The sequence below is a fragment of the Pseudoalteromonas sp. SWXJ133 genome (assembly GCF_015864365.1).
In the GTDB taxonomy this organism is placed as follows: Bacteria; Pseudomonadota; Gammaproteobacteria; order Enterobacterales; family Alteromonadaceae; genus Pseudoalteromonas; species Pseudoalteromonas arctica.
Genome location: NZ_JADYXJ010000001.1, coordinates 1 through 57,671 on the forward strand (window position 1 = coordinate 1; position 57,671 = coordinate 57,671).

Below are 57,671 nucleotides of genomic sequence, written 5' to 3' on the forward strand. Positions count from 1 at the left end.
AAAAATATCCAAACCATAATAAGCAGCTGGGATGGCAATATTTATTTTCATCACATAAATTAAGTCTTGATCCCGAGAGTAAGCAATTAAGGCGCCATCATATCGATGAAAAGCAATTACAGCGCGCTGTTAAAAAAGCCGCTTTTGATGCACATATTAATAAACACGTTACCCCACATACTTTGCGTCACTCTTTCGCTACGCATTTGCTGCAAAGCGGCGCTGATATCCGCACAGTACAAACACAGCTAGGTCATAGTGATGTGCGTACTACACAAATATATACCCATGTACTACAACAAGGTGCCAACGGTGTTATTAGCCCTTTTTCAAGATTATAAACTTCCCTATTTAAAACAAAAAAGCACAGCCCACAAGCGCCATGCTTTTTAAATTCAACCGTAAAACTACTTACTTTACAAACGAATACCGCCGTCTATTTCAACTACGCGGCCGGTAAAAAAGTCGTTTTCGATTATGTATTGTGCGGTATGGGCAATTTCGTCGCTTTCGCCTAAGCGCCCTACTGGCGTTACTGCAAGCATACGTTGTTTGGCTTCGGGCTTCATGGCGTCGGTCATGGCGGTGCTTATTACACCTGGTGCAATAGCGCCTACACGTATACCAAAGCGGCCAAGTTCTTTAGCCCATGTGGTGGTAAGTGCCACTACGCCTGCTTTTGATGCCGCGTAATTTGTTTGGCCTATGTTACCTGCACGCGCTACGCTCGACATATTAACGATTACGCCGCCTTTGCCTGATTCAATCATGTGGCTTGCCGCTTCGCGCCCTGCTAAAAACACACCTGTCAGGTTTACATCAATCACTGATTGAAATTGCTCAAGAGACATTTTTTTAACGACTTTGCCGTCTTTAGCCTTTATAAACATGCCGTCGCGTAAAATACCGGCGTTGTTTATAAGCACGCCAATGTGGCCAAAATCACTGTTAATGGTATTAAATACGTTTTCTACTTCGCTTTCAGCGGTTACGTTTGCGGCATACCCTTTAATGTTGCCTGTGACACCTTCAAGCTGTGTGAGTTGCTCGCATGCTGTATTAAGAAGCTCTTGCGCCATATCTATTAAAGCAATGTTTGCGCCCATAAGTGCAAACTTTTGCGCCATTGCAAAGCCTAAACCTTGTGCGCCACCGGTTATTACTACCGTGTTATTTTTAATTTCCACGCGTTGCTCCTACTTAGAAAACAGTTTAAAAATGGCACTAAAATCATCACTACCTGCACCTTGGTGCTGTAGCATAGTGTATAAATTTTTAGCCATTGAACCCATAGGGGTTGATGAATTACTTTGCTGCGCGGCTTCCATAGCAAGGCCTAAATCTTTAGCCATTAAATCAACCATAAAGCCTGGTTTGTAATCGTTACTTGCAGGTGCGGTATCCATTACACCTGGGCAAGGATTGTAAAGTTCGAGCGTCCAGTTACGGCCAGAACTTGCGGTCATTATGTCGCTAAGTACTTTAGGATCTAGGCCGTTATTAATACCCATTTGCAGTGCTTCGCTGGTGCCTGCCATTAAAATGCTAAGTAGCATGTTGTTACATATTTTGGCAACTTGCCCTGCGCCAATATCGCCTGCATGAAATATGTTTTTACCCATATCACTCAGCACTGTATTTGCTTTATCAAACGCTGCTTTTTCGCCGCCAACAATAAAAGTAAGTGTGCCAGCAGTTGCGCCTGCAACGCCGCCCGACACCGGTGCATCTACAAAGCTTATGCCTTGTTCACCAAGTGCGCTGCCTACAATACGTGCTGATTCTGCATCTATTGTTGAGCAATCAATGACTAATGTATTTTTGCTCAGCACGTTAATTAGGCCGTTGTCGTCGTTATTACCTAAGTACAGCGACTTAACATGTTTGCCCGCTGGTAACATACTAATAAGTACGTCAGCATTAGTTGCGCACTGTTTTGCATCAACTGCTGCTTTTGCGCCTTTGCTTGCAAATTCATTTACGACCGATTGGTTTAAATCGAACACACTTACTGTATGCCCAGCTTTAATTAAGTTAGCCGCCATTGGGCCGCCCATATTACCTAAACCAATAAAACCTATGTTTAATTTACTCATAGTTGTTCCTTTTAGATACCAATTTTATTTAACAGCAAGCTCATTGAGCGGGTGATTTTCGCCAAAGCTGTTAGCAAAAAAGCTATCTATTATTGTTTGTGGTACATCACTAAGTGTTTTGTATTGCCAATTTGGCGCACCGTCTTTATCTATTAGTAGCGCCCTTACACCTTCTTGAAACTCACCTACTTCGCCAGCGCGAACCGACATACCCAGCTCCATTTTAAAACACGCTAATAAGCTTTTGCCTTGGCTTGTTTTTAATTGCTCACTTACAAGTGCACAACTTAGTGGGCAGCCATGTTTAAGTGATTTTTGAGCGCGTTGTAGCCATTTATCGTCAGTGGTTAGCCCTAAAATGTAATCAACTTGCTCCTGCAAGGTTGTAAACTCACCCAGTTTTTGAATCGTTTTTAGGTTAGCTTTTACGTTGCCTTTGGGCATACGCGCCGACCGGTTGTCTAAATCGGTGAGTAAATCGGTTAACCTGTCATGATTTAGGCTTGCCGTTTTTCCCCACTTAGCAGTTAAAATTTGCGCAAGCATGGCATCATACTTGTTGCTATCGATAAAGTGATCGGCAAGCGATACAAAACGCGCGTCGTCGCAGTTTATAGAGGCCGACGTTAGCCCTAAAAATAGCCCGACGCTTTGTGGCATTTTATGTAAAAAGTAACTGCCGCCTACATCTGGGTATAAACCAATGGTTTGCTCTGGCATGGCAATGCGTGATGTTTCGGTTACGACGCGGTGGCTAGCACCGGCCATTAACCCTAAACCGCCGCCCATTACTATGCCGTTACCCCAAACGAGGATAGGTTTATCAAAGGTATGAATAAGATAATCAAGCTTGTACTCAAGCGTAAAAAACTCTTCAGCTAAGCTTGTTGGTTTACCTTGCGCCATTGCACGATGAAGGCTTACAACATCGCCACCAGCACAAAATGCTTTATCGCCAGCGCCTTTTAACAACACCATTGCAATAGCATCATCGTCTTGCCAAGTTCGCAATTGCGGCTCAAGTAATTTGATCATCTCAAAATTAAGTGCATTTAACGCTTTTGGCGCATTGAGTGTAATAAGCCCTATTAAACTGCCGTTTTCTGCGGTGGCGGTTTCAAATATCACGGGCTCATCGGTGCTATTTAATACTGTTAAAGCACTCATTAGCCGTTTACCCAGTTAGCGCGGCGTTTTTCTAAAAAGGCATTTACGCCTTCTTGTTGATCTTCGGTATCAAATAAACCAACAAATAATTCACGTTCAAGAGGCAAAACACTTGTCATTGGTTGATGGCGCCCTTTTTGAATCAATGTTTTACACACAGCTACTGAGGTAGGGCTTTGATCGGCCACTTGGTTGGCAAGCTTTAATGCCGCAGCAAAGCTTTCGCCTTGTGGCACTACTTCTTCTACTAAGCCAATTTGCAGGGCTTTATCGGCTTTTAAGCGCTCGCCGCATAAAATCATGCGTTTTGCCCAGCCTTCGCCTACAAGCCATGCTAAATTTTGTGTACCACCCGCACACGGTAATAACCCTACTTTAGCTTCAGGTAGCGCCATTTGTGCTTGTTCTTCAGCAATACGTATATCGCACGCAAGGGCAACCTCTAAGCCACCGCCCATTGCATAACCGTTAATGGCAGCGACCGACACACCTCTAAAATTAGTCAGTGCTTCAAACGCTTCACCAAATACACGCGACATGTCGGCGGCTACGCCTTTATCGCCACCTGCAAATACGTTTAGGTCGGCACCGGCGCTAAAAAACTTCTCGCCTTCGCCAGTCAGTACTAAGGCATAAATATTTTTATTATTGTTTAGCTCGTTAACGGTATTTTTTAAATCAACTAAAGTGTCTTTTGTCCACGTGTTTGCTGGCGGGTTAGACATCGTCAAAATTGCAACGTGACCTTCGGTTGTAAGTTCAATACTTGGATTAGATTTAGATTCTGACATAAATTGCTCCTTATAAAACGTCGCTTGCAGATTCAGCTAAAATACGGCGCGCAATAATTACACGCATGATTTCGTTAGTGCCTTCTAAAATTTGATGAACGCGTACATCGCGTACATGGCGCTCAAGTGGGTATTCTTTTATGTAACCGTAACCACCATGAATTTGCAGTGCGTCGTTACACACGGTAAAACCAACATCGGTAGCAAAGCGTTTAGCCATGGCGCAGTAAGTGGTTTTTTCAACGTCGTTATTATCAAGTTTAAATGCAGCAAGCCTAACCATTTGGCGCGCAGCTACAAGCTCGGTGTTCATATCGGCAATTTTAAATTGTAGTGCTTGAAACGCAGCGAGTGGTTTACCAAATTGTGTACGTTCTTTTAAATATTCGCGGGCGGTATTGAGTGCTGCCTGCGCTGTACCAATTGAACATGTGGCAATGTTAATTCGGCCGCCATCAAGGCCTTGCATCGCAAATTTAAAGCCTTCGCCCTCAGCCCCTAATAAGTTGTGCGCAGGAATGCGTACATCTTCAAAGCTAATTAGGCGTGTAGGTTGTGCGTTCCAACCCATTTTTTCTTCTGCTTTACCGTATTCAACGCCTTTTGCGTCGGCAGGCACTACAAATGCAGAAATACCCGCAGCGCCTTCGCCGCCTGTACGTGCCATTACCACTAGTACTTCGGTTTCGCCAGCGCCCGATATAAACATTTTTGAGCCGTTAATAACGTACTCATCGCCCTCAAGCACAGCTTTTGTTTTAAGTGATGCGGCATCTGAGCCCGAGCCTGGCTCTGTTAAACAATAAGAGGCAAGTAGCTCGCCCATGACTAATTGCTCTACGTATTGGTCTTTAACTGCATCGGTACCAAAACTTGCTACCATCCACGTGGCCATATTATGAATGGTTAACATGGCCGTGGTTGCTGTACAGCCCATAGCAAGCTGTTCAAAAATAATGCTCGAATCTAAACGTGATAAACCAAGGCCGCCGGCTTCCTCTGGCGTGTATAAACCACAAAAACCAAGCTCGCCTGCTGCTTTAATCGTGTCTTTAGGGAAAATATGTTCGCGGTCCCATTTTGCTGCATAAGGTGCGAGTTCTGACTCGGCAAATTGTCGTGCTGTTTGCGCAAAGGCTTGTTGATCTTCAGATAAGTTAAAGTCCATGTTAGACCTCTTTAATTGTGTAAGTTATGTTAGTTGTGTTGTTAGTGTTTCCCGTTACGGGGATATCGTGACGAGCGGCGAAGGCTTATGTGTGTTGTGTGTGAAGTAGCCTTCGCGCCCATCTTTATTATTAATTATTCTTTTATTTACTCATTTTTTAATTACGATTATTTTAAGTTAATGCTCATGTTTGGACCCGAAGCGATATCGTCTTCAAACCAACGTGAGGTAATCGTTTTAGTTTCTGTGTAAAAACGAATACCTTGCTTACCGTACGTGTGCGTATCGCCGTAAAATGAGCCTTTCCAACCAGTGAACGAAAAGAACGGAAGTGGCACCGGAATTGGTACATTAATACCTACTTGCCCTACTTCAATTTCGTGTTGGAATTTACGAGCTACTGCGCCGCTTGAGGTAAATAACGAGGTGCCGTTACCGTAAGGGCTGTCGTTAATAAGTGCGATTGCTTCATCAAGCGTGTCTACAAACATACACGCCAGTACGGGGCCAAATATTTCTTCTTTGTATAAATCCATTTCTTTGGTTACGTCAGTAAATAACGTTGGGCCAACCCAGTTACCTTGCTCATACCCTTCAACTGTAAAGTCTGAGCCATCAATTAAACAGGTAGCGCCTTGCTCTTTACCACCGGCAATAAGCGATAAAATACGCGACTTTGCTGCTTTTGATGTTTGTGGCCCGTATGCCGCGTTTGCATCATCCCACACGCCTGGGCGTACATTTTCAAAGCCTGCTTTAATTTCGTCTACCCATTCGCTCGCTTGACCTACAAATACAGCAACCGAAATACCCATACAACGTTGACCAGCTGCACCTACTGATGCGCCTACTAAGTTGTTTACAACGTGCGATTTACTTGCATCAGGCATAATAACCATGTGATTTTTAGCACCAACACACGCTTGCACACGTTTAAGATTTTGTGTGCCTTTAGAATAAATATAAGCACCTACACCACACGAGCCAACAAACGAAATAGCACGTACTGCTTTATCTTCTAATAGGCGGTCTACTTGTGGTTTTGTACCGTGAACAACTTGTAATACGCCTTTTGGTGCACCGGCTTCAATAAATAGCTCTGCTAAGCGCATTGGTGTAAGTGGATCTTGCTCAGACGGTTTTAAAATAAAGGTGTTACCACACACAATAGCCAGCGGGAACATCCAAAGTGGGATCATTGCAGGGAAGTTAAACGGAGTAACGCCCGCACATACGCCAAGTGGCTGCATGTAAGAATACGTATCGATTTTGCGCGCTACGTTTTCCATTGTTTCACCCATCATTAATGATGGAGCATTAGCTGCTTGTTCTACTACTTCAATACCACGCCAAACATCGCCTTTTGCATCTTCAAATGTTTTACCCAATTCGTGGCAAATAATAGTAGCAAGCTCATCGTGATGTTCTTTTAATAGCGCCGCGTACTTCATCATAATGCGAGCACGTTCTGTAATAGGTACGTCTTTCCATGTTTTAAACGTCTCAGAGGCTGAGGCAATTGCCGCGTCCATTTCTGACTCGGTGGTACATGGCACTTGTGCAAGTACTTCTTGAGTTGCTGGGTTTATAACATCGATAAGCTCTTTTGATGCTGATTGAATAAATTCGCCATTAATAAGTAGTGGTACTTGGTGCATGATTAAATCCTAGTGTGTGAGTTGTGTGTTCTCTTTTAAAATTGGTAGCGCCGCTTTGTTAGTATTATTAGTGCAGCGCTTTTATAGTTATTCGTACAGCTTTCTTATAACTATTAAATACCTAGTTAATATGCTTCTACGGCCATAGCAACCGCTTCACCGCCACCAATACATAAAGACGCAATACCTTTTTTGAGGCCTCGGTTTTTAAGGGCATGAATAAGCGTTACTAAAATACGTGCGCCGCTTGCACCAATTGGGTGGCCAAGTGCACATGCACCGCCGTTAACGTTTACTTTGCTTTCATCAAGTTTTAACTCGTTAATAGCCAGCATAGTTACCATGGCAAATGCTTCGTTAATTTCCCAAAGGTCAACATCGGCGGTTGTCCAACCTGCTTTTTCAAGCACGCTATTCATTGCGCCTACGGGCGCAACTGTAAATTCACTTGGTTTTTGAGAATGCGTACTGTGCGCGACAATTTTACAAAGCGGTGTTAAGCCCTGCTCTTTTGCTTTTGATTCGCTCATTAATATAAGCGCTGCGCCACCGTCTGAAATTGACGATGAATTAGCGGCTGTAATGGAGCCGTCTTTTTTAAATGCTGCACGTAAGCTTGGAATTTTTTCTGGGCGGGCGTTACCTGGTTGCTCGTCTATCGATACTGTTACATCGCCTTTGCGTGTTTGCATTGTGTGCGGGGCAACTTCGTTATCAAAACTGCCGTTTTGTATTGCGGCTTTTGCTTTACTTAATGAGCCCAGTGCAAACTTATCCATTTGCTCGCGACCTATGCCGTATTCGTCGGCGGTGTCTTGTGCAAAACAGCCCATTGCTTTGTTGTCGTAAGCATCTTCAAGGCCATCACTCATCATGTGATCTTTTATTTCGCCATGCCCCATACGCATTCCGCCGCGCGCTTTTGGAATAAAGTACGGTGCGTTTGTCATGCTTTCCATGCCACCGGCAATAGCTGATTGAATAGAGCCTGCTCTAATTAAATCGTTTGCAAGCATGGCCGCTTTTAAACCAGAGCCACATACTTTGTTGATTGTTGTAGCACCGGTGCTAAGTGCAAGCCCTGCTTTTAACATGGCTTGACGTGCGGGCGCTTGCCCAAGGCCTGCTGGTAATACACACCCCATAATTACTTCGTCTATAGCATCATTAGCTAAACCAGTTTGTGCAAGTGCACTGGCAATGGCGGTTGCGCCAAGCTCGGTAGACTGCGCATCGCTTAACGCTCCCATAAAACCACCCATTGGGGTGCGTTTTGCTGCTACAATTACCACTGATTCTAAAGTCATAACTAACTCCGTTGTAATTTAATGCAAATAATTGTTAGTATATTTGCTCTATTAATTTAGTATTCATTTATTATTTAATACCTACACACAATACTAACGTTTACGCCAACGTCAACTAAAAACAGCTTAATTTTTAGTTTTAAAAGTGTAAGTATTATTTTCCAGTCGTAAGTCTGCATCAAACAAATAAAATTAAACCATTGAATATTAATAATATAATTTAACATTTCACACCAACACTCCTTTATAAATAGTTTCAAATCACGCCAAGCTTTACCTTTACGTAAACTTCACTTATATTGGAGTTATTCGAATGAGGTAAATACAACTATGAAACCAGATAATCAAACAAACTTTGCAAGCTCTGCCAAAATGCCGGCAAGTAATGAACAAACATTTAGTATTAGCGAACTCGCTAAAGAGTTTGACATTACTACCCGCTCTATTCGCTTTTACGAAGACCAAGGGCTAATAACGCCTGATCGTAATGGTCAAACCCGTATTTATTCAAAACGCGACAAAGTGCGCTTAAAACTAATATTACGTGGTAAACGATTGGGCTTTACGCTTGCCGAAACTGGCCGTTTGTTTGAACTGTACGACGCTGATAAGTCGAGCGCTAAGCAGCTGGTTACCATGCTTGATTTAATAGCTGATAAAAAGTCTGATCTATCTCAACAAATGGACGACATTAAAGTTGTTCTTATGGAATTAGTGACGGCCGAACGCCGCTGCAGAGACACACTTAACAAAATAGACGAGTAGCCTATTTTAAGAATAACAACACACTGACGACACACAGGAATGAATCATGAGCACTATTTCACTATATAAAGAAATGAACTTTGGCCTAGGCGAAACCGCCGATATGATCCGCGACCACGTAAACAGTTTTGCGAGTCAGGAAATTGCCCCGCTTGCTGAAAAAACTGACTTAGATAACGCTTTTCCAAATCAACTTTGGGCACAAATGGGCGAAATGGGTGTACTGGGTATGACCGTATCTGAAGAACTTGGCGGCGCCGGTTTAGGTTACTTAGAACATGTTATTGCTATGGAAGAAATTAGCCGTGCCAGTGCCTCTATAGGTTTAAGCTATGGAGCACATTCTAACCTGTGTGTTAATCAAATTAACCGTAACGGCACACAAGCTCAAAAAGAAAAATACTTACCAAAGCTTATTAGTGGCGAGCACATTGGTGCTCTTGCAATGAGCGAGCCTAATGCGGGCTCTGACGTTGTATCGATGAAACTTAAAGCTGAAAAAAAAGGCGATAAGTACATTTTAAACGGCAACAAAATGTGGATCACCAATGGCCCCGACGCACACACACTCGTTATTTACGCTAAAACAGATTTAAACGCCGGCGCTAAAGGTATTACCGCGTTTATTGTTGAGAGCAACTTTCCTGGTTTTTCTACGGCGCAAAAACTCGACAAACTGGGCATGCGTGGCTCAAACACCTGTGAGCTAGTATTTGAAAACTGTGAAGTACCCGAGGAAAACATTTTAGGTAACTTAAACGAAGGCGTTAAAGTACTTATGAGTGGCCTTGATTACGAACGCGTAGTGCTTGCAGCAGGCCCGCTTGGCATAATGCAAGCGTGTATGGATATAGTAGTACCGTACATTCATGAGCGTAAACAGTTTGACACTCCTATTGGTCAATTTCAGTTAATTCAGGGCAAAGTAGCCGACATGTATACACAAATGAACGCTGCGCGCTCATATGTGTATACGGTAGCTCGCTCTTGTGACCGTGGTGAAACAACCCGTAAAGATGCTGCCGGTGCCATTTTATATGCCGCAGAGCTTGCGACTAAGATGGCGCTTGATGCGATTCAAATTTTAGGCGGAAATGGCTACATAAACGAATACGCAACAGGCCGCCTGCTTCGTGATGCTAAATTATACGAAATTGGTGCAGGTACATCAGAAATACGCCGCATGCTTATTGGCCGCGAACTTTTCACTGAAAGCCGTTAAGGATTAAACCATGACGATTTTAAAATCGAGCGTTAATCCTCACGATCCAACGTTTGTGCTAAACCATAAAAACATGTCGGCGCTGGTGGACGATTTACGCAGTAAAGTAGCAACAATTAGCCAAGGCGGAGGCGCGGCATTAAAGGAACGCCACGAAGGCCGTGGTAAATTATTTGTTCGCGACCGTATAAGTACATTAATTGATGAAGGCTCAGCGTTTTTAGAAATATCGCAATTTGCTGCCTTTGGTGTGTACGAACAAGCAATACCGTGCGCCGGTGTTGTAGCCGGTATTGGCCGTGTTAAAGGCATTGAATGCATGATTATTGCAAACGATGCCACGGTTAAAGGCGGTACGTATTTTCCGCTTACCGTTAAAAAGCATTTACGCGCACAAGATATCGCCGAGCGTTGCCACTTACCGTGTATTTATCTTGTAGATTCGGGCGGTGCTAACCTGCCTGAGCAAGACGATGTATTTCCGGATAAGCTGCATTTTGGTCGTATTTTTTACAATCAAGCCCGTATGTCGGGTAAAGGTATTCCACAAATTGCCGTGGTAATGGGTTTATGTACCGCAGGTGGTGCATACGTACCCGCTATGGCCGATGAAAGCATTATTGTAAAAGATCAAGGCACTATATTTTTAGCAGGCCCGCCCCTTGTAAAAGCAGCAACGGGCGAAGAAGTAACCGCTGAAGAACTAGGCGGCGCCGATGTGCACTGTAAAGTGTCGGGTGTTGCCGATCACTACGCTGAAAACGATGCTCATGCCCTGTCTATTGCGCGCCAATGTATTGAGCGCATTAACTACACACGCCCTACAGCGCCGTTACTTAAACAAGAACTAGAAGATGTAAAACCACCGCGTTACGATATTAACGAACTTTACGGCATTGTAGGCACCGACCTTAAAAAGCCATTTGATGTACGCGAAGTAATAGCCCGCACAGTAGATGACTCATCATTTGATGAATTTAAACGCTACTTTGGTGAAACGTTAGTCACAGGTTTTGCCAGCATTTATGGCAACCCCGTTGGCATAGTGGCTAATAACGGTATTTTATTTAGTGAGTCGGCGCAAAAAGGCGCGCACTTTATTCAGCTGTGTGCTCAGCGCAATATTCCTTTAGTGTTTTTACAAAATATTACCGGCTTTATGGTGGGTAAAAAATACGAAGCCGAAGGCATTGCTAAGCACGGCGCTAAAATGGTGATGGCGGTTTCGTGTGCTGATGTGCCTAAATTTACAGTACTTATTGGCGGCTCTTACGGCGCAGGTAACTACGGAATGTGTGGCCGTGCATTTGAACCAACCATGATGTGGATGTGGCCTAATGCCCGTATCTCGGTAATGGGCGGCGAGCAAGCAGCGGGTGTAATGGCGCAAGTTAAACAAGATGGTTTAGCACGCAAAGGTCAAAGCATGAGCGAGCAAGAAATCAGTGACTTTAAAAAGCCAATTATTGAACAGTACGAAGAGCAAGGTCATCCGTATTACGCCAGCGCACGTTTGTGGGACGACGGTATTATAGACCCTGCCGATACGCGTAATGTATTAGGGCTTGCGTTAACGGCTGCGAATAACGCACCAAAACGTGATTCGAAATTTGGCGTATTTAGAATGTAACCGGAGCGCAAAATGTCAGTAACACTACAAATAACAAAATCTAATGTGGCTGTACTTGTGTTAAGCCGCCCAGAAAAAAGAAATGCATTTAATAGCGAAGTAATACACGAGCTGATTCAGTGTATTGAACATGCAAATACGCTCGATATTCGTGCTTTGGTTTTAAAAACAGAGGGTAAACACTTTTCAGCCGGCGCCGATTTAGCCTGGATGAAATCAATGGCGGATAACAACTACACCGATAATTTAGCTGACTCAATGCAATTAGCTAAATTAATGCAAGTGTTAGCAAGCTCGCCGCACCCTACAATTTGCGCCGTGCAAGGGGCTGCTTTTGGTGGTGCACTGGGCTTAATAGCCTGTTGCGACATAGCCCTTAGTAAAGACGATGCGCAATTTTGTTTAAGCGAAGTAAAGCTTGGCCTTATTCCGGCTGTTATTAGCCCGTATGTAATTAAAGCCATTGGTGAGCGCTCTGCTCGCAGATACTTTTTAACGGCTGAAGTATTTGATGCGCATACTGCTAAGCAACTGGGTTTAATTCATCAAGTAACCGGTAATTTAGACTGTGCGCTCGATAACATGTTGCAAACACTGGTTGATAACGGGCCTGTTGCAGTAAAAGCCGCAAAAGCATTAATTAACGATGTCGCAAATAAGCCAATAACCGATGAACTCATTGAGCTTACCGCAGAGCGTATTGCAAAAATTCGCGTATCTGAAGAAGGTCAAGAAGGGCTAACTGCTTTTTTTGATAAACGCCCACCCGCTTGGCAACTGTAGGATTGATTATGAACACACAACGATTACAAAAAATACTGATTGCCAATCGTGGAGAAATTGCGTGTCGAGTAATGCGCACTGCAAAACAAATGGGCTTAACCACGGTCGCGGTTTATTCTGATGCAGACAAACATGCTCAACACGTAAAAATGGCCGACGAGGCTTACCATATTGGTGCTGCACCAAGTAAAGATTCGTATTTAGTAGCAGACAAAATTTTACAAGTTGCCAAAGACTGCGGCGCTGATTGTATTCATCCAGGGTATGGTTTTTTATCTGAAAACAGCGAATTTGCTAAAGCCTGCGAAGCTAACAACATTGCGTTTGTAGGACCACCAGCAAGTAGCATTGAAGCTATGGGGTCTAAAACCCGCGCTAAAGAAATAATGGCAGCTGCTAACGTGCCGTTAGTACCAGGTTATTATGGCGATAAACAAGATCCTGCTTTTTTACAAAGTGAAGCTGAAAAAATTGGCTACCCTGTACTAATTAAAGCCGCCTTTGGTGGCGGTGGTAAAGGCATGCGCGTTGTACAAAATGCCAAACAATTTATGAGTGCACTTGAGGGCGCACAACGTGAAGCGATTGCCGGTTTTGGTAACGATTTAGTATTGCTTGAGCGCTACGTAAACCAGCCTCGCCATGTTGAAGTGCAAGTATTTGCGGATAACCATGGTAACTGTGTTTATTTAGGCGATCGTGATTGTTCTTTGCAACGTCGTCATCAAAAAGTAATTGAAGAAGCCCCTGCTCCGGGTTTATCTGACGAACTACGCAAAGAAATGGGCGAAGCGGCTGTACGTTGTGCATTGGCTATAAATTATAGAGGTGCAGGTACGGTTGAGTTTTTACTGTGTGGCGATGAATTTTTCTTTATGGAAATGAACACCCGCCTTCAAGTAGAGCACCCCGTGACCGAAATGGTAACCGGTGTAGATTTAGTCAACTGGCAAATTAATATTGCGGGTGGGCAAACATTGCCACTAACACAAAGTGATATTCAATTACAGGGTCATAGCTTTGAAGCGCGTATATACGCAGAAGATCCAGCCAACGACTTTATCCCGTGCTCAGGCACGATTGAAGCACTACATACACCACTTAACAGTGAATTTGTACGCATTGATACAGGTATTGCACAAGGCGATGAAATCAGCCCGTTTTACGATCCGATGATTGCAAAGCTAATTGTGCACGACGACAATCGCGAACAAGCACTGAGCCGTTTACAACACGCCCTTGAGCAATTTCATTTAGCGGGTTTTAGCACTAACATTGGTTTTTTACATAATTTAGCAAGCCACTCTACGTTTAAACAAGGTGCGCCAAGTACGCACTTTATTGCAGAGCAAGGCGACTCGTTAGTAGCGGTTGATGAGAAATTGTTGCAAGCAAGCCAACTTATTGGTGCGTTTGCATATTTAAAATCGTTAACTAATACACAAAATGCAGCAAAGAGTGTAAGCCCTTGGCAACAACTAAGCGGTTTTACACTCAATACGCAGCAAGTAATTAAAGTCCCTTTTGCCGATTTACAGCTAAGCGCTATAAAAACCACAGCGGGCTATAGTATTACGCATAACGAGCACGTATTTAACCTACAAGGCACATTAAATAATGGCCTGTGCAGCATATTTATTAACGGCGAAAAATACAGCGCGCACGTAAATACGGTAGGTAATAATACCGTTGGCAATAGTACAGTAGCTAATAGTGTGACGGTGATGAATAAAGCACTGCAAACTAAGCTTGAACTAGTTGATAAACATTATATTAGTTCGCACGAAAGCGAAGCATTGCCCCTTGCCGCCCCGCTCAATGGCACGGTAGTAAAACACTTAATTGAAATTGGTAGCACAATTACCAAAGGCGATGCGGTTGTTATTATTGAAGCCATGAAAATGGAATACACGCTTAACGCACCACACGACGGCATTTTAAAAAGCTATTGCTTTGGTGAAGGTGAATTGGTAACCCATGGTGCCCTGCTTGCAATAGTCGAAGATACGACTGAGGAAGGTGCATAATGAGTGCTTTTCCGAGTAAAGTACGTATTGTAGAAGTTGGCGCGCGAGACGGCCTTCAAAACGAAAAAACAGTCAGTACAGCCGATAAAGTATCGCTTATTAACGCGCTAAGTGCTGCAGGTTTAAAAGACATTGAAGCTGGCGCGTTTGTATCCCCTAAGTGGGTGCCGCAAATGGCAGATTCAGCGGATGTAATATCAGCCCTTGATTTACCTGATGTAAACCTAAGTGCCCTTACCCCTAATTTAAAAGGTGCACAAGCAGCGCACGACGTCGGCATTAAAGAGTTTGCTATATTTACCGCTTCGAGTGAGTCGTTTTGTCAAAAAAATATAAACTGCTCAATTGATGAAAGTATTGAGCGTTTTAGTGAAGTAATGGCGTTTGCTAAAGCGAATAATATCCGCGTACGTGGTTATGTAAGCTGTGTACTAGGTTGCCCTTACGAGGGTGAAATTGACCCACAAGCAGTGCTGAGTGTGTCGCAAAAACTATTAGACTTAGGCTGTTACGAAGTAAGCCTTGGCGATACCATAGGTGTTGGCACTGCTAAAAAAGTAACGCAGCTAATAGAATTACTTTTAACACACATTGATAAAACCAAGTTAGCCGTGCATTTTCACGATACTTACGGCCAAGCGCTCACAAATATTTACGCAGCCTTAAACCTAGGTATAGCAACGGTTGACGCGGCAGTGGCTGGCCTTGGTGGCTGCCCTTATGCTAAGGGTGCGTCAGGAAATGTTGCCACCGAAGATGTAGTTTACTTGCTACAAGGGCTTGGCATTGAGCATGGAATTGATTTACAAAGGTTAAGTGATGCTGGCTGGGAGATAACCAAAGTACTTGGTAAGCAACCTGTGAGCAAAGTATCTGTGGCACTACACACTAAATAGCTATCTTATAAAATGATAATTCACTACTAATACAAGATAGTTAACAATAAATAGCACACAATGAGGAGAGACTCATGGCCGGTTTTGATAAAGTAGTTTCTAGTTACGAAGCTGCAATGGAAGGATTAAAAGACGGCGATACTATTATTGCCGGTGGTTTTGGTTTATGTGGTATTCCTGAGGGCTTAATTAAACAAATTAAGCACATGCAAACAAAAGACTTAACCGTGGTATCTAATAACTGTGGTGTTGATGACTTTGGTTTAGGTATTTTATTACAAGACAAACAAATTAAAAAAGTAGTTGCCTCATACGTTGGCGAAAACGCCCTATTCGAGCAGCAGTTATTAAGTGGCGAAATTGATGTAGAACTTACACCCCAAGGTACACTTGCTGAAAAAATGCGTGCTGGTGGCGCGGGTATCCCTGCGTTTTATACCGCTACAGGTTACGGTACTCCAGTGGCTGAAGGAAAAGACGTAAAAGAATTTAATGGTCGCCCGTATATTTTAGAAGAGTCTATAACCGGTGAATTTGCCATAGTAAAAGCGTGGAAAGCCGATCGTTATGGTAATTTAGTGTTTAGACACACCGCCATGAACTTTAATCCAATGGCTGCAACAGCGGGTAAAATTACCGTTGCCGAAGTTGAAGAAATTGTAGAGCCGGGTGAGCTTGAACCAAGCCAAATTCATACCCCGGGTATTTTTGTAAATCGCGTTATTAAAGGCAACTTTGAAAAACGCATTGAACGTGTAACAACACGAGATTAAGCAGGAGCATAATTATGGCATTATCACGTGAACAAGTTGCAATGCGTGTTGCACAAGAACTTCAAGACGGTTACTACGTAAATTTGGGCATAGGAATTCCGACACTCGTCGCAAACTATGTACCGGATGATATTGAAGTTATGTTACAGTCCGAAAATGGCCTTTTAGGCATGGGCCCGTACCCGACTAAAGCAGAGCTAGATGCCGATATGATTAACGCGGGTAAAGAAACCGTGACAGCAGCTAAAGGTGCAGCCATATTTAATAGTGCAGATAGTTTTGCCATGATACGGGGTGGTCATGTAGACTTAACTGTTCTGGGTGCATTTGAAGTTGACCAGAACGGCAACATCGCATCGTGGATGATCCCTAAAAAGCTGATTAAAGGCATGGGTGGCGCGATGGATTTAGTCGCTGGCGCGAAAAATATTATTGTTACTATGACCCATGCAAGTAAGCATGGTGACTCTAAACTATTAGAGTCCTGCTCTTTACCGCTTACTGGCGTTAATTGCGTAAAAAAAATAGTAACAGATTTAGCCGTATTAGAAGTTAAAGACGGCGCATTTCATTTATTAGAACGCGCTCCGGGCGTAACTGTTGATGAAATCATTAGTAAAACAGCAGGTAAATTACTTGTTGACGGTGAAGTACCAGAAATGGTTTTTTAGGCTTTAGCTTAAAATAACGCTTTACCCTGTACCGACCTCATTCCCAGTGCCAATGGCGCTGAGTTACCCAAAATCCCTCTCACGAGGGATTTTTTTTATCTTTTGCCATTATTTTTACCGTCATTCATACATCTGTAGTAAATTTTATCTATAATACAAATATAAATTAAATGTAAGCGCTTAGATTCTTTGCACTATTTTGTGGATAGTCTGCACCCTTTTTGTGAACTAGCGTTAAATTTATTTTTAACCTACTGATATTTAAATATTAAATAGTTGGTTCAAATTTTGCCTAAGTAAGGCGTCTCAATAAATTAAATAATTCTGGAAAACATGCAAACTCCGATTCGTGGCCTTCGCTCTTTTTGCTTTGCCGCAAGAAGCCTAAGTTTTAAGCATGCAGCTAATGAGCTGTACTTAACGCCGTCTGCGGTAAGCCATCAAATAAAACAACTTGAAGAACAACTTGGTATTGAACTTTTTCAACGTAAAACGCGTTCAATTAGCTTAACCACAGCGGGTAAAAACTTTTTTGATGCAGTGTCTCCTATCATCACAATGTTAGAGGGCACCATTAACGAGTTTAGTCAGATGCAGCAAAATACAAATTTGACAATTACGTTGCCTGAGTTTTTTGCCAGCGAGCTACTCATGCCTAAATTAAGTGAGTGGACGTCAGAGCACCCTAATATAAACCTGCAAATGGACACGCTTAAAACACGCAAAGAGTTAACGCGTCATAGCGATTTATCTATTGTATTGTCCTCAGGTAAACCTACTGAAGGATTAGCAACAGAGTTGTTTAACCTTGAATATATTCCTGCATGTAATAAAAAATTGCTCGATCAATGGAAAGACGATCATCGTCAAGCGCTTAACCAAGTTCCCCTCATCCTCCACAAAGCTCGCCCTTGGGCATGGCACCAGTGGGCCGAAAAAGCGGGTATTGATGACTTTTCTCCTTCGCAGATTATTCAAATAGATAGCATGTTTGGTGTAGCGCGTGCAGCGCAGCAAGGCATGGGCATTGCGCTTATTCCACTGCCTATTAGTCAAAGCTGGTTAGATGAGCAATGGCTGTACAAATTATTCGAGCAGCCTTTAACAACTAAAGATAAATACTATTTAGTGCAGCACGAATCAAGCACACCTAATCACCCGCTTGATTTATTTGCGAAGTGGGTTGTAAATACGTTTAGAAAAATCCAAGAATAATCCCCTATTAGACGAGTTCATTAATACAACCCACTCTGTGTTTTATTACTGAACTCGTCTAAACCTCCCTGCAATTTTTAATAGTATTTTTTATTTAAATACATAAGCTTAACACCAAGCCTTAGACTAAAGTCTATAGTTTAATTTTTTTCACTCATTGGTTTCATTTTTATCGTTTGTCGAAAATAAAGTTAAATATTAAAGTTACTTCATCAGTTCAAAACAACTTAGTTAATTTGTTTTTTAAGAGCAATAAATGCAACCTTTTGAGTTTTAGTAACTCAAACTTAGCAGTGAAAAGAATCTTATATTGTGTGTGTAAGATGTTGTCAGTGTGAAAAAGCGGTTCAAGTTAGGTGGTGACTTGGCTTGAACTGTTTTTATTCTTGGCTCAACCACATGATATGCATTACAAAGCTACTAAAGCGTAGCAAACAGAATCTTTATATTGTGTGTGAAGATGTTGTCAGTGTGAAAAAGCGGTTCAAGTTAGGTGGTGACTTGGCTTGAACTGTTTTTATTCTTGGCTCAAACCACATGATATGCAATACAAATGCTTTGAGAGCGTAGTAAACAGAATCTTTATATTGTGTGTGAAGATGTTGTCAGTGTGAAAAGCGGTTCAAGTTAGGTGGTGACTTGGCTTGGACTGTTTTTATTATTAAGCACATACATAATATAGTTATATACAGGTTAATACCTTTTAAAAAGCCCCGTAAGTTATAACTTACGGGGCTTTTTTAGTTAATTTTTTATTTGATACTCTTTTTTTAATTTACTTATTTGCACTTTATGTGAAAGCAAGAATGTATCAAATTTCTTAACTACCTCAGGGTAGTCAATCGACGATAATAAAAAGGCTTGTAAATCTGTCGGCAATTCGTTTTGAAAATAAACGGGTCGGGTTAATTTGAAATATTTAACGATATTATAGTTTAATACATCGTTAGATATGTAAATACACTCCACTCGCTCTTTCAAAAGCATCTCTATTAATTCCATTACGTTAGCTGTTTCAATTAGCTCAACGTTTTCGTTATTCATTAAAGGTTTAAAGCTTTGAGACGTAAACCCTCTCACCGTTGCAAAACTAACGCATTCATCAATAGTGATATTTTTATTTAAACTCGCAATACCCGTTTTAGTCACAACGGTTGGCTGCGAATAAATAATTTCATTTAAATCACCAAAGGAAGCTTTATAACTTGGTTTCCATTGAGGGTTATCTGGATATTTAAAATCAACATGATGGTGATCAATAAATTCTTTATAAAGACGATTAATTGGCAGCGTGTAAAACTCAAATTCAAAATCGTGCTGCTGGGCGAACAAAGTAAGTAATTTTTGACTGAAGCCATAATAATCTGCACCATTTGTTCCACTACCATCAAAGTAAGGTAGATACTCTATATTCTCTACGCCGACGACATAGTGCGTTGCCGACTTAGCATCGGTAATAAAAATTAATAAAGCTAAAGGCAAATACATTAACTGCGTTGTTATTTTTATAAATTGATTCATTTACAACCTAAGTAATATTATTGATGTGTAGCTCAACGCTTTAATTTTAACAAATTTGCAAAGAATATGATAAATCTATTTTATTTTATGCAAAAAAAAGCCTGATTAAAATCAGGCTTTACAAAGTAAAAGGTTTAGCTTTTATCTCTTGGTACAAAATCGAGTACTGTTGCGTTTATACAGTAGCGGTCTGTGCCTCTAGGGCCTTCTCCTGGGAATAAATGACCAAGATGAATACCTGTACTTTTAGAACGTAGCTCAATACGTGTTATTCCCCAGCTGCTATCGTCATGCTGCGTTACACTACTTTTTACTGGGTGCTTAAACGACAACCAACCAGTACCGGAGTTAAACCTATCGCTTGTATCAAATAGTGGCTCTCCACTTAATTTATCAACAAAAGTACCATCAGGTGTATTTTTAAACTCTTTGTACTCTTTACAATAAGGTCTATCTGTTCGTGCATCGAATGCAACTTTATAAGCATCACTGTTACCTAATTTAAAAGCGCCTAATGCTTTATAAAACTCTTCAGGTGTTGCATAGCCTTGACGGCCATATACCTCAACGCCATTTTCTAGAAACAAAATAGTCGGCGTTGCCCACGTGGCTGACTTAATAGTTAAATCATTAAGTTGGTCAGCATGGCGAAATGTCATAGGTATTGTGCCTTTGTAATCATTTGCGACTGCTTTTTTAAATTTTTCACAGTACGGGCAGTAATCACGAGAATCAAGTACCACTATTTGCTTACCTGCGAGTAGAGCACTGTTGTCTGCTTTTTCTACGGGTGTTTTATTAAAAACTACGCCTGTAGAATGATCGGGGCAATAGCCATTAGGGTTCTTTTCTAGATAATTTTGGTGATATTCTTCTGCCGATACAAAACCTGTAAGCGGTTTAATAACCGTTTCGATTTTGCCGTAGCTCGCATCAGTTAAAAGCTGCTGATATTGCGATTTAACTTGCTCAGCTACTTTAGCTTGTGCATCAGTAGTCGTTAATACAATTGAACGATATTGAGTACCGATGTCGTTACCTTGGCGATTTTTTTGCGTAGGATCGTGACTTTCAAAATAGTTTTTTAAGAGGTCTTCTGCTGAAATTATATTGCTGTTATACATAACTTGCACAACTTCAGCATAATTGTCCTCGTCAAAACGACGAGACTGATCAGTAATATTTCTGTACGTTGCTTTAAACCCATTACCGTCAGCATAACCCGACTCAGCATCAATAACGCCATTAAGCGCTTCGTAGCGTTTTTCTGCTCCCCAAAAACAACCAGACCCCAGTACAATGGTTTCTACATGCATGGTGGCTTCTACATTACTGTGTTCTACCTTTTCCATAGATAAAGCAAAGCTGCCTGCGCTAAATATAATAGCAGCGCCTGATAAATATAATAAATGCTGGTGTTTCATAAAGTACCTCATAAACAAGTGCGTGCTAATTAAGACCTCCTTATCTTAATTTTCATTTCAACCTAATTACTTATTTAGTACGAAATGTATTAAGTTTTAGTCCTCAATAAGTTAAATACGATTAATTGAATATAAAAACACTCTTAAGGTAAGCTGGGTAAATAAACACTAAACATAACCACTTAGTCGCAATGGTGTAAATAAATTAATAAAACTGTGTTACGTTTAAATTATGTTGTACAAATAGGTTTATTTAATGAAGCCAGCTCCCCATATTTATGCATTAACAAACAGTAGTTTACTACTTGATGCATCGCATTTAGACGCTACAGATAGACTCTCTGTTCAAAAGAAAATTTGGGCTTTAACCAGCCACTGTAAATGCACTGATGAATTTACCGATTTGGTGCCAGCCATGAACTCGCTCACTCTCTATTTAAAATCAGATAAACACTTAAATAAGTGGTTACAAGTGCTACCTTCGCTGTGGAATGATATTAAAACGAGTACTTTTAAAGGGCAACATCACTTAATCGAAACTATATACAAGGGTGAGGATATTAATTACGTGGCTCGTTATCATAATTTAAGCGCTGATGAGGTTATTAATATTCATAGTGAAACCAAATACCACGTTTTATTTTTAGGCTTTCAGCCCGGTTTTGCCTACCTACATGGCTTAAATCAGCAATTACATACACCAAGGCGTGATGAGCCACGCATTAAAGTTCCTAAAGGCTCTGTTGCGATAGGTGCTGAACAAACCGGAATTTACCCCGCAGATACCCCTGGTGGTTGGCACATAATAGGTCATACAGATACTGCTTTGTTTGATTCGACCTCGGAGCAACCTTGTTTAATTCAACCAGGCGATACGCTTGAATTTGTTCCGCTAGTTAATAAAGGAGCAACTCATGATTAAAGTACTTAGAAGTGGTGTATTACTTACAATTCAAGATTTTGGCCGTGAAGGCTACCGCCATTTAGGTGTAAGCAAAGCGGGTAGCTTAGACCCATTTGCACAAATAATTGCTAATAGATTACTTAACAATAACGACAATGATGCCGTTTTAGAAATAACCGTTGGTTTGTGCGAGCTGGAATTCACCTGCGACACAGTAATTGCGCTTCATGGTGCAGATTTGCAAGCAACCCTTGATGGACAAGCAATTTACCCTGGTTGGACATACGCAGTAAAAAACAAACAAGTACTGAGCTTTGCTACTGGTAGAGCCGGCTTAAGAGCTTATTTAGCAGTGAAAGGCGGTATACAAAATACTGATGTTATGGGCTCTAAATCTACAGATTTAAACGCATGTTTTGGTGGTATTGAAGGTAGAGCTCTCGCCACTGGTGATGAAATACCTATTACTCCTTATTATGGAGAGTTTATAAAAGTAGGCGCAATTGCTCCCGCCCAGCGCAAGCTTATACGACTGCACCCAAGTCCTCATGCTAATTTATTAGGCGAGCCTTTACTTAACAACTTTGTATCTACCGCATTTAAAGTTAGTAGTAACAGCAACCGAATGGGCGTAAGGCTTGAGCATAAAAATAATTTGGCACATTCGCACTCTTTGCCATCACTAGGGGTGAGTCCTGGGAGTATTCAACTGCCACCGAATGGTGAGCCTATTGTGCTACTTAACGATGGTCAAACAACCGGGGGCTACCCTCTTTTAGGGACTGTAATTGAAGCCGACTTACATCAATTTGCACAATTTAGACCTTTAGATACTGTTGAATTTAAATATGTAACGTTTGAAGAAGCAGCAAAGGCGAAGCAGAAACTTGACGGGCACCTACATCAATTGAGCCTTGCACTTAAAAATAACCTATAAAATATTCTAGAATCAACACGCCCTAGATTTAAAAAATAGGTACCATGTAATAAAGGTTCAAATTCCGACGGCCGTTTCCTTACTCGCCGTTAATATTATTTTAATGTATAGCTTGGTGTTTAATGACTAAATCAACTTCTACTATGCCGTGTGTATTAATAACTGGCTTTGCTCCTTTTGGTGGCGAAGCTATAAACCCTTCTTGGCAAGCAGTGCAAAAACTTGATGAAACTATCATCATGAAACACAAAATATGTACACTAGACCTTGCCTGTGAATTTAATACGTCTATCAGTCAGCTTATAAACGCCATTGAGTCGCACAATCCGGCGGTTGTTTTATGTATAGGCCAAGCTGGTGGGCGCAGCGAAATATCAATTGAGCGTATTGCAATAAACGTTGACGATGCACGCATTAAAGACAATGCAGGTAAGCAGCCTATCGATACACCAATAGAAAAAAATGGCCCTGATGCCTATTTCACAAACTTACCAATAAAGCGCATGTTACAAGCATTGCACAACAGCAATATACCTGCTGCCATTTCCAATACAGCAGGTACTTATGTGTGTAATCACGTTATGTATGGTCTTATGCATTACATAAATGATCACTGCGCTGTAATGAAAGGTGGCTTTGTGCATATTCCTTATTTACCAAGCCAAGCTGTGCACCACAATGGCGCACCAAGCATGAGCGAAGAAACCGTTATTAATGCCCTGAGAGTTATGATTGCACAAGCTTTGAACAATAATAGCGACGTAAAAATAGCAGCAGGAACCACGCATTAACCACTTTGGTGCAATTACATCTAGCTTGGTGCATAAATTATTCTTAATTAATTGTAAAAGCTATGTGACTTGAGTAATTTTTTCTGATAAAACAAGGTTTCGCAGCACAGCAAATTGGCTCTGCTGCACACATAATAGGAATGAGGAGTTACTATGTGTTCAATTTTTGGGGTATTAGATATTAAATCTGATCCCACTCAATTGCGTACCCAAGCAATTGAAATGTCAAAGCTGCTTAGACACCGTGGCCCAGATTGGTCTGGTGTATATGCATCTGAAAAAGCTATTTTAGTGCATGAGCGTTTAGCTATTGTTGGTGTATCAAGCGGTGCGCAGCCTTTATACAATCCTGAAAAAACAAATATTTTAGCGGTTAACGGCGAGATTTATAATCATAAAGAACTTGCAGCAGAGCTAGATGTTGATTTTACTTTTCAAACTCAATCAGACTGTGAAGTTATTTTAGCGCTGTATAAACAAAAAGGGCCTGACTTTTTAGATGACCTAAATGGCATTTTTGCATTTTGTTTATACGATGAAGAAAATGACGCCTACTTAATTGGCCGTGACCATATTGGTATTATCCCGCTTTACACCGGTCACGACGAGCACGGTAACTTTTACGTTGCTTCTGAGCTAAAAGCACTTTCTCCAATTTGTAAGCATATTGAAGAATTTCCTCCAGGGCATTACCTGTATAGCAAAGATGGCAAAATGACGCCTTATTACAAACGTGATTGGGAAACATTTGATGCAGTTAAAGATAACAGCGCAGAAGCGCAAGACGTTAAAGATGCATTAGAAGCCGCCGTTAAACGCCAATTAATGTGTGACGTGCCTTACGGTGTATTACTGTCTGGTGGTTTAGACTCATCGGTTATCTCTGCTATTACCCAGCGCTTTGCTGCAAAACGTATTGAAGATAACGACGAAAGCGACGCATGGTGGCCTAAGCTGCATTCTTTTTCAGTAGGCCTTGAAGGCTCGCCTGATTTAGCGGCTGCACAAAAAGTAGCTGACATGATTGGTACTATTCACCACCCTATCATTTTTACCATTCAAGAAGGTATTGATGCATTACGTGAAGTGATTTACCACATAGAAACCTATGACGTAACAACTATTCGTGCCTCTACACCTATGTACCTAATGGCTCGCCAGATTAAAGCAATGGGCATTAAAATGGTGTTATCTGGCGAAGGTGCTGATGAGCTATTTGGTGGTTACTTATACTTCCATAAAGCCCCTAACGCACAAGAGTTTCATGAAGAGCTAAACCGTAAAGTATCAAAACTGCATATGTTTGACTGTTTACGTGCTAATAAATCAATGGCGGCATGGGGCGTAGAAGCACGTGTACCGTTTCTTGATAAAGAATTTGTTGATGTTGCTATGCGTATCAACCCTGAAGCTAAAATGTGTAAAGATGGCAAAATTGAAAAACACATTTTACGTGAAGGCTTTGAAGGTTACTTACCTGATGAAGTGCTATGGCGTCAAAAAGAGCAATTTTCAGACGGTGTAGGCTACAGCTGGATTGATACCTTAAAAGAGTTTGTAAATGAGCAAGTGAGCGATCAAGAGCTTGAAAATGCGAAATTTAAATACCCTATTAATACGCCAGATTCAAAAGAAGCTTACTACTACCGTACTATTTTTGAATCGCATTTCCCTGGTGATGCATCAGCTAAATGTGTACCTCATGGTAAATCGGTAGCGTGTTCGACTCCTGAAGCACTTGCATGGGACGCATCGTTCCAAAACAATGCTGATCCATCAGGTCGTGCTGCAGGCGTTCATAACGACGCATATGCAAGCAAAGGTTAATACTCTTTGTTTAGCGAAGCGTAAGCCTAAATGGTTTACGCTTCGCTTTATAGAGCTCATTTCCACCGAATCTGTTTTTTATAGCTCTGCACATAACTTAAAAGGCTCAAGCGCTTTAATTGTTATTTATAAAAATGGGTTAACATCAAAAACAATGCAATATATTGCATCACAATCAACTTACCCTGCTACCGTATTTTTAAATCAAAATGAGATAGCTAAACGCCATTGCAATATTCGCTGGTTTAACCAAACAAGTGAAATTAAACGCTGCGGACATGGCACTTTAGCGGCCGCTAATTTTTTAATAGGTTATTTGGGTTATTGCCCTGAAGTATTTACTTCAATGAGTAATGAGCGCTTTACTATAAGAGTAAAAAAACAACGCGCTCAGCTGTTACTAAAAAGCATAGAGCCTAAAAAAAGCGAGTTAGCTGAAGGTGAGTTAAAAAGTGTGTTTTCAGTAGCAATAAAAGCAGCCTACAGTACCGGCGACAAAAACGGTTATACGGTTGTATTATTTAGTAAAGAATTTAATAAGGAATTTAGTAAAGAATTCGATAAATCAGTTAAAAAAGATGATTTAAAAAGCGTACATGTTGATTTTAAAGCTTTGTGTGCACTCCACAAAAATGCAGTAATTGCCCTTAGTATAAAAAATAAAGACAAGAAAAATGCCATAGCGCATTTTAGATACTTTGCACCCCAGTTTGGTGTTAATGAAGACAGTGCTACAGGCTCTGCGGTATCTGTTATTGCCCCCCTGCTATTTAGACTGTACGGTTTAAATAAAGCCAAGCTTATACAACAATCAAATAATGGTGCATTGCTAAACTATGAGTTTAACAATGCCCAAGTTGTCATTTACTAAACATAACTTAAGTAAGGTTTAAAGCGGTCTTAATAAGCACAGAGCAAAATAGTTACTATCGTCTTGCCATGTTTGCTCTAACTTTAAATTAGCTTGCGCTGCAAGCTGCTTAAACGACTCAAGCGTGTACTTGTGAGAGTTTTCCGTATGAATGCTTTCACCTTCTATAAAGTCTATTTGCTGATCATTTATAATCACGCTTTGAGTACGATTACTTACTAAATGCATTTCGATACGGCTATGTTGCTCGTTAAAGCGTGACTCGTGGCTAAAGTTATCTATATTAAATGTGCCGTTTAGCTCGTTATTAATACGTTGTAGTAAATTTTTATTAAAAGCACCGGTAACTCCCGCTTTATCGTTATATGCATCAAGTAACACTTGGCGCTCTTTTACTAAATCAACCCCAATTAATACATAACCATTTACACCGCATAAGCGATGGAAATTATTCATAATTTCTATGGCTTTAACTGGGGCAAAATTACCAAGAGTAGAGCCCGGAAAGTACACCAAATTAGTTTGACTGTCTAAAGCGGTGTCTTTGGTTAGCTGTTTGACCATTTGGCTATGTGTAAAGTCTCCTAATAATGGCGAAATTGCCAAATCTGGAAATAACGGTGACAAATGTGCAAGTGAATAACTGAGCATCTCCTCAGATATTTCAAACGGTACAAAGGTTTTAACGTTTGCCATATGCGCTAATAAATAGGCTACCTTTTTACCCGAGCCACAGCCGGGCTCTATAATAGAGAGGTTTTCAGGTAGCATTTGAGCAATCGACTTTGAGTGTTGCGCTAATATAGAAAGCTCAGTACGTGTAACATAATACTCTTGTAAGGTTGTTATTTGCTCAAATAATGCAGCACCTTTATCATCATAAAAATATTTACACGGAAGCGTTTTTTGTTGTTGAGTTAATCCGCTTATCACGTCGTTTAGAAATTCAGTGTCGGTTATGTTGCTTTGCTTAATCGCTGTTACTTGGCTCATACTATATCCTTAGCTAGTCTTATCCCGCTGCACATCCACGCTTGATGCGGGTAATAAAAATTACGGTATGTTTGTCGTAAATGGTTTTGAGGGGTAAACACACACCCGCCGCGTAATACCATTTGGTTATTCATAAACTTACCATTGTATTCCCCTGCTACTCCTTCAATAGGTTTAAAACCGGGGTATGGTAAATATGCACTGTTCGTCCATTGCCAGCATGAATCAGTTAACTGACTTATTTTAGTATCACCTTTTGCTAATTGAGGTGTGAGATAACGCTCTTCTGCTTCAACCAAATAATCGTTCTTAGCCGCATATTCCCATTCGAACTCTGTAGGCAAACGCGCTTTTACAAAATTAGCATAGGCACTGGCCTCAAAATAACTAACATGGCAGATGGGTGCATTTAAATTAAGAGGCTGCAACCCATAGTGTGTAAACTCAAACCATTCGTTATTTATGCAATGCCAATATAATGGCTGTGTTAATTTGTTATTTTGAATGTTTGCCCAACCATCGCTCAGCCAATACTGTGGGTCGCTATATCCACCGGTATTTATAAACTCTAAATATTCACCATTAGTGACTAACCTGTTAGCAAAGCTAAATGGATGAATTAATACTTGGTGCTTAGGTAGCTCGTTATCATATGCAAATTCGTCGTCGGCATTTGTGCCTATATTAATAATGGCTTGCTCAAAGTTTATAAAATTAAGAGGCTTAATATGAATTGGTTTATTTTGATTAGTTAAAAGTGATGTTTGATATTGTGGAAATAATGGGTTTACTGAAAAGTTATATTTGATGTCCATAAGCATCAGCTCTTGATGCTGTTGCTCGTGGTTTAATCCAAGATCAATAATATCTTTAATTTGTGGACTAACTTCGCTCTTAAGCAATTCAATAATACAGCTATCTACATGCTTTCTATAAGCTAATACTTCATCTAAACCAGGTCTGGATAAACTACCTCGGTTGGCGCGCTTAAATTGCTCTCCAATACCATTGTAGTAAGAATTAAAAAGCATTCTATAGTGAGAGTTAAACACAGTGTACTGCTTGCAATAAACACTAAGTAAAAACGTTTCAAAAAACCACGTCGTGTGCGCTAAATGCCATTTACTTGGGCTGGCATCTGCCATAGCTTGTAATTGGCAATCTTCTACAGTGAGTGGTTCAATAATAGCCAGGCTTTCGCCTCTAACGCTGTAAAAGCGTTTAACAAGTTCGTTTTGATTGGTATTGTTTAAAGCGCATTCACGCATAATAGTATTAATCCTTTGCCTATCTATTTATAAAATATAGCTTAGTGTTGTGTTAAATCATATTCATATTACAACTTGATTAAAGATGCTTATCAGCTTATAAATTTATACTAGCCCTGGAGGGAAATTTGCTCTTTACTGCTCAGCTTTTAATTATTCTCACGTGTATGTAAGCATGTAGAATAACGCAGATTTGAAACAGCACCGTTAGGTTACAAACTTAGGATCGATTAAATCGCTCCTAAATAGAACAAATTTCAATCCTAAAAGGTCAACAAGCCCTAGTATTTAAGCATTAATTAAGTTGCTTAAAAGTGATCTTTTTTTACTTAACCAAGTAAATTAATACTTTTAATAGCAAACTAAATTTTAACGTTCACTGAATTTATAATTTTAGGGCTTTTTAAATAAAAGAATCATGAATTTGGCTATATAAACAGCGTTTTAAATGCAAATTCATTTACATTTAATATTTAACTCATACACTACTAGCTGTATGATCACTCTTCAAATTAGTTAGTCTTCAAATAATTATGGTATTACATTTACTTAATATTTAAAGGCTAATGTAATTCGATATGACGCCGAATTTATTTTGGCTTGTTAGGACAACTAAAGAGGTATTGCATGAAGGAAAATCATGACAAATATAGTATTGACAGTACAGACTACACTGTAGGTCAAGACAACGTACAAAAATGGGGGCTTGATATACATAACTCTGTTTTCGGCATAAGTGCCGGACTGATTGTCATTTTTTTAATCGCCATTCTTGTTACCGAACCACAAACGGCTAAATCTGCTCTTGATGGTATAAAAACAGATATTATCAATAACTTTGACGCCTTATTTATGTGGGCTGCTAATTTTTTCGTTGTTTTTTGTTTAGCGCTTATTGTTTCACCTTACGGTAACATTCGTTTAGGTGGCGATGATGCTAAACCGACTCATTCACGTATCTCATGGTTAGCTATGTTATTTGCTGCGGGAATGGGTATTGGCTTAATGTTTTGGGGCGTTGCTGAACCACTTGCTTATTATACAGGCTGGTTTGAAACACCACTGAATGTAACACCTAATACACCCGAGGCGGCAAAAGTAGCAATGGGTGCGACTATGTTTCACTGGGGTCTTCACCCGTGGGCTATTTATGCCGTTGTAGGGCTTTCGCTTGCATTTTTTACTTATAATAAAGGCTTACCACTGTCTATTCGTTCTATCTTTTATCCTATTTTAGGTGATAGAGCATGGGGCTGGCCAGGTCACCTCATCGATATTTTAGCCGTGCTTGCAACCCTGTTTGGTCTTGCTACTTCTTTAGGACTTGGGGCACAGCAAGCTTCTGCAGGAATAGACCATGTATTTGGTACCTCAGGCGGAGTTGGTTCACAAATTTTAGTCATTATAGGTGTTTCACTTTTAGCTATTGTTTCAGTAATTCGTGGGATTGATGGCGGCGTTAAAGTACTTAGTAATGCCAATATGCTAATCGCCTTAGTTTTGCTTATCTTTGTTTTTTTAGTAGGCTTTGCTGTTTCTGTAGGTAATATCCCGACTACTGTTATGGGGTATATAGAAAATATCATCCCACTAAGTAATCCTCATGGTCGTGAAGATGAAACTTGGATGCACGGGTGGACTGTATCTTATTGGGCATGGTGGATTTCTTGGTCACCGTTCGTAGGTATGTTTATCGCGCGTGTATCACGTGGTCGTACAATTCGTGAATTCTTAATTGCGGTATTGCTTGTTCCTACTGCTGTTACTATTTTATGGATGTCTATATACGGCGGAATTGCAATTGATCAAGTAATCAACGGTGTAGGTGAACTAGGTGCTAACGGCCTAACTGAAGTACCTTTAGCTATGTTCCAAATGTTTGATGCATTACCTATGGCGAACATTTTATCATTTGTAGCGATTATTTTAGTATTGGTTTTCTTTATTACTTCATCGGACTCTGGTTCTTTGGTAATTGATTCAATCACTGCCGGTGGCAAAATTGATGCTCCAGTACCACAGCGTATTTTTTGGGCTGTGACGCAAGGTGCGGTAGCCGCTGCATTACTTTGGATAGGCGGGACTGAAGCGATTCAAGCACTTCAAGCTGGCTCTGTATCAGCAGGATTACCTTTCACTATTGTATTGTTATTTATGTGTTTAAGCTTAGTTTTAGGTTTACGAACTGAGCCTCGCTCAATTAAATAATACTTTTAATAAGTAACACTTTTACTTAGTAACAAAAGCGCCGCAATTTTTGCGGCGCTTTTTTGTTTAACTATTTAAAATCATACCAATTTGCTTAATAAAGTGCTCTATTTTGTGGCAGGAAAATCGTATCGATAGTAAGGCAAAAATTTCGTTATTTAGTTATTCTAAATGAGAAATTTTTAACGCAGCTAGCGTCAGGTTTAACTCCAAAAACGATTAAAGTATCATTGCGTATTGGTATTATACCCACAACTCTGAAATTGGAGTATCTACACGGTAATGATGACTCAGTTGCGCTTGTAGAAGCTCGGCTGTAGCAAGCGCATCCGTTAAAGCATTATGGTTATTATATGGAGGTAATGAGTAACGCTCGCGGCAATCTGTTAATCTGAGCGATCCTAGTTTTGTGTTAAACAATCGACCTAATACTCCCTGCCTTGCTTTTAGTGCTCTTTTTTCTAGCTCCATTGTATCAACAAGTGCAAACTCAATACCTTCTTTAAGCCTAAGTAATAACGCATTATTTAAAAAATGTCGCTCTATTGCGGCGTAATGCACTACGACAACCTTACCACTTAGCGCTTCGAGTAAAGGTTCAATAATTCGGTTAAAATCAGGGGCGTCATCCACCTCAGAGTGCGTTATTCCATGGATTAAAATAGATTCTTCATGCAGGTTACGTCTTGGTTGAACAACCCAATGCCGACTGTGTTTGCAATAAATACGCTTTAAATTAAATGGCACTAAGCCAACACTCACAATATCGTCGTTTTGGCTATTTAAACCTGTTGTTTCAAAGTCCATTGCTACAAAAGGCACATCTTCTACTGCTGCTTTATCTTGGTTATAAGCACCTGCATAAAAGTGTTTTAGAAGTTTATTTTCGGTGTTGTTGGCAAGCTCGTTGTATCTAGCTTGCCAATCAACTGCTTTGTAATTACGCGGATTCATAGGCTACTTCACACCAGAATTTGCTGTGTAGCTAAATTTTAAATAGCTTTGTGCTTTTTCTAAAATAGCGAATGCCTCTTTCAAGTTTCGCTGTTCAAAAGGAGACAGTAAATGTGGGTCTAAGTCGTTATCAGGCTCTTCGCCCTTCTCTATTTGCCACGCTTGATGGCGAATTCGCATCATGGCAATATACTCAAGTGAATCACGTAAATCTTGCGCTTTACCCTGCGGTAATAGCTTAGCTTCAATAATATCTTCTAATCGCTCAAACGAGTTTTGTTTACGCGAACCAATAGCTAATGCGTGTACACGTATAACATCAGAAAGTGGTGCAGTACCTCTTCGTTTTAAGTTCATTGAACGCTTATGTTGGCCGTTATGCTCCATAACAAAGCCTTTAAAAAAGCCAAGAGGTGGTGTCCTATTTCGAGCATTTGCCGCCATATTTGCTAGAAATATACGATTCACTTTACTTTGTTTCGCTATAAATATTTTAAGCTCGTCGGCCCACTTGGTTTTGCCCCACACACCGTCTAAATCAAAAAATATAGAGCTATTAAGCAGTGCTTGTGGTTTTGGCTGGGCTATCCAATCAGCAAATTGATCGAACCACTCTGAGCGAGTTTTACGCCATTTTTTAAACGACGCCATTATTTCGCCATCACAATAAGTGTAACCACACTGCGCTAAGCCATCACACACAAAATCGGCAATATTTTGAAAGTACGCGTTATGTTTTTCTTCGTCGTAACTGTCATCTAAAATTAGTGCGTTATCTTGATCAGTTACAATAAGTTGCTCGTCGCGAGCCATGGAGCCCAGTGCAATAAAACAATAAGGAACAGGAGGTGAACCAAACTTTTCTTCAGCTAATACAAGTAATCTTTGTTTAAATGTACGTCCTATAACGGCCATGGCAGTGCCAATCATATGTGAATTTGCATCTTCGTTAACCATACGGACAAATACATTGGGTAATTGGCGTGCATAATGCGCTAAATCCTCAATTGTTTGTTGAGCAAGTATGCCGCGTACAAGTAATAAGCTGCTTTGCGATTCGTAACGTAAAATATCAGAGAGGGAGATAACTCCTATAGGACGTCTTTTTTGTACTACGGGTAAATGATGGAGATTATCTCTGAGCATGGCCAGTACCGCCTCAAAAATATAGTCATTAGCATCTAAAAGCACTAAGTTAGTAGACATAATCTCTTTTGCTTGTGTGTTAAAATCAAGCCCTTTAGCCACTACTTTTGAGCGTAAATCCCTATCGGTTATTATGCCAACGACTTGTCCATCATCTTCCTCAGGATCGTCGTTTATTGGTTTATTTACATCGGTTACCAAAACTGACGATACCGCCTCTTCGGTCATTAATTTAGCGATATCTTGTATTGTAGAGGTTGCATCTACGGTGACTACATCTCTGTGAATTAATGATTTTACTTTAGCTGTTGTAAGGTCGTTGCCATCAGCTTGTTCAACAATAGCTTGACGTAAACGCACGTTACCATCTGTTTCAAAGTAATCAGCAAACGCATCAAACTCATCGCAGTAACGATTAAATAGCTCAACATTTATACAATAAACTAACGTATCTTCAAGAGCAGTTGCAGGAAAACGCACCTTACGGTTCATCAATAAACCCATTTGACCAAATATCCCTGCGATGGCCAAGCGATTGTATAGCTCACCATTTCGGCGATACATTTCTACAGAACCACTTCTAATCACATACAAATCAGATATGTCTTGTCCAAAACTTAAAATGTCTGTTTTTGCTCTAAAATAAGCAACTTCTACTTGTTGAGCTAGCTCATTAAGCGCTTTTTGAGGTAAGTCATCAAAAGGAGGATGTTGTGCTAAAAATTGTGCGATTTCAACTTGTTCGGCTTGCATAAATCCCTTCCTGTATGCGCATTAAAATGACTAAATATGTTTTGCAGATTAACACTATCATCGGAGTGTGAAAACAATTACTGCACAATTTTGGGCACAAAAAAAGAGCCTAAATAGACTCTTTAAATGTAATACTTATTGTAAAAATTTATTTACCGCGCTGAGCGTCTTTTTGGGCTTTTTTGGCTTCTTTACGTTGCTGTAAAACAGCTTGTGCCTCATTACCAATATGGCCTTCGCCACGTGCTTGCGCTAATTCTATTTGCTTTTGGCGCTCCGCAAAACGTGTCCGCTGCTCGTCTGTCACTTCTTCAATACAATGATGACAAGATACACCTTCCATGTATTCAGGCTTTAACTTTTCGTCTTCTGTAATTGGCATACGGCACGCGTGGCATTGATCATAAGAGCCCTTTTGTAAGTCGTGATCAACCGCAACGCGATTATCAAATACAAAACATTCGCCTTCCCACATGGTTTCTTCTTTTGGCACTTCTTCTAGATATTTTAAAATGCCGCCTTCAAGATGATAAACTTCGTCAAAACCTTGCTCTTTCATGTAGGCCGTCGATTTTTCGCAGCGGATACCACCTGTACAAAACATCGCTACTTTTTTATGTTTTTCAGGGTCTAAGTTTTCTTTAGCCCACTGTGGAAATTCGCGAAAAGTTTTAGTATTTGGATCGACTGCGTTTTGAAATGTACCAATTTCAATTTCGTAATCATTACGTGTATCAATTAAAATTACTTCTGGATCAGATATAAGTGCGTTCCACTCATTTGGCTTTACATAGCTACCCACAACTTTAAGCGGATCTACACCTTCAACGCCCATCGTTACAATTTCTTTTTTTAGTTTTACTTTAGTGCGGTAAAACGGGCATTCATCATCGTAAGATTCTTTTGTTACAATGTTTTTTAAATTTGGTTGCTCATCAAGCCATGCTAATAAGTTGTCTATCCCTTCACGTTTTGCAGAAACAGTGCCGTTTATACCTTCGGCAGCGAGTAGTAAAGTACCGCGTACTTCATTTGCTTCCATCACTTCAAGCAACGGCTTACGGATAGCTTCAAATTCAGGTAAACCAACAAATTTATACAGCGCACATACTACAAAGTGATCGCCCGTTACATTATCTTTATGAACAACAGTCATTATATTTCCTATTTTGCCTTGTTAGCCAGTATTGGCGTTTACCGAATCGTAAATCCGGCGCATATGGGGCGCGTATTTTACGCTTTTTTAGTTTAATTGCAAAAAATAGCGCTATAGATTGGTTTTTACTGTTAGCGACCTATCTGTGTAAGCTATAATGTGCTGATAAATTTATAGACTTAATTTGCTCATTTTGGAGAAACACACATTGCAGTTTACTGATCTTGGGATTGATACACGCCTTGAAACACAACTAGCACATCAAGGGATCACCCAGCCCACCGATATTCAAGCGCATGCAGTGCCTACCGCACTTGCAGGGCATGACATTTTCGCTCAGTCTAAAACTGGGTCGGGCAAAACCTTGGCGTTTTTATTACCTGCTGTACAAAGGGTTATGAAACAAAAAGCACTCAGTAAACGCGATCCTCGTGTACTTATTGTTGCTCCTACTCGTGAGCTTGCTACGCAAGTATTTACTCAGCTGCGTTTATTAATTGCAGGCACAGCCATTAAGGCCGTAAAAATACTTGGTGGCGAAAACTTTAATGACCAAATAAAAGCACTTAGAAACGACCCACAATTCGTAGTTGCTACACCAGGGCGTTTAGCTGATCACATTACAAAACGTTCATTACAATTGAGTGGACTAGAACTGCTTATTTTTGATGAAGCCGATCGTATTTTAGATTTAGGCTTTACCGAGCAGTTAAAAATGATTAACGAGCAAGCTAATCACCGTTTACGTCAAACGTTATTGTTTTCTGCAACACTTGACCATGCTCAAGTAGATGCTCTATCACGTAACCTATTAAAAAAACCAAAGCAAATTACGCTAAGTGCAGCGAACGAGCAACATAGCGATATTAAACAAACTTTATATCTAGCCGATCACCTTGATCACAAAGAAGCGCTATTAGAGCACTTTTTGAATCAAGATGATGTTGGTCAATGCATTATCTTCACAGCAACACGTTCTGACACGAGTCGCTTGAGTGAAGCGCTTAATGCTAAAGGCTTCAAGTCTGTAGCGCTTGCTGGTGATTTAACACAAAATAAACGTTTAGATATAATGGATTCGTTTAGTCGCGAAAACTTTAAAATATTAATCACCACCGATGTTGCATCTCGTGGTTTAGATTTACTAAGTGTAACGCATGTTATTAACTTTGATTTACCAAAACACGCTGAAGAGTATGTACACCGCATAGGTCGTACAGGACGAGCTGGCTTTAAAGGTAACGCAATTTCATTAGTTGGCCCAAAAGATTGGGCAAGTTATTTAGCTATTAAAGCATTTTTAAATGATGAGTTAAAATTTGCGAGCGTAGAGGGCTTAAAAGCTAAGTTTAAAGGTTTAAAAGAGAAAAAGCCTGAGGCAACGTGGGATAAATCTAAAGAAAAATCCGCCGCTGTTAAAAAGCCTGTATTTAAACGCAAAGCCAAACCTAAAAAGCCAACAGCACCAATTAAAGCACCAATGAACATTGATGGCGATACACCAATGCGCCGTAAAAAAAAGACTGAGCAGGAATAATTATGAGTTACCTAGGAACCACACAAACATTATTTGTAAAAGAAGTGAGTAACGAAGGTGCTTACTTAGATGGTCATGATTTAGGTGAAGTGTTTTTACCAAAACAAGAAATTAAACATGAGCTTGAAGCGGGCGATAGCATTAGTGTATTTATCTTTTTAGACAACGCTAACTTAGCAACTGCCACAACTAAAAAGCCACACGCACAAGTAGGTGAATATGCCCTGCTTCGCGTTAAAGAAATTAATAGTATTGGTGCATTTTTAGATTGGGGTCTTGAGAAAGATGTACTAACCCCGTTTAACGAACAAAAACCACGCATGCAAGAAGGTCACTCATATTTAGTTCGTTTGTACCTTGATAATGCAAGCCAACGTATTTGTGCATCAAACAACTTTAATCGCTTCCTATCTAAAGATGAGCCACAATATACTCACTTACAAGAAGTAGATTTAATTGTTGCTGGCAAAACAGATATTGGCTACAAGGTATTAATTGAAGAATCGCATTTCGGTGTTGTTTTTTACAATATGGTATTTAAAAGCTTATTTGTGGGTCAAAAGCTTAAAGGCTTCATTCAAAAAGTACGTGAAGATGGAAAAATTGATGTTGTATTAGAAAAGCCAGGTATGGGAAAAGTAAGTGACCTTGGTGAAACTATTATGCAAAAACTAAAAAATGAAGGTGGTGTTATCCCATTAGGTGATAAATCTGAACCTGAAGCAATAAAAAAGATGTTTTCTACTAGTAAAGCTAACTATAAAAAAGCAATTGGTGGATTATTCAAACAAGAGTTGATAGATATTGAAGCGAAATCCATTCGCTTAAGATCTTAATTATAAATAATAGGCTGTAATTACTAATATTATCTGTTTGTAATTAACCTAAAATATACTTATAAGGCAATGTACATTGCGTATATTGCCTTGAATAATCAAGCACTTCACCTTTTGACTCTAGGTTAAGCGGTGCCAAACGAAAAATCTTCTTTTCGCATTCTATTTTTTTATCATCAAGCTTAGATATGCAATCAGTTACTGTTATATGCTGAGATGTAAGTGTATCCTCATTTTTGTAACACAGGTGGTGTGCATAATCTTGCATTGTTTGTTTAAAATCGAACATATTGACAGGGTAATTCGTGATTATATCTGTTACTGATGTAACATCATCATATGCTTTATTAGAAAAAAGATTTTTATTTACTGAAAAACCCGCAACAATAATAATTATAAAACCTAATAATAACTTCAAAACAAACCCCTACTACATTTCAATCCTAATAATGTAACATAAAATACACATGAGGTAAGGGCTTTTAGCACTATATTGCTGCTTTTTGTTAAATTATGCTATAGATATATTAACATCACTAAGCACTTTTACGGGATCATCCGCCTGAGTAATAGGTCGTCCTATAACTAAATAATCACTTCCTGCATCTATTGCTTGCTTAGGAGTCATAATACGCTTTTGATCGCCAGCATCACTGCCTTCAGGACGTATACCTGGTGTTACAAGTTTAAAGTTCTCACCTAACTCTGCTTTTAAAGCTTTTGCTTCTTGTGCAGAACACACAACGCCATCAAGCCCAGCTTCCTTTGCAAGCTTAGCTAAATATATAACTTGCTCTTGAGCAGATTTATCAACGCCTAAACGCTTTAGTTCTGTTTCATCCATGCTTGTTAATACAGTAACCGCGATAAGTAATGGCGCTTTATCGCCAAATTGTTCTAGAGCCGATTTAGCTTTGCTCATCATTTCAAAACCACCAGAAGCATGAACGTTTACCATCCACACGCCCATTTTCGCAGCTGCAGTAACAGCTTTAGCTACTGTATTAGGGATGTCATGAAATTTTAAATCTAGAAAAACATCAAAACCTAAATCAATTAACTCTTTAACAAATGTAGGTCCAAAATAAGTAAACATCTCTTTGCCTACTTTAAGACGACATGTATCAGGAGAAAGTTGTTTAACAAAGCTTAAAGCAACCTCTTGATCATCGTAATCTAATGCTATAAGAATTTTTTTTGAGTGTTCGAAAGACATGACTATCCTAATGTATGGCTATAATACCAATCCGCAATAATACTTAATCAATTTGAGGACCAAATCTGACGCTAACTGCGTTAAAAATTTCTTATATAGAACAATAATATTACGAAATTTTTTGCCTTGTTATCGACACAATTTTCTTACCTCAAAACAGACCACTTAATTAAGCGAATTGATATAAAGTAATTGTATAAGTAGATTTAATGCAATAGTGCTAGCTGGTAATTTGAGAGAAGGTAAAGAGAAATTTATATAGACACAACATCAAAAAATTCCAACCCAGTAAACTCTCAGTTTAATTTGCTAAAATTATCATAGTTAAATCCGATATTATTTAAGGGATTATTAAAATCCGTCTAAGCCTCGACTTGGAACAATGGTTTCCCAATGCTTACAAGAAGGGCAATTCCAATATATGGTGTAGCTTGTAAAACCGCAATGCTGACATTGGAAATCAGGTTTTGTAGCAATATAAGAGGTTACAAGCTTATCAATTTCATTAAGTACTTCTTTAGTATTTTTATTTTGGTCACCCATTAATTGCAGTAAAAAACTGAAACCACGTATAGTAGGTTGACGTTTTAAGCTATCAGTTAGAAATTCAAAGGCTTGTTTAGTGTGTCCTTGCTCAAGCAATGCTTGGCAATGTTTTATTTTAATTAATACACCGCCCTTTTCTAACAAGTCACTGACTAATTCATGAAATTGATGCGTTAAATTTAATTGTTTATAGCTGTGAGCTAGCTCATCAATAAACAACGGCGCAAACAAAGTGAATTGTGATACAAGCTCACGCCAGTAATAAATAGCTTTAACGTAATCTTCTTTCGCGTAAGCAACTAATCCTAACTCGTAAAGCGGACGTACGGCTTTATAATTTAAGCTAATCGCTTTTCTCATTAGTTGGGGTGTGTTATCACTTAAAGCTGATTCACAATAAAAATTAGCAATCGCTTTAAATTGTTGTTCTTTTGAAAATAGTTCGCTGTGGGCTTCAAACATGTTGATGCCTTTTTCCCATTCACGGGTTTGCGAATATAAAGTAATAATAGGGTCTAGCGCTTCTACATGGCCAGCCTTAACTAACCAAACTAAATGCTCTTCTGCACTATCTAGTAGACCAGCCATTATATAATCTTCGGCAAGTTCTAAGCGGCTAGTTGCAGCTTGTTGTTCATTTAAGCCTGGGTGTTTTAATAGAAGTTCATGAATTTTAATTGCGCGGTCCAATTCACCTCTACGGCGAAACATGGTGGCAAGTGTAGAATAGTGTTCAACAGAGTCAGCTGAAACTTCAAGCAAATTAATCAAGTGCTCTAAGCCTTGGTCTTCTTCTCTGTCGAGTAAAAACTTTAGGCCTTTGCTGTATTCAGAAGTGATCTGACGATTTAGTTGATGAGCTTGGTTTTTAGCACTGTTTTTACCCATAATCCAGCCGTAACCGGCGGCAACAGGTAATAGTAAAAACAAAAGCTCAATCATAGTTAGGTGTCTTTATTCGCGGCAAGCTTTTTTTTATCTTTTTCAGGCGCTAATTGTTTTTTTAAGCGGTAGTTTTGCCACTTTAATTGTGAAAACAATTTAAAGCTAATAAAACAACCCACTAAAACACCTAATAAAAAGCAGATACTTATTATTACAGCTAAAGGTAGTGTATTACTGGCTATAATATAATTTATTTGTACTAACTGTGGGTTTTGTGACCCTAATACAAATGCACTGATGAGGCATAGCGCAACCAGAATAATTTTTAATACCTTGAACAAGTAACTACTCCACTAAGTTAACTAGGCAATGCTTTCATTTACGCGGTCGCGTAATTCTTTGCCTGGTTTAAAATGAGGTACATGCTTTCCTTCAAGCTCAACTGTATCGCCAGTCTTAGGATTACGACCTGTGCGAGGAGCGCGGAAATGCAAAGAGAAACTACCAAAACCTCTGATCTCAATACGATCTGAAGTAGATAATGAGCCGGCCATTTGTTCAAGAATTTCTTTTACAGCATTCTCAACATCTTTCACTGGAACGTGTGCGTGTTGTTCCGCAAGTGTTTCTATCAGTTCTGACTTAGTCATAGCGTTTCCTTAAAAAGAGATATAGGAAGGGCAAAAAATGCCCTTCCAACTAAAAACTAATTATATATTAGTCTTTTTGTGCATTTGCGAAAGCAGCTGCCATTGCGTTTTCAAACACTGGCTCTTCTTTCTTAAGCTTCTCTAGTACTTCTTTCTCTTCTGCTTCGAAAAGAGCTTTTACAGATAAGCTTAAAGTGCGGTTCTTACGATCAACACCAACGTATTTAACTTCAATCTCGTCGCCTACAGAAACAACAGTAGTTGCATCTTCAACGCGTTCTTGAGCGATATCAGCTACACGGATGTAACCTTCAACGCCTTCGATAAGTTCAACAGTTGCGCCTTTCGCATCAACTTCAGTCACTTTACCTTTAACAATAGCACCTTTTTTGTTTGCATCAAGGTAGTTATTGAATGGGTCAGCTTCGATTTGCTTAACACCTAGAGAGATACGTTCACGCTCTGGGTCAACTTGCAATACGATAGCAGTGATTTCGTCGCCTTTCTTGAATTCACGTACAGCTTCTTCGCCAGGTGTATTCCAAGAAATGTCTGAAAGGTGTACAAGACCGTCAATACCACCGTCAAGACCGATAAAGATACCGAAGTCAGTGATTGATTTGATCTTACCAGTAACTTGATCGCCTTTGTTTTGTAGACGAGCAAATTCCTGCCAAGGATTAGCAATACATTGCTTAAGACCAAGAGAAATACGACGACGTTCTTCGTCAATTTCTAAAACCATAACTTCAACAGTGTCGCCTAAGCTAACAACTTTTGAAGGATGGATGTTTTTGTTAGTCCAATCCATTTCAGAAACGTGTACTAAACCTTCAACGCCTTCTTCGATTTCCACGAAACAGCCGTAATCTGTAAGGTTAGTAACACGACCAGAAAGTTTAGAACCTTCTGGGTAACGACCAGCGATAGCTGCCCATGGATCTTCACCAAGCTGTTTAAGGCCTAGAGATACACGAGTTTTATCTTTGTCGAATTTTAGAACTTTAACTGCGATTTCGTCGCCAACATTAACGATTTCTGAAGGGTGCTTAACACGCTTCCAAGCCATATCAGTAATGTGTAGTAGACCATCAACACCACCAAGGTCAACGAATGCACCGTAGTCAGTAAGGTTCTTAACGATACCTTTAACTTCTTGGCCTTCAACAAGGTTAGCAAGAAGCTCTTCACGTTCTTGTGAGTTTTCAGATTCGATAACTGCACGACGTGAAACAACAACGTTGTTACGTTTTTGGTCAAGCTTGATTACTTTAAATTCAAGCTCTTTGCCTTCAAGGTGAGTTGTGTCACGTACTGGACGAACATCAACAAGTGAACCAGGTAGGAAAGCACGGATTGAATCAACTTCAACTGTGAAACCGCCTTTAACTTTACCGTTGATAACACCAGTAACAGTCTCTTGCTCTTCACATGCTTTCTCAAGACGGATCCATGCTTCGTGACGCTTAGCTTTCTCACGAGAAAGAATAGTTTCACCGAAACCGTCTTCAATTGCATCTAGTGCAACATCTACTTCGTCGCCTACAGCAACTTCAAGTTCACCAGCAGCATTTTTGAACTGCTCAGCAGGGATAGCACTTTCTGATTTAAGACCAGCATCTACAAGTACAATGTTATTCTCGATAGAGATTACTGTACCTTTAACGATAGAGCCTTGCTCTGCTTCAAAACCCTTTAAGCTTTCTTCAAATAACTGCGCAAAATTTTCTGACATACGAATATACGTCTCATATATTAATACCAATAAGCAACCATGCTGCATGGGGTTGTTAAAATAGCACTGGCATCCTGCTGGCGCATAAAATGTGTTTAGCTTCGTTTAGGAAGCTTACCTTCAGAGATTGCAATATCCAATAAAGTTATTACCTTATCAAACACTTGCTGTGCATTGAGTTCGCTAGTATCAAGCTCAATAGCATCATCTGCAGGTACAAGCGGAGCAACGGCACGATTCATATCGCGCTCGTCACGAGCTTGAATGTCCTGTAATAGACCACTTAGTGTAACATCAAGACCGCGCGTATTCAACTCAACAAAGCGTCTACGAGCACGCTCTTCTGCACTTGCTGTTAAATATATTTTTAACGGCGCATCTTGAAAAACCACAGTGCCCATATCACGGCCATCGGCAATTAAGCCGTTTTCAGTGCGAAATGCACGCTGGCGACGTAATAACGCTTCACGAACGCGAGGTAATGCTGCAACTTTTGATGCTGCAGCGCCTACTTCTTCATTACGAATAGTAGTGGTTACATCTTCGCCTTCTAAAATAACTTTTCCTGCATTAGTTTGGCTATCTACCAAAAACTGCACATCTAAATTTGCAGCAAGAGGGACAAGCCCTTCTTCATTGTCTAATGCAATTTGGTGATGAAGTGCAGCTAAAGATAAAACGCGATAAATCGCACCGCTATCTAATACATCCCACCCTAACTTGTCGGCTAACAAGCGACAAACAGTTCCTTTACCTGAACCACTTGGGCCATCAACGGTGATCACGGGCATTAATAACGCCTGCATTTAAAACCTCCTGCAATGCACACCTAAATAAACCGCGACATTATACGTCAGTTATTAAAATATATCTGCTATTAGTGTGTAACTTTTGTAATTACTTCTAATTAGCTTATTCACTGACTGACGCTAAAACATTGAAAAATGTAGGAAATGTTTTATAGGTACACTTTGGATCATTAATCGTTATTGGCTTTCCACCAACGGCAACCATTGCAAAACACATGGCTATACGGTGATCGTCGTAAGTGTCTATTGCTACATCGTTGAAGTGTTTAGGCGGTGTAATTTCTATAAAGTCATGCCCTTCTACCACTTCTGCCCCTACCTTTCTAAGCTCAGTTGCCATCGCATATAAACGGTCTGTTTCTTTTACTCGCCAGTTATAAATGTTACGAATGGCAGTTGGGCCTTTAGCGAAAAGAGCAACAGTTGCAAGGGTCATAGCAGCATCAGGAATTGCATTAGCGTCAATATCTACGCCTTTTAATTCGCCTTTGCGAACAACTAAACGCTCATCATACCAATCGATTTTTGCGCCTACTTGCTCCATTACTTTAGCAAAGCCTATATCACCTTGAACTGATTTAGCACCCACGCCTTTAATTTCAATCTCGCCGCCAGCAATTGCAGCCGCAGCAACAAAGTAAGAAGCAGAAGATGCATCGCCTTCAACCATAATTTGTTCGAGTGATTGATACTGTTGACCACCTTTAACTTTAAAAGTTGCATAATCACTGTGTTCAACACTAACACCAAAACGTGCCATTACATCAAGCGTAATATCAATATAAGGTTTAGATACTAAAGTACCTTTAATCGTTATCGTTGTATCACCGCTAAATAATGGCGCTGCCATTAATAGAGCCGTTAAAAATTGACTTGAAATACTACCGTCAATTTCAACCTCACCACCTTTTATTTGACCACCTACAATTTTAAGTGGTGGATAGTCTTTGTGTTTTGTATAGGTAACATCACCACCAAGCGCTTGTAGAGCATCAACTAAATGCCCTATCGGACGCTCTTCCATACGTGGCTCGCCTATTAGCTCATACTCACCAGCAACGGCAGCAAGTACAGCCGTTAAAGGTCTGTAAGCAGTACCCGCATTACCTAAAAACAAGGGCTCAGTAGGTGTATTAAACACACCACCAACTCCCTCTACGGTCGCTACAGTGTGTTCATCATTTAAAGTTACATTTACACCTAATAACTTTAAAGCACCCAGCATATGGCGTATATCGTCACTATCAAGTAAGTTCTCTACAACGGTGGTACCGTTTGCCAGTGCTGCTAATAATAAAATTCTGTTCGATAGACTCTTTGAACCTGGTAGGGTTACCGTGCCATTTACTTTAGAAATAGGTTCTAAACGGAGCTGCTCCATTAGCTGTGCTCCTTTGCAAATGCAGCCATAAAATCTACAAGTGCTTGAACACCTTCAAGAGGCATAGCGTTATAAATACTTGCGCGCATACCGCCCACAATTCTGTGACCTTCAAGTGCAAGTAAACCGGCCTCGTTTGATTGAGCAACAAATTTGCTATTTAAGCTTTCATCGTTTAACCAAAATGGAACATTCATGCGTGAGCGGCAATGTTTAGCGACTATATTTGAATAAAAATCTGAGTTATCGATAAAATCATACAGTAAATTTGCTTTAGCAATATTTTGTGCTTCCATGGCTTTTACCCCACCATTGCTTTCAAGCCATTCAAATACTTCAGCCGCTAAATACCATGCAAAGGTAGGTGGGGTATTAAACATACTGCCCTGCTTTGCTTCAAGTGCGTAATCTAAAATACCGGGCTTTGGCAAACCTTCGCGCTCAAGTAATGCTTTACGAACAATAACAATTGATATGCCCGATGGACCGATATTTTTTTGCGCACCAGCGTAAATCAAATCAAATTTATTAACGTCAATCTCACGCGATAAAATAGTTGAAGACATATCAGCAATAATCGGAGCTGTTGGGTGGCTTGGTACATCAAAAATCTCTAAGCCATCGACAGTTTCATTAGGGCAATAGTGGATGTACGCAGCGTCTTCTGGCAATTCCCAGTCAGCAACGTCTTTAATTGACAACTCACCATCAGCATCATTACGGACATCCGTAAAAGACGTTTGAGTAAACTTATTCGCTTCATCTCTGGCGCTTTTCGACCATACGCCATTCTCGCAATAAAACGCTGTTTTGCCTTCTTGGTGTAAGTTTAATGGCACAGCACTAAACTGGCCACGACCACCACCATGCATAAACAGCACTTCAAATTCATCACTAATATTCATTAGGCGACGAAGACTGGCTTCACATTTAGCTGTAAGCGCTAAAAACTCTTTACTACGATGGCTAATCTCCATCACAGACACACCTAGGTCTTGCCAATCTAGAAACTCTTTTTGCGCTTTTTTCATAACCGCTTGCGGAAGCATAGCTGGCCCCGCACAAAAATTATATTTACTCATTACCTTTGCCTCATTCCAGTAATTTAACTACTAAGCATGAACATTTAATACCAATCCGCTAAACCTTTAAAATTTAATGAATGAATATAATTTCACACCCTATTAATTTTTTTCAACAACATTAAAAAAAGCGGCCAAGGCCGCTTTTTCAATATCAATTATTCTGAAGGAGGATTATCATCCGCTACTTCATCAATAACCGTATCTACTGTTTCAACGTCTTCAATATCAATTAAGTCACTTTCTGTAACTTCAATCTCTTCTATACGTTGTAAACCAACTACTTGCTCTCCGTCAATAGTTCTGATCAAAATAACACCTTGTGTGTTACGTCCAACCGTTGAAACTTCATTAACGCGAGTTCGTACTAAGGTACCACGATTCGAAATAATCATTATTTCATCGTTGTCATCAACTTGCACAGCACCAACAACAGCACCGTTACGTTCACTCACCTTAATTGATACAACACCTTGTGTTGCACGGCTCTTAGATGGGTAATCTTCAAGTTGTGTACGCTTACCGTAACCATTTTCAGTTACCGTTAGAATAGCACCGTCAGTTTTTGGTACAATTAACGATACTACGCGTTGCTCGTCTGGCATTTTAATACCACGAACACCTGTAGCGGTACGACCCATTGGGCGAACACCTTTGAAGCGAATCTCAGGGTTACCTTCTTCGTCTAATACTGGGTTACCGTTTTCATCAACAACTGTTGTTTCTTCAGCTTCTTTGAAGCGTACAACTTTACCTGCATCAGTGAACAACATAATTTCGTTGCTACCATCGGTAATATCAACACCAATCAAGCTATCGCCATCATTTAAGTTAACAGCAATAATACCGCTTGCACGTTGACGACTGTAAGCCGTTAATGGTGTTTTCTTAACTGTACCGAATGCAGTTGCCATAAAGATATATTTATCTTCTGCGTACTCGCGTACTGGCAATATAGCAGTAATACGTTCATCAGCTTCAAGTGGTAACAAGTTAACAATTGGCTTACCGCGCGCTGCACGACTTGCTAGTGGTAACTGATACACTTTAAGCCAATATAAACGACCGGCCGTAGAGAAACATAAAATAGTATCGTGTGTATTTGCAACTAACAGACGTTCAATGAAATCTTCATCTTTCATCTTCGTTGCTGACTTACCTTTACCACCACGACGCTGTGCTTCGTAATCAGACAATGCCTGATACTTCACATACCCTTCGTGAGAAAGCGTTACAACAACGTTTTCTTCGGTAATTAAGTCTTCAAGGCTGATATCGTGAGCCGCTGCATTAATCTCAGTACGACGTTCGTCGCCATACTGCGCTTTAATTTCAACTAGTTCGTCACGAATAACTTCCATTAAACGCTCAGGTGTTGCCAAAATATAAAGTAGCTCAGCAATTAACTCTAATAACGCTTGATATTCAGTTAAGATTTTTTCGTGTTCAAGACCAGTCAACTTGTGTAAACGCAAATCTAGAATTGCTTGAGCTTGTTGCTCAGAAATATAGTATTGACCGTCGCGAATACCTAAATCATCAGCAAGCCAATCTGGACGGGCTACATTATCTTCGCCTGCTTTTTCAAGCATACCTTGTACATGACCTAATTCCCACGGACGTGCAGTTAAAGCAATTTTAGCTTCAGCAGGTGTAGGTGATTTACGAATAAGCTCGATAATTGGGTCAATGTTTGCAAGCGCAATTGCTAAACCTTCAAGCGTATGAGCACGGTCACGCGCTTTGCGTAAATCAAACACGGTACGACGAGTTACTACTTCACGGCGGTGAATAATAAACTCTTCAAGCATTTCTTTTAGATTAAAACACTTAGGTTGGTTGTTAATTAATGCAACCATATTCATACCAAACACAGTTTGTAACTGAGTTTGTGAATACAAGTTGTTTAAAATAACTTCGCCTACGTCACCACGTTTAATTTCAATAACGATACGCATACCGTCTTTATCTGATTCATCACGTAGTGCACTAATACCTTCAATTTTCTTATCTTTAACAAGCTCAGCAATTTTTTCAATTAAACGGGCTTTATTAACTTGATAAGGAATTTCGTGAACGATGATTGTTTCACGGCCTGTTTTTTCATCGGTTTCGACGTCGGCGCGTGCACGCATGTACACTTTACCACGGCCAGTTAAATAGGCTTGTTCAATGCCTTTTTTACCGTTGATAATTGCAGCCGTTGGGAAATCAGGACCAGGGATATAATCCATTAACTCTAAAATAGTTAAATCAGGATTTTGAATAAGTGCCAAACAACCGTTCACAACTTCAGTTAGGTTATGTGGTGGTATATTTGTAGCCATACCTACTGCAATACCCGACGAACCATTCACTAATAAATTAGGGACTTTCGTAGGTAACACGTCAGGGATGAACTCAGTGCCGTCGTAGTTAGGAACGAAATCAACCGTTTCTTTTTCAAGATCGGCTAATAACTCATGCGACATTTTTGCCATACGTACTTCTGTATAACGCATTGCCGCTGCTGAATCACCATCAACCGAACCGAAGTTACCTTGGCCATCTACAAGCATATAACGTAGTGAGAATGGCTGAGCCATACGAACTATCGTGTCATAAACTGCACTGTCGCCGTGTGGGTGGTATTTACCGATTACGTCACCGACCACACGGGCCGATTTTTTGTAAGGCTTGTTCCAGTCATTACTAAGCTCGTTCATTGCAAACAAAACGCGGCGGTGAACAGGTTTTAAACCGTCACGTACGTCTGGTAATGCACGTCCTACTATTACGCTCATTGCGTAATCTAAGTAGGAGTTTTTTAACTCGTCTTCAATATTGACTGGCAGAATTTCATTGGCGAGATCAGTCATTTGATATCACATTCCTTCAGTATCAGCTCTCAACAACCCGGTATTGGGTATTAAGAGTATTGTTATTATTTCTAACAGCCATGCTATCACAATTAATTTTAATTTACAGGCGCAAAACTTTGCGATTTATCAATTTAGCCCTATATAATGGCCTCAGATTGACGAGGAAGTATTTTATGACCGAACATCAAAATGTAGATCACGCAGAAATAGCAAAATTTGAAGCCATCGCTGAGCGTTGGTGGGACCTAGACGGAGAATTCAAACCTCTTCACGAAATTAACCCGTTACGTTTAGACTTTATAGCAAACAAAACGCAAGGCTTATTCGATAAAGAAACACTCGACGTTGGCTGTGGCGGCGGTATTTTAAGCCAAAGCATGGCGCGTATGGGTGCAAAAGTAACTGGCATCGATATGGGCCAAGAACCTTTAACTGTTGCTAAGTTGCACAGTTTAGAAACTGGCGTAAATGTAGATTATATAAAAGTGCCTGCAGAAGAGTTTGCAACACAGTACCCTGAGCGCTTTGATGTAATAACGTGTATGGAAATGCTTGAGCACGTTCCCGACCCAGCATCTATCATTCATGCTGTAGCTGCACTTGCCAAACCAGGCGCGGACGTGTTTTTTTCAACCCTGAACAAAACACCTAAAGCATATTTATACGCGATTGTTGGCGCTGAAAAACTCTTAAAAATGGTGCCTGAAGGTACACACGACCATAAAAAGTTTATAAAGCCTGCACAGCTTATTGCATGGGCAGAGCAAGCCGGTTTAAAAGTTCGTGCAAGTACAGGGCTTTCTTATAACCCACTATCAAAGCAATATACGCTCAATAGTGACGTTAGCGTAAATTACATACTTTATTTTGAGAAGTTAGCTTAATGGCTAACTCTCAAGCCCCCCTACCCCTTATTGAATACGATGCATTTTTATTTGATTTAGACGGCACCCTACTCGACACCGCTGATGATTTAGGTGCCGCTTTAAACGCAGTTCTTATTAGCAATAAAATAAAACCTGTTAGTAGTGATATATACCGTCCTGCCGCATCTAACGGCGCAGGCGCATTATTAGAGGCTGGTTTTAAAGAATTATGGGCTAAACAACCCCAAAGCGAGCTTATAAAGCAATTAGTTGACGAGTACGCCACAAACATAGTAAATCACACTCGTTGCTTCAACGGAGTTGAATCGTTACTTATCGCCCTTGATCAGAAAAAGATCAAATGGGGGATCATGACTAATAAACCAGAGTTTTTAACCGATCCTTTAGTGGCAGCTATTCCCGCATTAAAAAATGCCAGTGTAGTAATAAGTGGCGACACATTAGCTGAAGCTAAGCCATCACCTTTACCACTGCTACATTGTGCAAAGCTTATGCAGGTAGAACCAAGCCGTTGTTTATACATTGGTGATGCACAGCGTGACATACAAGCAGGCAAAGCGGCAGGTATGCATACCGCAACGGCACTTTGGGGTTACATCCCAAGTATTGATGAAGCCAACAGCTGGAATGCTGATTTTAACTGGCAAAGCCCAATTGATGGTTTTAACCATATATAGTGCTATGTTAATTATTAAACACTATATATTGTGATTGTGTTAGTTTTCACACAAAGCTTGCTGATAAAAAAAGCAGTCAAAATTTATTTTTAAAATGAGTAAATTTAGCAGATCATTAGTTGATTTTTGCATATTTCAACTTAAATGATTGTTCGAAGGTGAGTGTCTACTAACACAAATGCGTTATCCCAAAGTTATCCACAAACAGGGGCAATTATGTCCCTTGCAAAACAACTCAGACCACACTATCTTGTGATCTCTAAATTGAACAACACCAGATATTGTGGCCAAATGTTATTCAATTAAATTCGCCAATACGGTGAAACCTATAATAAATGAGTATGTACCTTGCTTCGGCGAGGCATAAAGCATTGGTCAAAATACATAATTCCCAAGGAATACAGGCAAATGAACCAACAGTTATCTGTAAGCAAACGTGACGGGCGCAAAGAGCCTCTTGATCTGGATAAGATCCATCGCGTTATTGAATGGGCCGCCGAAGGTTTAAGCAACGTTTCGGTTTCGCAAGTTGAATTAAAATCGCACATTCAGTTTTACGACGGTATTCGTACTAAAGACATTCACGAAACCATCATTAAAGCAGCAGCGGATCAGATTTCAAAAGAATCGCCTGATTATCAATACTTAGCTGCACGTTTAGCTGTATTCCATTTACGTAAAAAAGCGTACGGTCAATTTGAGCCACCACGTTTATTTGACCACGTAACAAAAATGGTTGGCGATAAACGCTACGATGCTCACTTATTAGTAGATTACACAGAGCAAGAATTAGACGAGCTTGATGCATACCTTGATCATTCTCGCGATCTTAACTTTAGCTACGCGGCTGTAAAACAGCTTGAAGGTAAGTATCTCGTTCAAAACCGTGTATCGGGTGAAATCTACGAAAGTGCACAGTTTTTATATATTTTAGTAGCAGCGAGCTTATTCTCTGACTACCCACGTGAAACACGCGTTTCTTACATTAAGCGCTTTTACGACGCAGTATCGTTATTTAAAATATCTCTACCAACGCCAATTATGTCGGGTGTACGTACACCTACTCGCCAGTTTAGCTCGTGTGTATTAATTGAATGTGGCGATAGCCTTGATTCAATCAATGCAACGTCGTCAGCTATTGTTAAATACGTTTCACAACGCGCAGGTATTGGTATTAATGCTGGTCGTATTCGTGCGCTAGGTAGCCATATTCGTAACGGCGAAGCGTACCACACAGGTTGTATTCCTTTTTATAAGCACTTTCAAACAGCTGTTAAAAGTTGTTCGCAAGGTGGTGTACGTGGCGGCGCTGCAACATTGTTCTACCCGCTTTGGCATTTAGAAGTAGAGAACCTACTTGTACTTAAAAATAACCGTGGTGTAGACGACAACCGCGTTCGTCACCTAGATTACGGCGTACAGTTTAATAAACTAATGTACTCTCGTTTAATTAAAGACGACTACATTACGTTATTTAGCCCATCAGATGTGCCAGGCCTTTACGATGCATTTTTTGAAGACCAAGCTGAGTTTGACGCGCTTTACGTAAAATACGAACAAGACGAATCGATTCGTAAAAAACGCATTAAAGCCATTGAGCTTTTCTCTATGTTTGCGCAAGAGCGTGCAAGTACAGGTCGTATTTATTTACAAAATGTGGATCACTGTAATACACACAGCCCGTTCATTGCTAAAGTTGCGCCTATTCGCCAATCTAACTTATGTTTAGAAATTGCATTGCCAACTAAGCCACTTAATAACGTAAATGACGAAGAAGGCGAAATTGCCCTTTGTACACTGTCTGCGTTTAACTTAGGTGCAATAGAATCACTTGATGAGCTTGAAGAGCTAGCTGAACTTGCAGTACGCGCACTTGATAACTTACTTGATTTCCAAGACTACCCAGTACCGGCTGCTAAAAATGCAACTATGGGTCGTCGAACGTTAGGTATAGGCGTGATTAACTACGCATACTACCTAGCTAAAAACGGTAAACGTTATTCAGATGGCAGCGCAAATGCATTAACACATAAAACCTTTGAAGCTATTCAATACTACTTGATGAAAGCATCAAACGAGCTTGCTAAAGAGCGTGGTGCCTGTCCTAAGTTTAACGAAACAACGTATTCACAAGGCATTATGCCAACAGATACGTACAAACGTGATTTAGATAAAATTTGTGATGAGCCACTTCATCTTGATTGGGATACACTACGTGCAAATATTAAAGAGCACGGTATGCGTAACTCAACACTAAGTGCGTTAATGCCATCAGAAACATCGTCGCAAATCTCTAATGCAACAAATGGTATTGAACCACCACGTGGACATATTAGCGTTAAAGCAAGTAAAGACGGTATTTTAAAGCAAGTTGTTCCTGAGTATGAGCGTTTAAAAGATCAATACGAGCTACTGTGGGACATTCCATCAAACGATGGTTACTTGCAGCTTGTTGGTATAATGCAAAAATTTGTAGACCAAACAATTTCTGCAAATACAAATTATGATCCAAACAAGTTCGAAGGCGGTAAAGTACCTATGCAAGTCTTATTAAAAGACTTACTAAGCGCGTACAAACTAGGTGTTAAAACCTTGTACTACCACAATACTCGTGATGGTGCCTCAGATATGCAAGAAGATACTCCAGAAGTGGAAGATGATGATTGTGAAGGCGGCGCGTGTAAAATATAACTGCTGATTTTTATTTTAAGCGGGCATTAAGCCCGCTTTTTCTGATAGTTTTTTGAGTGATAAACATGTCTTATACTACTTTTAGCCGAAACCATAATAACCAAATGCAAGAGCCAATGTTTTTTGGCCAAACTGTAAACGTATCTCGTTACGACCAACAAAAATACCCTATTTTTGAAAAATTAATCGAGAAGCAACTGTCTTTCTTTTGGCGTCCTGAGGAAGTAGATGTAAGTAAAGACCGTTTAGACTTTCAAGCGTTACCCGATCACGAAAAGCATATATTTTTAAGTAACCTAAAATACCAAACTCTACTTGATAGTGTGCAAGGTCGCTCGCCAAACGTGGCCCTACTTCCCATTGTATCGCTACCAGAGCTTGAAACATGGATAGAAACGTGGGCATTTAGTGAAACGATTCACAGCCGTTCATACACACATATTATCCGTAACGTAACACAAGCACCTGAACTTATTTTTGATGACATTGTTAGCAACGATAAAATTAGCGAACGTGCCGATGCCGTAACTAAATACTATGATGATTTAATTAACTCTGTATCGCTTTACAATTTATACGGCGAAGGCAAACACGAGATTAATGGCAAAACAGTTATCGTTAATTTATTTGAGCTTAAAAAGAAACTTTACCTTGCAATGATGTCGGTAAATATTTTAGAAGCCATTCGCTTTTATGTGAGCTTTGCATGTTCGTTTGCATTTGCTGAGCGTGAACTGATGGAAGGTAACGCTAAAATAATTAAATTAATTGCACGCGACGAAGCACTTCACCTTTCGGGTACGCAGCATATTTTAAATATTATGCAAGATGGCAAAGATGACCCAGAAATGGCGATTGTTGCAGCCCAGTGCCGCGACGAAGCGATTAAAATGTTTGTTGATGCTGCAGAGCAAGAAAAAGAGTGGGCTGAGTATTTATTTAAAGATGGTTCAATGATTGGCTTAAATAAACATATTTTATGTCAGTACGTTGAATACATTACTAATGCACGTATGACTGCCATTGGCTTGCCAGCACAGTTTGAAAATAACAGTAACCCTATCCCATGGATAAACTCGTGGTTAGTGTCTGATAACGTGCAAGTAGCGCCGCAAGAAGCAGAAATCAGTTCATACCTTGTTGGTCAAATAGACTCTCAAGTTGATGCCTCACAATTTGGTGACTTTGATTTATAATGAGTGACAGAATCACTGCAAGTGTAACGCTTGCAGAAAACAGCCAGTGTATAGAATTTACCGCTGGCTGCCCTTCTCTTCTACAGTGCTTAGAATCCATGAAAATAGACGTTGCATTCCAATGCCGCGAAGGTTACTGCGGCGCCTGTAGAGCAACGTTAGTGTCAGGTAGTGTTGAATATAACGAAGAGCCACTTGCGTTTGTGCGCGAAGGCGAAATACTCCTGTGCTGCTGTAAACCCAATGGCAACGTAAGTATTAATTTAAAGTAATTTTCTGACAAATAAAAAGCCAATAATGAAAACGTTATTGGCTTTTTTCTTAAGGTGCATTACGGCTAAGTTTTATTTTTCTTTCAAATAAACGGTTTTCTTCTCTAGATATTGCTCTAAACCAAATTTACCATCTTCGCCGCCAAAGCCGCTCTGTTTCCAGCCATTATGAAAACCTTGATGCTGCTCACCCATACCACGGTTAACATAAACTTCACCCACTTCTAACTCGTTAATTGCTTTATTAATATCTGAAAAGTTTTGCGTAAATATATAAGCGCTTAAGCCATAAATACTGTCGTTACAGTATTTAATCGCTTGATCCATATCTTTAACTTTGACAATTGGGAGTACTGGCCCAAAAGTTTCTTCGTGCACTGCAATGTTATCTTGCTTAACGTCTACAAGTAACGTTGGTTCGTACCAACAACCACCTTCGAAACCCTCAACAGAAGCAACTTTACCACCAGTGGCGACAGAAGCGCCTTGTTGTATACTTTGTTGAACTATGTGATCAATGTTGTCTATTTCACGTTGATTACATTTAGGACCCATTTGTGTATCTGGGTTCATAGGATCCCCAACACGAAGTGCTTTTACAGCTGGTATAAATTTAGCCATAAACGCATCGTACACAGACTCTTGAACATATAAACGCTCAACACAGGTGCATACTTGCCCGCAGTTAGCAAAGCGACCCCAAAGCGCACCTTCAACAGCCTCATCAAGGTCGGCATCTGCCATAACAACCATCGGGGCTTTACCGCCAAGTTCAAGCATTACAGGCGTCATATATTCTGCGCTAGTTTTATAAATTTGCTTACCTGCAGCAGTAGAGCCTGTCATGGTGATCATTTTAGTAATTGGGCTTTCACACAATGCTTGGCCAACAACAGAACCTGATCCATTAATAACGTTTAGCACGCCAGCAGGAATCCCCGCTTCGTTTGCTAAACGACCCAGCTCGGTGGTTGCTAAAGGTGTTTCTTGGGTAGGTTTTAATACAATAGAGTTACCTGTAATCAACGCAGGTCCAATTTTACGACCAGCCAATGCCAGCGGAAAATTCCACGCAGTAATACCAACAACTACGCCACGTGGCACTTTATGAATGTATATTTTTTCATCTTCGTTATCTGAAGGTAAAATATCGCCTTCAATAGTAAGTGCATGGTCGCATGCATAGTCAATAAAAGTCGCTGTTACGTCGACTTCCATTTGTGCAACTGATAGCAATTTACCTTGCTCTGCAACAAGCATTGGTGCAAGAATATCTTTATTTTCACGAATTTTATTAGCAAACACGCGCAATATATTTTGACGTGTGCGAGCTGTCAATTTAGCCCACTTTTTCTGGCCTACATTCGCTGACTCAAGTGCATACTGCGCATCTTCTATACAGCCTTTTGGTATTTCACCAATTTTTTTACCCGTAGATGGGCTTAATATTTCAATGGTGCCACTTACTTTAGAAGCGACATATTCACCATTTATAAAATTCACATTATTATGAAAGTTCATTGTACTATCTCCCCATCCATCCGCCATCAACCAATAAAATAGCGCCGTTTACATAACTAGCAGCCTCAGAAGCCAAGAACACTGCGGGCCCTTTAAAGTCTTCAGGATTTCCCCATCGACCTTGTGGAATGCGCGCTAAGATGGCTGCATTACGCTCTTTGTCATTGCGTAATGCTTCAGTGTTATCGGTATCAATGTAACCTGGCGCAATGGCATTTACATTAATGCCTTTGCCAGCCCATTCATTTGAAAGCGCCATAACCAATTGCCCAATAGCACCTTTACTAGCTGCGTAACCTGGTACTGTAATACCACCTTGAAAGGTAAGCAAAGAAGCTGTAAAAATAACTTTACCCTCGCCATGTTCTATCATTTGTTTGCCTATTTCGCGGCTTAAAATAAATTGAGCATTTAAGTTAACTTCAATCACTTTATCCCATAAATCATCACCATGCTCAGCCGCAGGAGCACGTAGGATTGTACCTGCATTATTAACTAAAATATCAATTTTTGAAAAATCACTTTTTACATCATTAATAAAAGAATAAAGCGCATCACGATCACCAAAATCACATTGGTAGGCTTTAAAGTTTCGGCCAAGGGCTTTAACTTCTTTTTCTACTTCTGAGCCTTCAAGCTCTAAGCTTGCAGATACACCAATAATATCAGCGCCAGCCTGCGCTAAACCTAGTGCAATACCTTTACCAATACCGCGCTTACAACCTGTAACTAAGGCTACTTTGCCTTCTAAGCTAAATTTTTCTAGCATCTGATTCATTTTCATACCTTTATAATTTTTATTATTGTGGATTACATTCAACAAGCGCTTTCATGCCTTCTGGATTTCCATCCATACTCGCAAATGCACTACCAATATCAGTTAACGAACTAACCGAACTAATGAAAGGTTTAAGATCTATTTGGCCCGATGAAATTAATTCGATAGCCCAATCAAAATCGGCCGCTTCGTATACACGTGCACCTAATAACTCCAACTCTTTCCAAAAGAATTGAAATAAATCTATTTCAGGTTTAACACTGTGAATGGCCACCATTACTATACGACCCCGACGCCCTGCTATTTCGGTCATAGCCTCTATTGCGGGTTTTACGCCTGATACTTCAAATACAACATCTGCACCTTTTGTTTGTGTCCAACTGTCTACATAGGCAGCTAAATCTTCTTCAATGGGATTAACCGATTTAACACCTAGCTCATCGGCAAAAGCACGGCGGCTTTTGTTAGGCTCAGACACGAGTACTTCTGCACCAACACTTTTAGCAACCGCAGCAACTAATTGCCCAATTGGCCCGCCACCAAGTACAACCACTTTCTCACCCGCTTGTAAGCGCGAGCGTCGTACATCATGGCACGCAACCGATAAAGGCTCTATTAATGCACCTTGCTTTAAATCAACGCCTTCTGGTAATTTATGCAAAGTACGCGCTTTAACTGTCCAGCTTGACTGAAAAGCACCTGGTGTATCTATACCCATAAACTTTAAATTTTGACAAATATGCGTATGCCCCGCATTACACGTAGGACAATCGCCACACCAATCTAATGGGCGTACTACCACGTTTTCCCCTACAGCAAAGCCTTCAACGCCTTCACCTATTTCTGCAACAACACCTGATATTTCATGGCCAATTGTTTGCGGAATAGACACTCGTTGATCCATCACACCATGGTATATGTGCATATCAGTACCGCAAATCCCAACGTATCCAACACTCAATCTAATCTCACCCGCTTTAGGTTTAATAGATGTGCCTTCAACAATGTTAAATGACTTGTTGCCTATATATTGTGCAGCTTGCATATTTTTATACCTTCAAGAATGTTTAATTAAATAGTAACCAAGTAATGCATCATTAAAACAATGCCGATACGAGGAATATCAAAGTGAACTATCACACCTCAATATGGTTTATTGTTAACAATTTACACCTAGGTATGTTGTTTG

50 protein-coding genes and 1 pseudogene are annotated in these 57,671 nt (G+C 40.1%); 24 read left to right on the plus strand and 27 right to left on the minus strand.

From position 1 onward, the window contains the following. The coding region (locus tag I6F40_RS00005) for a tyrosine-type recombinase/integrase (protein WP_197192301.1) at positions 1-341 on the plus strand (341 nt) is incomplete at its 5' end. Between the two features lie 75 nt (positions 342-416). On the opposite strand, the gene I6F40_RS00010 is transcribed toward I6F40_RS00005, so the two are convergent. The 7 genes from I6F40_RS00010 to I6F40_RS00040 form a co-directional block, all read right to left on the minus strand. Further along, entirely contained in the window at positions 417-1,187 is a 771-nt protein-coding gene (locus tag I6F40_RS00010; RefSeq protein WP_197119139.1) for an SDR family oxidoreductase, read from the minus strand. Between the two features lie 9 nt (positions 1,188-1,196). Next, positions 1,197-2,096, minus strand: coding sequence for a 3-hydroxyisobutyrate dehydrogenase (mmsB, locus tag I6F40_RS00015; protein WP_197192302.1), 900 nt, complete (start codon positions 2,094-2,096; stop codon positions 1,197-1,199). A gap of 24 nt (positions 2,097-2,120) precedes the next feature. Continuing rightward, positions 2,121-3,263 (minus strand): enoyl-CoA hydratase/isomerase family protein, encoded by a 1,143-nt coding sequence (locus I6F40_RS00020; protein ID WP_197192303.1) that lies wholly within the window; start codon positions 3,261-3,263, stop codon positions 2,121-2,123. Beyond that, entirely contained in the window at positions 3,263-4,054 is a 792-nt protein-coding gene (locus tag I6F40_RS00025) for an enoyl-CoA hydratase (protein WP_197192304.1), read from the minus strand. The genes I6F40_RS00020 and I6F40_RS00025 overlap by 1 nt, the downstream gene beginning before the upstream one ends. A 10-nt stretch (positions 4,055-4,064) precedes the next feature. Further along, a complete protein-coding gene (locus tag I6F40_RS00030; protein ID WP_165727517.1) occupies positions 4,065-5,222 on the minus strand; it encodes an acyl-CoA dehydrogenase family protein in 1,158 nt (385 codons plus the stop codon). A gap of 167 nt (positions 5,223-5,389) precedes the next feature. After that, positions 5,390-6,880, minus strand: a complete 1,491-nt coding sequence (locus I6F40_RS00035; RefSeq protein WP_197192305.1) for a CoA-acylating methylmalonate-semialdehyde dehydrogenase — start codon at positions 6,878-6,880, stop codon at positions 5,390-5,392. A 125-nt stretch (positions 6,881-7,005) separates the two neighbouring features. Then, on the minus strand, positions 7,006-8,187 hold the full coding sequence (locus tag I6F40_RS00040; protein ID WP_197192306.1) for a thiolase family protein: 1,182 nt from the start codon (positions 8,185-8,187) through the stop codon (positions 7,006-7,008). Positions 8,188-8,517: 330 nt separating this feature from the next. Between I6F40_RS00040 and I6F40_RS00045 the strand changes: the two genes are divergently transcribed. The 9 genes from I6F40_RS00045 (at position 8,518) to I6F40_RS00085 (ending at position 18,169) form a co-directional block, all read left to right on the plus strand. Next, positions 8,518-8,952 carry a MerR family transcriptional regulator gene (locus tag I6F40_RS00045; protein ID WP_024592405.1) on the plus strand — a complete coding sequence of 145 codons (435 nt, stop codon included), beginning with the start codon at positions 8,518-8,520 and terminating at the stop codon, positions 8,950-8,952. A 46-nt stretch (positions 8,953-8,998) separates the two neighbouring features. Next, positions 8,999-10,174: an isovaleryl-CoA dehydrogenase gene (locus tag I6F40_RS00050; protein WP_024590171.1), complete on the plus strand. Its 1,176-nt coding sequence runs from the start codon at positions 8,999-9,001 to the stop codon at positions 10,172-10,174. A 10-nt stretch (positions 10,175-10,184) separates the two neighbouring features. Then, complete coding sequence (locus I6F40_RS00055; protein WP_197192307.1) at positions 10,185-11,804, plus strand: carboxyl transferase domain-containing protein; 1,620 nt, start codon at positions 10,185-10,187, stop codon at positions 11,802-11,804. Positions 11,805-11,816: 12 nt separating this feature from the next. Further along, positions 11,817-12,587, plus strand: coding sequence for an enoyl-CoA hydratase/isomerase family protein (locus tag I6F40_RS00060; RefSeq protein ID WP_165727513.1), 771 nt, complete (start codon positions 11,817-11,819; stop codon positions 12,585-12,587). Positions 12,588-12,595: 8 nt separating this feature from the next. Beyond that, a complete protein-coding gene (locus I6F40_RS00065; protein WP_197192308.1) occupies positions 12,596-14,614 on the plus strand; it encodes an acetyl/propionyl/methylcrotonyl-CoA carboxylase subunit alpha in 2,019 nt (672 codons plus the stop codon). Then, positions 14,614-15,510: a hydroxymethylglutaryl-CoA lyase gene (locus tag I6F40_RS00070; protein ID WP_197192309.1), complete on the plus strand. Its 897-nt coding sequence runs from the start codon at positions 14,614-14,616 to the stop codon at positions 15,508-15,510. Before I6F40_RS00065 ends, I6F40_RS00070 begins: the two co-directional genes overlap by 1 nt. 74 nt (positions 15,511-15,584) lie before the next feature. After that, positions 15,585-16,283, plus strand: coding sequence for a CoA transferase subunit A (locus tag I6F40_RS00075; RefSeq protein ID WP_166419003.1), 699 nt, complete (start codon positions 15,585-15,587; stop codon positions 16,281-16,283). A 14-nt stretch (positions 16,284-16,297) separates the two neighbouring features. Beyond that, a complete protein-coding gene (locus I6F40_RS00080; RefSeq protein ID WP_077537942.1) occupies positions 16,298-16,954 on the plus strand; it encodes a CoA transferase subunit B in 657 nt (218 codons plus the stop codon). 333 nt (positions 16,955-17,287) lie between these two features. Beyond that, a complete protein-coding gene (locus tag I6F40_RS00085) occupies positions 17,288-18,169 on the plus strand; it encodes a LysR family transcriptional regulator (protein ID WP_165727509.1) in 882 nt (293 codons plus the stop codon). Between the two features lie 744 nt (positions 18,170-18,913). Here the strand turns inward: I6F40_RS00085 and I6F40_RS00090 are convergent. Both I6F40_RS00090 and msrA read right to left on the minus strand, forming a co-directional pair. After that, complete coding sequence (locus tag I6F40_RS00090) at positions 18,914-19,690, minus strand: amino acid ABC transporter substrate-binding protein (RefSeq protein WP_197192310.1); 777 nt, start codon at positions 19,688-19,690, stop codon at positions 18,914-18,916. A 134-nt stretch (positions 19,691-19,824) separates the two neighbouring features. Further along, positions 19,825-21,114 carry a peptide-methionine (S)-S-oxide reductase MsrA gene (msrA, locus tag I6F40_RS00095; protein WP_166376329.1) on the minus strand — a complete coding sequence of 430 codons (1,290 nt, stop codon included), beginning with the start codon at positions 21,112-21,114 and terminating at the stop codon, positions 19,825-19,827. 256 nt (positions 21,115-21,370) lie between these two features. On the opposite strand from msrA, the gene pxpB reads away from it, so the two are divergent. The 6 genes and pseudogenes from pxpB (at position 21,371) to I6F40_RS00125 (ending at position 26,444) form a co-directional block, all read left to right on the plus strand. Then, positions 21,371-22,036, plus strand: coding sequence for a 5-oxoprolinase subunit PxpB (pxpB, locus tag I6F40_RS00100; RefSeq protein WP_166376328.1), 666 nt, complete (start codon positions 21,371-21,373; stop codon positions 22,034-22,036). Next, positions 22,029-22,955, plus strand: a complete 927-nt coding sequence (locus I6F40_RS00105) for a biotin-dependent carboxyltransferase family protein (RefSeq protein WP_166376327.1) — start codon at positions 22,029-22,031, stop codon at positions 22,953-22,955. The genes pxpB and I6F40_RS00105 overlap by 8 nt, the downstream gene beginning before the upstream one ends. Before the next feature lie 22 nt (positions 22,956-22,977). Beyond that, positions 22,978-23,085, plus strand: a pseudogene (locus I6F40_RS19835) (5-oxoproline transporter, DUF979 family subunit); the annotation flags it as partial. Next, positions 23,078-23,746, plus strand: coding sequence for a pyroglutamyl-peptidase I (gene pcp / locus I6F40_RS00115; protein ID WP_197192311.1), 669 nt, complete (start codon positions 23,078-23,080; stop codon positions 23,744-23,746). The pseudogene I6F40_RS19835 and the gene pcp, both read left to right, overlap by 8 nt. Before the next feature lie 153 nt (positions 23,747-23,899). After that, a complete protein-coding gene (asnB, locus tag I6F40_RS00120; protein ID WP_007583083.1) occupies positions 23,900-25,573 on the plus strand; it encodes an asparagine synthase B in 1,674 nt (557 codons plus the stop codon). Further along, positions 25,557-26,444 (plus strand): PhzF family phenazine biosynthesis protein, encoded by an 888-nt coding sequence (locus I6F40_RS00125; protein WP_197192312.1) that lies wholly within the window; start codon positions 25,557-25,559, stop codon positions 26,442-26,444. Before asnB ends, I6F40_RS00125 begins: the two co-directional genes overlap by 17 nt. Before the next feature lie 18 nt (positions 26,445-26,462). Here I6F40_RS00125 and egtD read toward each other — a convergent pair whose 3' ends face one another. Both egtD and egtB read right to left on the minus strand, forming a co-directional pair. After that, positions 26,463-27,437, minus strand: a complete 975-nt coding sequence (egtD, locus tag I6F40_RS00130) for an L-histidine N(alpha)-methyltransferase (RefSeq protein ID WP_166376325.1) — start codon at positions 27,435-27,437, stop codon at positions 26,463-26,465. Next, entirely contained in the window at positions 27,434-28,705 is a 1,272-nt protein-coding gene (gene egtB, locus I6F40_RS00135) for an ergothioneine biosynthesis protein EgtB (RefSeq protein ID WP_197192313.1), read from the minus strand. Before egtB ends, egtD begins: the two co-directional genes overlap by 4 nt. 627 nt (positions 28,706-29,332) lie before the next feature. Here egtB and I6F40_RS00140 point away from each other — a divergent pair. Continuing rightward, positions 29,333-30,913, plus strand: coding sequence for a BCCT family transporter (locus I6F40_RS00140; protein ID WP_197192314.1), 1,581 nt, complete (start codon positions 29,333-29,335; stop codon positions 30,911-30,913). Between the two features lie 243 nt (positions 30,914-31,156). On the opposite strand, the gene I6F40_RS00145 is transcribed toward I6F40_RS00140, so the two are convergent. The 3 genes from I6F40_RS00145 to trhO all read right to left on the minus strand — a co-directional run bounded on the left by I6F40_RS00145 (position 31,157) and on the right by trhO (position 34,922). After that, positions 31,157-31,867, minus strand: a complete 711-nt coding sequence (locus I6F40_RS00145) for a 3'-5' exonuclease (RefSeq protein ID WP_007583073.1) — start codon at positions 31,865-31,867, stop codon at positions 31,157-31,159. 3 nt (positions 31,868-31,870) lie between these two features. Beyond that, complete coding sequence (locus I6F40_RS00150) at positions 31,871-33,766, minus strand: DUF294 nucleotidyltransferase-like domain-containing protein (protein WP_166376322.1); 1,896 nt, start codon at positions 33,764-33,766, stop codon at positions 31,871-31,873. 148 nt (positions 33,767-33,914) lie between these two features. Further along, the gene (gene trhO / locus I6F40_RS00155) at positions 33,915-34,922 is read right to left on the minus strand and encodes an oxygen-dependent tRNA uridine(34) hydroxylase TrhO (RefSeq protein WP_007583069.1); all 1,008 of its coding nucleotides are present in this window, start codon (positions 34,920-34,922) and stop codon (positions 33,915-33,917) included. Positions 34,923-35,130: 208 nt separating this feature from the next. On the opposite strand from trhO, the gene I6F40_RS00160 reads away from it, so the two are divergent. Both I6F40_RS00160 and I6F40_RS00165 read left to right on the plus strand, forming a co-directional pair. Beyond that, positions 35,131-36,459 (plus strand): DEAD/DEAH box helicase, encoded by a 1,329-nt coding sequence (locus I6F40_RS00160; protein WP_007583068.1) that lies wholly within the window; start codon positions 35,131-35,133, stop codon positions 36,457-36,459. A 2-nt stretch (positions 36,460-36,461) separates the two neighbouring features. Continuing rightward, positions 36,462-37,295: a CvfB family protein gene (locus tag I6F40_RS00165; protein ID WP_024590152.1), complete on the plus strand. Its 834-nt coding sequence runs from the start codon at positions 36,462-36,464 to the stop codon at positions 37,293-37,295. Positions 37,296-37,338: 43 nt separating this feature from the next. On the opposite strand, the gene I6F40_RS00170 is transcribed toward I6F40_RS00165, so the two are convergent. The 10 genes from I6F40_RS00170 to gyrA all read right to left on the minus strand — a co-directional run bounded on the left by I6F40_RS00170 (position 37,339) and on the right by gyrA (position 48,457). Next, the gene (locus I6F40_RS00170; RefSeq protein ID WP_197192315.1) at positions 37,339-37,713 is read right to left on the minus strand and encodes a hypothetical protein; all 375 of its coding nucleotides are present in this window, start codon (positions 37,711-37,713) and stop codon (positions 37,339-37,341) included. 93 nt (positions 37,714-37,806) lie between these two features. Continuing rightward, the gene (gene pyrF / locus I6F40_RS00175; RefSeq protein ID WP_166376321.1) at positions 37,807-38,511 is read right to left on the minus strand and encodes an orotidine-5'-phosphate decarboxylase; all 705 of its coding nucleotides are present in this window, start codon (positions 38,509-38,511) and stop codon (positions 37,807-37,809) included. A 351-nt stretch (positions 38,512-38,862) separates the two neighbouring features. Further along, positions 38,863-39,999, minus strand: coding sequence for a lipopolysaccharide assembly protein LapB (lapB, locus tag I6F40_RS00180; RefSeq protein WP_010552858.1), 1,137 nt, complete (start codon positions 39,997-39,999; stop codon positions 38,863-38,865). Between the two features lie 2 nt (positions 40,000-40,001). Further along, positions 40,002-40,283 carry a lipopolysaccharide assembly protein LapA domain-containing protein gene (locus I6F40_RS00185; RefSeq protein ID WP_007583056.1) on the minus strand — a complete coding sequence of 94 codons (282 nt, stop codon included), beginning with the start codon at positions 40,281-40,283 and terminating at the stop codon, positions 40,002-40,004. Positions 40,284-40,304: 21 nt separating this feature from the next. Beyond that, entirely contained in the window at positions 40,305-40,592 is a 288-nt protein-coding gene (ihfB, locus tag I6F40_RS00190; protein WP_007583054.1) for an integration host factor subunit beta, read from the minus strand. A 67-nt stretch (positions 40,593-40,659) separates the two neighbouring features. Then, positions 40,660-42,327 (minus strand): 30S ribosomal protein S1, encoded by a 1,668-nt coding sequence (gene rpsA, locus I6F40_RS00195; RefSeq protein ID WP_002961176.1) that lies wholly within the window; start codon positions 42,325-42,327, stop codon positions 40,660-40,662. A gap of 95 nt (positions 42,328-42,422) precedes the next feature. After that, positions 42,423-43,133 (minus strand): (d)CMP kinase, encoded by a 711-nt coding sequence (gene cmk, locus I6F40_RS00200; RefSeq protein ID WP_007583052.1) that lies wholly within the window; start codon positions 43,131-43,133, stop codon positions 42,423-42,425. Between the two features lie 106 nt (positions 43,134-43,239). Beyond that, entirely contained in the window at positions 43,240-44,517 is a 1,278-nt protein-coding gene (gene aroA / locus I6F40_RS00205) for a 3-phosphoshikimate 1-carboxyvinyltransferase (RefSeq protein ID WP_197192316.1), read from the minus strand. Continuing rightward, on the minus strand, positions 44,517-45,599 hold the full coding sequence (gene serC / locus I6F40_RS00210) for a 3-phosphoserine/phosphohydroxythreonine transaminase (protein WP_197192317.1): 1,083 nt from the start codon (positions 45,597-45,599) through the stop codon (positions 44,517-44,519). Before serC ends, aroA begins: the two co-directional genes overlap by 1 nt. 158 nt (positions 45,600-45,757) lie before the next feature. Next, positions 45,758-48,457 carry a DNA topoisomerase (ATP-hydrolyzing) subunit A gene (gene gyrA / locus I6F40_RS00215; RefSeq protein ID WP_007583046.1) on the minus strand — a complete coding sequence of 900 codons (2,700 nt, stop codon included), beginning with the start codon at positions 48,455-48,457 and terminating at the stop codon, positions 45,758-45,760. A 176-nt stretch (positions 48,458-48,633) separates the two neighbouring features. On the opposite strand from gyrA, the gene ubiG reads away from it, so the two are divergent. The 5 genes from ubiG (at position 48,634) to yfaE (ending at position 54,183) form a co-directional block, all read left to right on the plus strand. Beyond that, entirely contained in the window at positions 48,634-49,344 is a 711-nt protein-coding gene (gene ubiG / locus I6F40_RS00220) for a bifunctional 2-polyprenyl-6-hydroxyphenol methylase/3-demethylubiquinol 3-O-methyltransferase UbiG (protein WP_008171708.1), read from the plus strand. Further along, positions 49,344-50,024, plus strand: coding sequence for an HAD family hydrolase (locus I6F40_RS00225; protein WP_197192318.1), 681 nt, complete (start codon positions 49,344-49,346; stop codon positions 50,022-50,024). The genes ubiG and I6F40_RS00225 overlap by 1 nt, the downstream gene beginning before the upstream one ends. 408 nt (positions 50,025-50,432) lie before the next feature. Then, complete coding sequence (nrdA, locus tag I6F40_RS00230; RefSeq protein WP_010552863.1) at positions 50,433-52,715, plus strand: class 1a ribonucleoside-diphosphate reductase subunit alpha; 2,283 nt, start codon at positions 50,433-50,435, stop codon at positions 52,713-52,715. A gap of 65 nt (positions 52,716-52,780) precedes the next feature. Further along, positions 52,781-53,911 (plus strand): class Ia ribonucleoside-diphosphate reductase subunit beta, encoded by a 1,131-nt coding sequence (gene nrdB, locus I6F40_RS00235; protein ID WP_197192319.1) that lies wholly within the window; start codon positions 52,781-52,783, stop codon positions 53,909-53,911. Further along, positions 53,911-54,183 (plus strand): class I ribonucleotide reductase maintenance protein YfaE, encoded by a 273-nt coding sequence (gene yfaE / locus I6F40_RS00240; protein ID WP_197112192.1) that lies wholly within the window; start codon positions 53,911-53,913, stop codon positions 54,181-54,183. Before nrdB ends, yfaE begins: the two co-directional genes overlap by 1 nt. Before the next feature lie 72 nt (positions 54,184-54,255). On the opposite strand, the gene aldA is transcribed toward yfaE, so the two are convergent. The 3 genes from aldA to I6F40_RS00255 are packed head-to-tail and all read right to left on the minus strand — an operon-like array spanning position 54,256 to position 57,527. Then, on the minus strand, positions 54,256-55,704 hold the full coding sequence (aldA, locus tag I6F40_RS00245) for an aldehyde dehydrogenase (RefSeq protein ID WP_197112190.1): 1,449 nt from the start codon (positions 55,702-55,704) through the stop codon (positions 54,256-54,258). A gap of 4 nt (positions 55,705-55,708) precedes the next feature. After that, positions 55,709-56,473, minus strand: coding sequence for a 2,5-didehydro-3-deoxy-L-galactonate 5-reductase (locus I6F40_RS00250; RefSeq protein WP_033012689.1), 765 nt, complete (start codon positions 56,471-56,473; stop codon positions 55,709-55,711). A 31-nt stretch (positions 56,474-56,504) separates the two neighbouring features. Beyond that, the gene (locus I6F40_RS00255) at positions 56,505-57,527 is read right to left on the minus strand and encodes a zinc-dependent alcohol dehydrogenase (RefSeq protein WP_166110889.1); all 1,023 of its coding nucleotides are present in this window, start codon (positions 57,525-57,527) and stop codon (positions 56,505-56,507) included. Positions 57,528-57,671 lie beyond the last annotated feature (144 nt).

What these genes read in the sequence shown, in the direction of transcription:
- mmsB (WP_197192302.1), bottom strand. Translation starts at nt 2,096, where the DNA reads ATGAGTAAATTAAACATAGGTTTTATTGGTTTAGGTAATATGGGCGGC.
- I6F40_RS00020 (WP_197192303.1), bottom strand. Translation starts at nt 3,263, where the DNA reads ATGAGTGCTTTAACAGTATTAAATAGCACCGATGAGCCCGTGATATTT.
- I6F40_RS00025 (WP_197192304.1), bottom strand. Translation starts at nt 4,054, where the DNA reads ATGTCAGAATCTAAATCTAATCCAAGTATTGAACTTACAACCGAAGGT.
- I6F40_RS00030 (WP_165727517.1), bottom strand. Translation starts at nt 5,222, where the DNA reads ATGGACTTTAACTTATCTGAAGATCAACAAGCCTTTGCGCAAACAGCA.
- I6F40_RS00035 (WP_197192305.1), bottom strand. Translation starts at nt 6,880, where the DNA reads ATGCACCAAGTACCACTACTTATTAATGGCGAATTTATTCAATCAGCA.
- I6F40_RS00040 (WP_197192306.1), bottom strand. Translation starts at nt 8,187, where the DNA reads ATGACTTTAGAATCAGTGGTAATTGTAGCAGCAAAACGCACCCCAATG.
- I6F40_RS00045 (WP_024592405.1), top strand. Translation starts at nt 8,518, where the DNA reads ATGAAACCAGATAATCAAACAAACTTTGCAAGCTCTGCCAAAATGCCG.
- I6F40_RS00050 (WP_024590171.1), top strand. Translation starts at nt 8,999, where the DNA reads ATGAGCACTATTTCACTATATAAAGAAATGAACTTTGGCCTAGGCGAA.
- I6F40_RS00055 (WP_197192307.1), top strand. Translation starts at nt 10,185, where the DNA reads ATGACGATTTTAAAATCGAGCGTTAATCCTCACGATCCAACGTTTGTG.
- I6F40_RS00060 (WP_165727513.1), top strand. Translation starts at nt 11,817, where the DNA reads ATGTCAGTAACACTACAAATAACAAAATCTAATGTGGCTGTACTTGTG.
- I6F40_RS00065 (WP_197192308.1), top strand. Translation starts at nt 12,596, where the DNA reads ATGAACACACAACGATTACAAAAAATACTGATTGCCAATCGTGGAGAA.
- I6F40_RS00070 (WP_197192309.1), top strand. Translation starts at nt 14,614, where the DNA reads ATGAGTGCTTTTCCGAGTAAAGTACGTATTGTAGAAGTTGGCGCGCGA.
- I6F40_RS00075 (WP_166419003.1), top strand. Translation starts at nt 15,585, where the DNA reads ATGGCCGGTTTTGATAAAGTAGTTTCTAGTTACGAAGCTGCAATGGAA.
- I6F40_RS00080 (WP_077537942.1), top strand. Translation starts at nt 16,298, where the DNA reads ATGGCATTATCACGTGAACAAGTTGCAATGCGTGTTGCACAAGAACTT.
- I6F40_RS00085 (WP_165727509.1), top strand. Translation starts at nt 17,288, where the DNA reads ATGCAAACTCCGATTCGTGGCCTTCGCTCTTTTTGCTTTGCCGCAAGA.
- I6F40_RS00090 (WP_197192310.1), bottom strand. Translation starts at nt 19,690, where the DNA reads ATGAATCAATTTATAAAAATAACAACGCAGTTAATGTATTTGCCTTTA.
- msrA (WP_166376329.1), bottom strand. Translation starts at nt 21,114, where the DNA reads ATGAAACACCAGCATTTATTATATTTATCAGGCGCTGCTATTATATTT.
- pxpB (WP_166376328.1), top strand. Translation starts at nt 21,371, where the DNA reads ATGAAGCCAGCTCCCCATATTTATGCATTAACAAACAGTAGTTTACTA.
- I6F40_RS00105 (WP_166376327.1), top strand. Translation starts at nt 22,029, where the DNA reads ATGATTAAAGTACTTAGAAGTGGTGTATTACTTACAATTCAAGATTTT.
- pcp (WP_197192311.1), top strand. Translation starts at nt 23,078, where the DNA reads ATGACTAAATCAACTTCTACTATGCCGTGTGTATTAATAACTGGCTTT.
- asnB (WP_007583083.1), top strand. Translation starts at nt 23,900, where the DNA reads ATGTGTTCAATTTTTGGGGTATTAGATATTAAATCTGATCCCACTCAA.
- I6F40_RS00125 (WP_197192312.1), top strand. Translation starts at nt 25,557, where the DNA reads ATGCAAGCAAAGGTTAATACTCTTTGTTTAGCGAAGCGTAAGCCTAAA.
- egtD (WP_166376325.1), bottom strand. Translation starts at nt 27,437, where the DNA reads ATGAGCCAAGTAACAGCGATTAAGCAAAGCAACATAACCGACACTGAA.
- egtB (WP_197192313.1), bottom strand. Translation starts at nt 28,705, where the DNA reads ATGCGTGAATGCGCTTTAAACAATACCAATCAAAACGAACTTGTTAAA.
- I6F40_RS00140 (WP_197192314.1), top strand. Translation starts at nt 29,333, where the DNA reads ATGAAGGAAAATCATGACAAATATAGTATTGACAGTACAGACTACACT.
- I6F40_RS00145 (WP_007583073.1), bottom strand. Translation starts at nt 31,867, where the DNA reads ATGAATCCGCGTAATTACAAAGCAGTTGATTGGCAAGCTAGATACAAC.
- I6F40_RS00150 (WP_166376322.1), bottom strand. Translation starts at nt 33,766, where the DNA reads ATGCAAGCCGAACAAGTTGAAATCGCACAATTTTTAGCACAACATCCT.
- trhO (WP_007583069.1), bottom strand. Translation starts at nt 34,922, where the DNA reads ATGACTGTTGTTCATAAAGATAATGTAACGGGCGATCACTTTGTAGTA.
- I6F40_RS00165 (WP_024590152.1), top strand. Translation starts at nt 36,462, where the DNA reads ATGAGTTACCTAGGAACCACACAAACATTATTTGTAAAAGAAGTGAGT.
- pyrF (WP_166376321.1), bottom strand. Translation starts at nt 38,511, where the DNA reads ATGTCTTTCGAACACTCAAAAAAAATTCTTATAGCATTAGATTACGAT.
- lapB (WP_010552858.1), bottom strand. Translation starts at nt 39,999, where the DNA reads ATGATTGAGCTTTTGTTTTTACTATTACCTGTTGCCGCCGGTTACGGC.
- ihfB (WP_007583054.1), bottom strand. Translation starts at nt 40,592, where the DNA reads ATGACTAAGTCAGAACTGATAGAAACACTTGCGGAACAACACGCACAC.
- rpsA (WP_002961176.1), bottom strand. Translation starts at nt 42,327, where the DNA reads ATGTCAGAAAATTTTGCGCAGTTATTTGAAGAAAGCTTAAAGGGTTTT.
- cmk (WP_007583052.1), bottom strand. Translation starts at nt 43,133, where the DNA reads ATGCAGGCGTTATTAATGCCCGTGATCACCGTTGATGGCCCAAGTGGT.
- aroA (WP_197192316.1), bottom strand. Translation starts at nt 44,517, where the DNA reads ATGGAGCAGCTCCGTTTAGAACCTATTTCTAAAGTAAATGGCACGGTA.
- serC (WP_197192317.1), bottom strand. Translation starts at nt 45,599, where the DNA reads ATGAGTAAATATAATTTTTGTGCGGGGCCAGCTATGCTTCCGCAAGCG.
- gyrA (WP_007583046.1), bottom strand. Translation starts at nt 48,457, where the DNA reads ATGACTGATCTCGCCAATGAAATTCTGCCAGTCAATATTGAAGACGAG.
- ubiG (WP_008171708.1), top strand. Translation starts at nt 48,634, where the DNA reads ATGACCGAACATCAAAATGTAGATCACGCAGAAATAGCAAAATTTGAA.
- I6F40_RS00225 (WP_197192318.1), top strand. Translation starts at nt 49,344, where the DNA reads ATGGCTAACTCTCAAGCCCCCCTACCCCTTATTGAATACGATGCATTT.
- nrdA (WP_010552863.1), top strand. Translation starts at nt 50,433, where the DNA reads ATGAACCAACAGTTATCTGTAAGCAAACGTGACGGGCGCAAAGAGCCT.
- nrdB (WP_197192319.1), top strand. Translation starts at nt 52,781, where the DNA reads ATGTCTTATACTACTTTTAGCCGAAACCATAATAACCAAATGCAAGAG.
- yfaE (WP_197112192.1), top strand. Translation starts at nt 53,911, where the DNA reads ATGAGTGACAGAATCACTGCAAGTGTAACGCTTGCAGAAAACAGCCAG.
- aldA (WP_197112190.1), bottom strand. Translation starts at nt 55,704, where the DNA reads ATGAACTTTCATAATAATGTGAATTTTATAAATGGTGAATATGTCGCT.
- I6F40_RS00250 (WP_033012689.1), bottom strand. Translation starts at nt 56,473, where the DNA reads ATGCTAGAAAAATTTAGCTTAGAAGGCAAAGTAGCCTTAGTTACAGGT.
- I6F40_RS00255 (WP_166110889.1), bottom strand. Translation starts at nt 57,527, where the DNA reads ATGCAAGCTGCACAATATATAGGCAACAAGTCATTTAACATTGTTGAA.